Genomic DNA, 56,197 nt, shown 5'->3' on the forward strand with positions numbered 1-56,197 from the left:
AAAAAAGTACGGTGGCAATAGCAAGAAGGAAACACCTGTAACCATGCCGAACACAGCAGTTAAGCTTCTTCACGCCGAGAGTAGTTGGTGGGAGACTGCCTGCGAGGGTAGGACGCTGCCGTGCTTTATGGAGGATTAGCTCAGCTGGGAGAGCATCTGCCTTACAAGCAGGAGGTCACAGGTTCGAGCCCTGTATCCTCCATACCGAGTCGTTAGCTCAGTCGGTAGAGCATCTGACTTTTAATCAGAGGGTCGACGGTTCAAGCCCGTCACGACTCATGGCCCCATTTTGCGGGTGTGGCGGAATTGGCAGACGCGCTAGATTTAGGTTCTAGTGTTTTCGGACGTGTGGGTTCAAGTCCCACCACCCGTATTCGCCAAATTTTATTAATACCATATTTACATTTTTGCCGATTTAGCTCAGTTGGTAGAGCATCTGTCTTGTAAACAGGGGGTCGTACGTTCAAATCGTATAATCGGCATTCATAATTATGCGGAAGTAGTTCAGTGGTAGAACATCACCTTGCCATGGTGGGGGTCGCGGGTTCGAATCCCGTCTTCCGCTTTCATTACATGCCGGGGTGGCGGAATTGGCAGACGCACGGGACTTAAAATCCCGCGGTTGGTTTCAACCGTACCGGTTCGACTCCGGTCCTCGGCATCTAATGATGCGCCCTTAGCGCAACTGGATAGAGTGTCTGACTACGAATCAGAAGGTTGAAGGTTCAAATCCTTCAGGGCGCATATCCCGGGAAGTGGCTCAGTTTGGTAGAGCACCTGGTTTGGGACCAGGGGGTCGCAGGTTCGAATCCTGTCTTCCCGATTTGTAATTGAATGACGATTACATTTTGTTGGCGGTGTAGCTCAGCTGGCTAGAGCGTCCGGTTCATACCCGGGAGGTCGAGGGTTCGATCCCCCCCGCCGCTATTTGCTAGAGCTCGGACCTTTAGCTCAGTTGGTTAGAGCAGACGGCTCATAACCGTCCTGTCGTAGGTTCGAGTCCTACAAGGTCCATTAAACTGGGTTTTGTACATTTATTTATTATTATAATCGCGGGATGGAGCAGTCTGGTAGCTCGTCGGGCTCATAACCCGAAGGCCGGTGGTTCAAATCCACCTCCCGCAATATGGTCCATTGGAGCAGTGGTTTATCTCGTCTCCCTGTCACGGAGAAGATCATCAGTTCAAATCTGATATGGACCGTTAAATGGCTCGGTAGCTCAGTCGGTAGAGCAAAGGATTGAAGCTCCTTGTGTCGGCGGTTCGATTCCGTCCCGCGCCATTTTTTTATTATCAAAGTTTTGCGGGTATGGTTTAGTGGTAAAACGAAAGCCTTCCAAGCTTTAGTCGCGAGTCCGATTCTCGTTACCCGCTTTTGGGGCCTATAGCTCAGCTGGTTAGAGCGCACGCCTGATAAGCGTGAGGTCGATGGTTCAAGTCCATTTAGGCCCATAATAAAATAATGGAGACTTACTCAAGTGGCTGAAGAGGCGCCCCTGCTAAGGGTGTAGATCGGGTTATTCCGGTGCGAGAGTTCGAATCCCTCAGTCTCCGTATTGTATAAAAGACTATTGATTAATGTCAGTAGTCTTTTTTTGTGTTTTATAAAGTGCTGCTAAATTTTTTAACGTATGGCTACGATCATAGCTATCTTTTAGTGACACTAGTCGCAGCAAATGTGAGAATATCTAAGAGTGAATAGGCTAATCACATACTTAGGGTAGGAATTTTAATTGGAAAAAATAGGGGGGCTCATTTGTCATTACATTTTTTTAAAATGTACTCGAAAAGATATCTTACCGCTAGTAGTGGATGATTAATGTAGCTGTTAATAACTTATTAAAAAACGTAATTTCAATAAGTTAAGAGATATTTGAATACATGGTTTGATGATAACAATTAACGTTTAGTTTGAGCGAATTTCTCTTTTCCGCTATAGAATGCCGGAAAGAAACTTACTGGAAGTAAGAATAAAGTCTAGGGAGACTAAGAGAAGTGTGGAATATTCAATTTTTTAACAAAAAAACTTGCAAGATGATGTAGAATCCTGTATTATTAATAGCGTTGTGATTGACAGAACTGAGAGTTCTCAAGTAATAACGAATAAAAAAAGTAGTTGACTTTAACAAACAAATTCGGTATTATAATTAAGCGTCTTATGACGTTAGACAACAATTCGACCCGTTGGTCAAGTGGTTAAGACATCGCCCTTTCACGGCGGTAACATGGGTTCAAATCCCGTACGGGTCATTACCACATTTTATGGTATATTTACATTTGGAGGATTACCCAAGTGGCTTAAGGGGACGGTTTTGAAAACCGTTAGACGGTCTTGCCGTGCGTGGGTTCAAATCCCACATCCTCCTTTAATAATAATCGCGGGATGGAGCAGTCTGGTAGCTCGTCGGGCTCATAACCCGAAGGCCGGTGGTTCAAATCCACCTCCCGCAATATGGTCCATTGGAGCAGTGGTTTATCTCGTCTCCCTGTCACGGAGAAGATCATCAGTTCAAATCTGATATGGACCGTAGGATGGCTCGGTAGCTCAGTTGGTAGAGCAAAGGATTGAAGCTCCTTGTGTCGGCGGTTCGATTCCGTCCCGCGCCATCAGCCTGGAGGAGTAGCGAAGTGGCTAAACGCGGCGGTCTGTAAAACCGCTCTCTCTGAGTTCGGCGGTTCGAATCCACCCTCCTCCATAATAGGGATATCGTATAAAGGTAGTACATCGGTCTCCAAAACCGCTAGTGTGGGTTCAATTCCTACTATCCCTGTTAAAACTTCATGGCGGAATTGGTGAAGGGGTTAACACACCGGTTTGTGGATCCGGCATACATGGGTTCGAATCCCATATTCCGCCCTAGCATTGGGATATAGCCAAGCGGTAAGGCACTAGACTTTGACTCTATTATGCGCTGGTTCGAATCCAGCTATCCCAATCTATTATGAGAATATTCAATGGCGGTGTAGCCAAGTGGTAAGGCAGAGGTCTGCAAAACCTTAATCGTCGGTTCAAATCCGATCCCCGCCTTTAAAGGTTCAGTCCATTGAACTATTATTTTTTGTTTTACTATGGCGGTGTGGCGGAATTGGCAGACGCGCCAGACTCAAAATCTGGTGTCCGTTTAGGACGTATCGGTTCGACCCCGATCACCGCTATTATATGGCAGCTTCTTACTAGAAGCTGCTTTTCTTTTATATTTTTTTGCTTTTGTTTTTATAAAAATTGCACATGCAGGGTGTAATCTTTATAATACCTTTTATGGAGGTATTCAAATGAATATTGGTATTTTTACCGATACGTATTTTCCGCAAATTAGTGGTGTAGCAACATCAATCAAAACATTAAAGGATGCCCTTGAAAAACAGGGACATAATGTTTTTATTTTTACGACTACTGATCCACATGTACAAAAGGGAGCAGTTGAAGCAAATGTTTTTCGCTTCAGTAGTGTACCGTTTATTTCTTTTACTGATCGACGTGTAGCTTTTAGAGGCTTTTTTGAAGCAACTAAGGTTGCTCGTGAAGTAAAACTTGATATTGTTCACACGCAGACGGAGTTTGCACTGGGAATGATTGGGAAATATGTTGCGCATCAATTAAAAATTCCGGCCATTCACACGTATCATACGATGTATGAAGACTATTTACATTATGTGCTCAATGGTCATCTTTTGCGCCCATACCATGTTAAGCAATTTACCAATGTCTACCTCAAAAATATGGATGGCGTTATTGCCCCTAGCGAGCGCGTAGAAAAGCTTTTAAAGCGCTATAAGGTAACTATCCCTATGAAGGTAATTCCAACGGGAGTGGACATTGAGAGCCTAAATCAGCCTATTACTAACGACGTTCGTCACGATTTAGGAATTGAACCGGACGCACAAGTACTTTTGACCCTAAGCAGAATTGCTGGAGAAAAGAAAATTAACCGGATATTGAATGTTTTGCCGGAAATTGTAGATGAATTTCCAAAAGTATGTTTAGTAATTGCAGGCGACGGTCCTGATTTAGAAGTCCTACAAGAACAGGTTGAGCGTTTGACACTAGAAGATAATGTCATTTTTGCAGGAGATGTTCCTCATGAAGATGTTGGTTCATTCTACAAAATGGCAGACTTATTTGTTTCTGCTAGTGATACTGAAACACAAGGACTAACTTATATTGAAGCTCTTGCTTCTGGCACCAAATGCGTCGTTTATGATACTGATTACACTGAGCGCGTATTTGATGATAAATGCTTTGGTGAAGTTTTTACGCGACCAAGTGAGATGCGTGATGAAATTTTAGATTACTTAAGAGAAGGTTCAAGCGAAATTCCAGCTGATAAGCTAGCTAAGAAGTTAGATCAAATTTCCGCTAAACGTTTTGGTAGTGATGTTCATCAATTTTATGAAGAGGTAATTGAAAATTACCAAGAGGATCTCGAAGAAGAGGATACCAATGATTAGAATCAATATGTTTTCGCAAGCTGATTCAGTTAAAGGACAGGGAGTCGGTTCTGCCTACAATGAATTAATTAGCTTATTAAGAACGCATTTAGTAGAAGAATTTTATGTTACGAATAATAAGTATGGTCGAAGTGATTTAACGCACTATCATACAATTAACCCAACTTATTATGCTAATAGTTTTTCTCCAGCACGTGGGCGAAAAATTGGTTATGTTCACTTTCTACCTGAAACACTTGAAGGCTCAATCAAGTTACCCGCTCCAGCTAAAAAAGTCTTTTATAATTACGTAATAGACTTCTATAAGCGAATGGACCAAATCGTTGTCGTTAATCCTATTTTTATTGATAAATTAGTTAAGTATGGCATTAGACGCGAAAAGGTAAAATATATTCCTAACTTCGTTTCAAAAGAAGAGTTTTATCCTGAACAGCAGGCTGAAAAAAATGCCTTTCGAAATCAATTGGGAATTCCATTAGATAAATTTGTTGTTTTTGGTGACGGTCAAGTTCAAGCTAGAAAAGGTGTCGATGACTTTGCAAAGATGGCTGAAGCGAATCCGGAAATTCAGTTCATCTGGGCTGGTGGCTTTTCTTTTGGAAAAATTACGGATGGTTACGATCACTTTAAAGAGCTAGTTGATAATCCGCCACAAAACCTGATTTTTACAGGAATAATTGATCGGCAAAAATTAGTTGATTATTTAAATATTGCAGATTTATTCGTTTTACCATCTTTTGATGAACTATTTCCGATGTCAGTTCTTGAAGCTTTTAGCTGTGGTACGCCGGTGCTACTGAGAGATCTTGATTTATATAAAGCAATTATCGATGGCTACTACATGAAGGGCGAAAACTTTGAGGAAATGAATGAGCAACTGCGTCGAGTAGCGTATGATAAGACAATGCTAAATAAGTACGCTAACTTATCAAATATGGCCAGTGAAAAATATTCAGAAGATAATTTAGCCAAGATTTGGAATGATTTTTATCATGAGCAATATGAAATTGGCAGAAGACTAGGACAAATTCACTAATGAATAAGAAACATTTATGGGGCATTGCCATTGTTTTACTAATCAGCTGCGGTGTATTGTACGTTGATCTTAAGGACACTCCAGTTACGCAGCTGGCTAATGCAGCTCATGGAATTAATTACGGTGCGTTAATTTTAGTATTTGCATTGATGATACTTTCTTATGTGTTTGAAGCAAGCATTTTAGCAGTTTTAGCTCATCGCAAAGACGAACCAAAACGTTCAAAATGGTCCTTTTTTCGAATTCCTATCATTCAGGCTCTGTTCAATGCTATTACGCCAATGTCAACTGGCGGGCAGCCTTCTCAGCTTGCAGCAATGGTTCAAATGGGAATTGAGGGTGGCCGAGCAACATCGCTTCTTTTAATGAAGTTCATTATTTATCAAATCGTGGTTTTTCTCGCTTATGTGGTAACAATAATCACAGGCTTTAAGATGGTTGCAACAAAGTTTGCTGGTCTGGCATTCTTTATTGGAATTGGCTTTTTAATTCATGTGAGCTCGATTGTCTTTTTATTAGCTATTTTATTTGCCTATAACTGGACCAAAAAAGCTGCCAATTGGATAATGGATTTATTAGCAAAGTTTATTTCAACAGATCGCGTTGAAGTATGGCGAAAAAATACAGTTGATAAAATTGATACTTTCTATACTGAAAGTCAAAAACTCAAGCGTGAGAAAAAGAAATTGTTTCTTAGCGGGCTTTTGACTATTTTACAGCTTTTGTGTTTTTACTCAGTTCCTTACATGGTATTAGTTACCTTAGGTGTGCCTGCAAGTTGGGCAAGTGTAACGCAAATGAACATTATGATTATCATGTTTATGGCAATTATTCCAATTCCTGGAGCTTCTGGTGGAGCTGAATACAGCTTTCAGACTTTGTTTGCGACTTTTGTTTCTTCAAAAGGAGCGCTAGTTTTGGGGATGTTCTTATGGCGATTTGTAACCTACTTCTTAGGAATGATTCTGGGAATTTTTGGTTGGATTTTTAAGCCGAAGAAAATCACTAATACACCAAATGATTAATTTTTACTAAAACCACTATGCATAATTGGCCTAAAGGGTACTATATTATCATAGTGAGAGGAGAATGGAATGACACGGATTAAGTCTTTCTTTCAATGGTTAGTTACTAATAAGCTAGGTTTTTTCACCATTGTCTTGATAACGTTTTGGCTAAAAACGTATTTGATTTATTTAACTAAATTCAATCTCGGTGCAGTCGGAGCGATGCAAAACTTTCTTTTGTTCATTAACCCACTGCCTGCTGCACTATTGCTACTAGGGATAGGTCTTTTCTTCAAAGGACGAAAATCATATTGGATTATTATTGCAATTGATCTAATCCTTAGTACATGGTTATTTGCGAATATTTTATATTACCGTGAATTTTCAAATTTTTTGTCACTTTCAATTATTAAGACGTCTGGTTCAACTGCAGATAATCTAGGTAAAAGTATTGTTGGCATAACAAAAATAAGTGATTTTTCAACTTTTCTTGATGTAGCAGTCATTATAGGTTTGATGGCAAGTAAAGTTATCAAATACGATTTAAGGCCTTTAAAACTGAAATTTAATCTTTTACTTGAAGGATTAGCCGTGGCTTTGATTGGTGTTAATCTGATGATGGCGCAAAAGGATCGTTCAGGACTTTTGACTAGGACGTTTGATAACAGCTATATTGTTAAGTATCTAGGGATGAATCAATATGCTGTGTATGATGCCTTTAAAACCGCGCAAACAAGTGAACAGATGGCCAAGGCAAATGTTTCAGATTTAAGTTCTGTTAAAAAGTACTTGAAGGTTAATTATGTTAAACCTAATCCTGAATATACCGGTGTAGCTAAAGGTAAAAACGTAATTGTAATTCACTTGGAGAGTTTCCAACAGTTTTTGATTGGCTATAAATGGAAGGGTAAGGAAGTAACACCTAACCTAAATAAGCTGTATCATTCGAAGAATACTTTGAGTTTCTCCAATTTCTATAACCAGGTTGGACAAGGTAAGACTTCTGACGCTGAAATGATGCTAGAGAACTCTTTATATGGGCTGCAATCAGGTTCAGCAATGTCGAGTTATGGTACTTCAAACACATTTGAAAGTGCACCAGCAATTTTAAATCAAACTGGAGGTTATACTACTGCTGTAATGCACGGTGGTGCAGGATCATTTTGGAACCGAAATAATGCCTATAAGCAATTCGGCTACCATTACTTTATGCCACTGTCTTATTACGAGAACAAGCCAAAGTACTATATTGGTTACGGTCTAAAGGATAAAATCTTTTTATCGCAATCAATCAAGTACATCGAGCGTTTGCCTCAACCGTTTTATCTTAAGTTAATTACTGTCACTAATCATTATCCATATGATTTGGATAAAAAGAATCAGTCAATTGATCCAACTGACACTGGGGATGAAACTGTTGACGGTTATGTTCAAACGGCGCATTATCTGGATCAGGCAATTGGTGAATTTTTACAATGGATGAAGAAAACTGGTCTTGATAAGAAGACAATACTTGTTCTTTATGGTGACCACTATGGTATTTCTGGAAATCACCATAAGGCCAGTGCCGAATTACTTAAGCAAGAAGAGTTCACAAATTTTGACAATTTGAAGTTTCAACGAGTACCATTAATGTTCCATATGAAGGGACTAAAAGGTGGCATAAAGGACACCTATGGCGGCGAAATAGATGTTTTACCAACGTTGTTAAACTTGCTTGGCATTAACGACAAGGACACTATTCAATTCGGGCACGATTTGCTTAGCTCAAAGGCCCCTCAGATTGTTGCCCAGCGTAATGGTGACTTTATTACTCCTGAATATGCTAAGGTGGGCGGTACCTATTACTACACCAAAACCGGTGAAGAGATTGAGAAACCAGACAAAAAGCTTAAGACTAAGCTGGTAGCAATTTCAAATAAGGTAACTACTCAATTGTCATTGTCTGATCGTGTCATTGCGGGTGATTTGCTACGTTTTTATAAGCCTAAAGGCTTCAAAAAAGTAAATCCACATGATTATGACTATAATGAAAAAAAGGCGCTTAAACAGCTATACTCTTCTAAAACTAAAACGTCTTTGTGGTATCAAAATCACAAGAAAACAACTCAGAAGCAGTTCAAAACTGATGCGCCAGAGTTAGAAAAATAAAAGCTCGAAATAAAACATATTTTGTGCTAAAATTTATCAGTAATCGTATCTGTATATTGGAGGCAGCGTATTGTACAATTTATTTATGACGCTACTAATTATTGTTTCAATTTTAATTATCATTGCAACAATGATGCAGCCGCAGAAGCAACAAGATGCATTAAATGCCTTATCCGGCGGTGCAGTATTTAGTGGTCAAACGAAGAAACGTGGTTTTGAAGCATTTATGGAGAAAGTGACATCAGTATTACTAGCTCTCTTTTTCATTTTTGCTATTGTATTAGCTTATTTGTCTTCAAAATAGTAATGGTTCCTCCCGATCAAACGATGGGAGGATTTTTTTTATCTTTTTATCAAAGAATGGAGCTTAAGTGAATGGCACAGAACGAAAAAATTCTCGCTAATGTTTTAGAGATCTTTCGCCGCAACCCTAAAAAACAATATCAAGTAGAACAGATTGATCGGATGCTTAAACGAGACCGTTTAGGTAACTTTTCTGATATCGTCAAGGCTCTGTCATTTCTTGAGCAAGAAAAGAAACTTATCACGGATGGTAACGGACATTATCAACTGGCTCAAGAAAATACAATAGTCGACGGAATTTTTAAGTCTAATAGCAAAGGTTTTGGCTTTGTTAGGGTTGAAGATGAAGAGACTGATGATATTTTTGTTGCCAAAGATTATACTGCCTACGCAGTTGATGGCGATCAGGTCCGCGTGAAAATTACTGCTGGTGGCAATCCTTGGAATGGAAAAGGTCCCGAGGGACAAGTTCAGGAAATTATCGAACGTAATTTAACGTCACTAGTTGGTGAATTTCATCCAATGAGCGATGAACAGGTCAAGACTAGTCACTTTATCGGTTACGTATTAAGTACGAATAAAAAATTAGCAAATTACCGTGTTTACATTGGTGAAAACGGGCTTAAACCGCAAAAAGGTGATATGGTCAAGGTTTCAATTAGTAATTATCCTGACCAAGATAATCCTGATTCAATGACCGGTGTGGTAATTCAGGTCATTGGTAATAAGAGTTTGCCGGGCGTTGACATAATGGCAATTGTGTCAGCTCATGATGTTAAAACCGAATGGAATGAAGATGCATTAGAACAGTCAAACAATATTCCTGATCATGTTACACCAGAGGATATGGCTAATCGCGAAGATATTCGTGATCAACCAACTGTTACTATCGATGGGGACGATTCTAAGGACTTTGACGATGCTGTTGTTTTATGGCAACTGCCAAACGGAAATTATCATTTGGGAGTTCATATTGCTGATGTTGCGCATTATGTTAAAGAGAATACCCCGCTGGATAAAGAAGCATATACACGTGGTAATAGTACTTACCTAGTTGATCGCGTGATTCCGATGTTGCCGTTTCGACTTTCAAATGGTATTTGCTCATTAAATGAGGGTGTTGATCGTCTAGTACTTTCGTGTGAGATGGAATTAACTCCTGAAGGTGATCGAGTTAGCTACGATATTCATCCGTCAGTCATGCGCTCACATGGCCGTTTGACGTATAATAATGTTAACAAGGTGTTAGACCCTGACAATAATGATGAATTGGAAGAAAAGTACGTTAAGTTAGCGCCAATGTTAAAAGAAATGGCTGAATTGCATAACGCACTCTATAAAAAGCGTCATCAACGTGGTGCAATTGACTTTGAAGAGCCAGAAGCAAAAATCATTGTAGACGATCAAGGTAAACCAACCGATATTGTCTTGCATGATCGTGGTACAGCAGAAAAAATGATTGAATCTTTCATGTTGCTTGCTAACGAGACAGTTGCTGAAGCCTTCTATAAAAAGCATGTACCATTTCTTTACCGTGTGCACGAAACTCCGGACGGCGAAAGAATTAAGAGCTTCTTCGAATTTTGTAGCGCATTCGGTCTGAATATTACTGCAGATCCAAACCATGTTAAGCCACTCGATTTACAAAAGGTGGTATCAAAAACTACAGGCACTCCCGAAGAAGCCGTTGTGCAAATGATGATGTTGCGTAGCTTAAAGCAAGCTCATTATTCGGAAGAGCCACTAGGACACTTTGGTATTGCAGCTAAATTCTATACGCACTTTACTTCTCCAATCAGAAGATATTCTGATTTAATGGTGCATCGAATGATTCATGCATACGCTGAAGAGGGAACTGATAAGGAAGTCAGAGATCACTTTGCAAATTGCTTGCCTGATGTTGCAGAACAAACTTCAACACAGGAACGTGTCTCAATCGATACTGAGCGTGAAACTAATGATCTGAAGATGACCGAATATATGGCTGATCAAGTTGGTCAACATTTTGATGCAGTTGTTTCTTCTGTGACTAGCTTTGGGATGTTCATTCAATTACCTAACACTGTTGAAGGTTTAATTCATATTTCTAATTTAACTGATGATTTTTACAGTTTTAATGAAAAGAGTATGACATTAACTGGTCGCGGTACGCATAAGCAGTACCACGTTGGGATGCCAATCAAGGTAACTTTAACCAACGCAAATGTTGAACAGCACCAGCTAGACTTTGAAATTTATGACCCTAACGCACCTAAAAAGGCACACCACGATCGTGGTAACAACAATCGTCGTCGAGGAAGTCGCGGCTTTCACAATGACCACGGTCGGCGCAATAATGATAGAAATCGTAGCAATTTTCGGAAAAATGGTAATCATCCACATATAAGTAAATATAATCATTAGGACGGAAAATTGAAAAAAGAAAAGCAAGAAAATTTAATTGCTCAAAACAAAAAAGCGCATCATGACTATTTCGTTAAAGAGACATTCGAAGCAGGTATTGCATTAACTGGTACAGAAATTAAATCAGTACGTGCTAGGCGAATAAATCTTCGTGATGGTTATGTTCAAATTATTAATGGCTCTGCATACCTAGAGAATGTTCACATTAGTGAATACAAAGAAGGTAATCGTTATAATCATGAACCGCTGCGCAGAAGGCAATTACTTTTACACAAAAAAGAAATTGCTCGTTTGGCTAAGGAACAAGCAGAGCGTGGTATTGCAATAATTCCGCTCAAAGTCTATCTTAAGCATGGCTTTGCCAAGGTTCTTATTGGTGTGGGCCAGGGAAAGAAAAAGTATGACAAACGTGAAACGATTAAGAAACGTGACCAGGAACGTGAATTACGACGACAATACAAATTTTAGAAGAACAGTTTAATTGGGTAACCAATTAAACTGCTTTTTTGTTAAAAAGCTTATTTTTAGTATATAAATGGTTGTTGTTAAAAACTTGGTATTTTAGAATCAAGCATATAAGGATACATGAATACTTATTATGGATTTAAATAATAATAGTTAGCTGTTATTTAATAAAAATAAACCTTAATTTTTTTATGATATCTTTCTTGTTAAGCATTGCATTATGTATGGATATTTATTATATTATTAGTATGGATAAGAGTTATTTATGACGCAATAATAACTGAATATAGTGAAATTATGCAAAAAGCGCTGCATTTGCTGTGTTTTTTTTACTTTTATGATTAATTTTGTTATTTAAAGGGATAATTGTCTGACTAAATGAACTTTGTTCGTATGCTAAGTATAGAGTAAAGTATGTAAGGAATTGAATTGTAATGGAATTTAATGATGTATATGACCAGGAACGAGTAACTCGTAAATTTACTAACAGAAAAGTCAATGAAAAATTACTTGCTAAAATTATTAAGAAAGCACAGCAATCCCCTTCATTACTTAATTCACAGCCGTGGAAGGCATATGTTCTAACAGGTGAACCGCTTAGTTGCTTAAAAGAAGAGGTTAAAAAGCAAGTAGATGAAGGCGTAGAGCCTCATGAAGATTTTGCTAAAATATTAGCACTTAATTGGGATCCATATCCTAGTCAAAATTTGGCTGTGGTTGGTGCTTCTCAGCCTTATTTTTTTCACAATAAGATGGATTTATTTAAGAATTCAAATGAAACAATGTTCAACGCTCAGGATGTTGTTTTTCTAACAATTCCAAAAGCTTCGCCAGCATGGTCAGTGTTTGACTTGGGCATTTTTTCTCAAAGCATTATGCTTTTAGCAGTTGATGAAGGCTTGGCTGTTATGCCGGCTCATTCAATGGTTTCATTTCCCGAATTAGTTCGGAAATATGCAGAAATTCCTAATAGCGAAATTGTGGGAATGGCTATCGGTTTAGGATATAAAGATAAAACAGCGGAGGTCAATGATCCAAAGTTTATTCCAGATCGTTTACCATTTGAAAAGATTTATAAACTTGTAAAATAAATCTTCTTTTTATAAAAATAAAGTGCTATTAATGCTAAGATATATATCAAAGGATTTTTAAAAAGGTGATATAAATTTTGAGTACAACCCAAATAGTTACTAATTTAATAGCAACTTTAGTAATTTTTGTCTTTGCAGCTTTTTTTGTTGCTGCAGAATTTGCTTTAGTCCAAACGAGATCAAGTCAGCTTGAAGACATGCTGAGTAATAATGTGGGAAGCAAGCGTAAAGTTAAGCGTGCTTTGCATATGACTCACAACCTAAATGAATATCTATCAACAACGCAGGTGGGAACTACACTTGTCGGTGTTGTTTTAGGTTGGTTTTCAGCTGACACGTTTGCGGCTTTATTTTTTAGATTATTTAATTTAACCCAATTAAATCATTCTCTTGTGCGCTCTATCAGTGCACTTTTAGGAGTGATTTTCTTGACGTATTTAGAAGTGGTAGTAACGGAAATTGTTCCCAAGAATATCGCAATTGATATGCCAGTAAAAATCTTACTAGCAATTTGTACACCACTTCAGCTTTTCCATACACTGGTTTATCCATTCGTATGGCTACTTAATACCAGTTCTAATGGACTGTTAAAACTGCTTGGCTTTGATCAGGCAGATGAAGAAAATCAAGTTTATTCGCAATCAGAAATTATTAAGCTTTCTCGTAAGGCCGTTCATGGCGGTGCGCTTGATAAGAATGATTTGACCTACATGCAACGCGCTTTTGAGCTAAATGATAAAGTCGCCAAAGACATTATGACTGACCGAACAAGGCTAGTTGTCATTAATTCGAAAGACACGATTAAGCAAGCGTTAAAAATGTATCTTGATGAAGGATCTAGCCGAATTCCAGTTGTTCGTGATAATGATAAAGACGAAGTGGTGGGCTATATCTATGCCTTCGACGTGGTACAGCAAAGTCAAATTGATGAAAATGTTCCAGTTACGCGGATTATTAGAACAATGATTACTGTTCCCGAATCAATGCCGATTCAAGACATTTTGCATCTGATGATCAAGAAGCACACACCAATTGTGCTGATTGTGGATGAATACGGTGGAACTAGTGGAATTGTAACTGATAAAGATATTTATGAAGAGTTGTTTGGAACGGTTAAAGATGAAATTGACGATGTTTCAGATGATTATATTATCAAGGATAAGCATGATAATATTCATGTTTCCGGTAAAACCACGTTATACGATTTTGCGCGATATTTCCACAAGGACTTAAAGAGTTTTCAGAACAGCGACATCATCACTATAGGTGGATATATGATGGAACATTATCCTGATTTAAAGAAGAATGAAACTGTTGAATTAGAAAACTTTGAGTTTAAGCTTGAGAGTATTGAGCAAGGTTTCATGCGCTGGTTTGTGGTTAAGCAGTTAGATAAAAAACAAAAGTCAGAAGAAAAACAAGAATAAAAGAAAAGGACTTATCTCTTCAAGATAAGTCCTTTTTAAGTGCTAAAAATAATTATTTTTGAGCTAATTTAATAACCTCAGGCTTTAAAACGCCAATGTAACTTAGGTTACGGTAAAAGCTCATAAAATCGAGACCATAACCGACTACAAACTCATTACCAACTTTGGAACCATAGTATTCAATCTCGATATCATTTTTACGGTTAGCTTCTTTGTTTAGTAAAACGCAGCATTTCACGCTTTTAGCGCCACGCTTTTTGAGTAAGTCCTTCATAAATTTTAAAGTTAATCCTGTATCAACAATATCTTCAACGATTAAGACATCGCGATCTTTTACATCAGTTGCTAAGTCGGAGACAATCTCGACTTTGCCTGAAGACTCAAGCCCATCACCGTAACTTGAAACATCCATGAAATCGATTTGTTCTTTTACGTCCATTTCACGAACTAGATCAGTTAAAAAGAAAATTGCACCTTTTAGTGCTCCAACAATTAATGGATTCTTTCCAGCATAATCTTCAGTTAGTTGTTGACCTAGTCTTACACACATTTGATGAATATCATCTTCAGAAAATAGTTTGTGATCAATAATATTATCAATATTGTCGTTTTTTGGCATTTATCTACCCTTCACTTAAATAAACTCAAAATTACTTGATAAAATCGATTATATCATTTTTCATATAAAAAAGTACCGTAAATTAGACTTTTTCACAGTTTATTGCCTATTTTACGTACAAAAAGTTAAATTAAATGAAAAATAGTAAGATTATTATAAATGCTTTTTAATTTAATGGTTATGGGCTAACAGTTTTTGCTACAATGGAAGAAGTAATTAGATCAAGCGAAAGGTATTAAAAGTATGAAAAAAGATCAAGAAATCAAAATGCTTAAGGCTTTTTCAGATGCCAATTCAACTTCTGGCTTTGAAGAAGAGTTTGTAAAATTATTTACTGAAACTGTTAAAGACATTGCCGATGTTAAAGTGGATGGAATGTTGAACGTATATGCTTCAAAAAAGGAGAATCAACCAGATCGTCCAGTTATTCAGCTTGATGCACACTCAGATTCCGTTGGCTTTATTACTCAGGCTGTTCGACCAAACGGAATGATTAAGTTTGTTCCACTTGGTGGTTGGGTAAAATATAATATTCCAGCTTTACGGGTTAAAATTTTAAATCGTGCTGGTGAATATGTCCCTGGTGTTGTTGCAACTAAGCCACCTCACTTTATGACTGAAGAAGAACGTAATAATGTTCCAGATGTTGCAGACATGTCGATTGACGTTGGTTCAAGTTCACGTGAAGAAACGATTAATGATTATCAAATTGATACTGGCTGCCCAATCTTTGTCGATGTAAAATGCGAATACAATGAAAAAACTGGTCTTTTCTTTGGTAAAGATTTTGACGATCGTTTTGGTGCTGCTGCAATGGCTGACGTACTTGATAATTTAAATGGTGAGAAAGTTGACTTTAACGTAGTTGCTGCCCTATCTAGTCAAGAAGAGGTTGGTTTAAGAGGAGCATATGTTACTGCTAAGGCTGTTAAGCCTGACTTGGCAATCGTTCTTGAATCATGTCCCGCTGATGACACCTTTACTCCAGAATGGTTATCTCAAACTGGATTAAAGCGTGGACCAATGCTTCGTGATATGGATACATCGTTTTTGCCTAATCCTAAATTCCAACAATATGCCTGTGATATAGCTGATAAAAACAATATTCCTTACACTCGTTCAGTTCGTACTGGTGGTGGACAAGATGGTGCAGCAATTTACTACGAAAATGGTGCACCAACAATTGTTATTGGAATTCCTGTACGTTATGAGCACTCACCATACTGCTTTAGTGCATATCAGGACTTCAAGGCATCAGTTGATTTAACTGTTGCTATTATCCGTGATTTAACCAAAGAGAAATTAACTAGTTTTAGTCAATTTTAAATTCAAGGTTGATTACTAATCTCTTAAGTCAAACATACTTGGCTATGTTATAATAGAAAAGAAAGTCACTAGGGGTGCTAATTTAGCTGAGAAATACCCTCTGAACCTGAACGGGATAATACCTGCGCTAGGGAAGTGTTGAAATAGATTTTTCATGTACTCCTAATGACTGTTGAAGTTTGTTAGGAGTATTTTTTATGTTTACAAGATCTTCAAAGTGGAATGTTAAATCGATCATTCTACTTGCATTAATTGGAATTATTTTAGGGGTAATTTACACCTATGGGTTTAACTGGGCGTTTAACCTGGTAAAAATGATGTTATTGCCAACAGGCTACGCACCAGTGACTGATGCAGTCTTTTCTGGTCTCTGGTTACTTGCAGGACCACTTGCAATGTACTTTGTACCTACAGCAGGCTCTGGTGTTGTTGGTGAAACTTTGGCTGCAATTGTGGAAATGGTGATTGGTGGTCAATGGGGCGCTACAACGGTCCTTTCTGGACTAATTCAAGGCGCTACTAATGAAATTGGCTTTTTCCCTAAAAAAGAAAGATATCAAAAGTTTTCTTGGCAAAGTGTTTTAACGGGTGCCTTTTTTGCAGGGCTAGGTAGTTTTATACCAACGTACTTTTTATATGGCTGGAGTAAATTCAGTGTTAAACTGCAAATTATTATGTTTGTGACAATGATGCTATCAGCGCTGCTTTTTGATGGGGTATTGGTTAAACTAATTACCAACTTATTTGATAGAGCACTAAAGCCTAAGATTGACTAAATAAGGTAAACGCTAATGATAATTAGCGTTTTTTTTAATGCTACAAAAGCCATGGACTAAATTGTGAAGAGAAATTATAATTAATGTTTATATGAGTAAGTAGAGTGCAAAGATACTATAAGGAGAATTATGTCAGAGAATATCACAAATTGGCGTTCATTGGGTGGCTATGTTGGTGCCGAAGGTAAAAAGGTTAAAGAGGGGATGCTTTTTCGTTGCGGTCAGTTATTTGATTTAACTGACGAGCAAAAAGATTTGGTTCAAAATCATTATCAACTTAAGAGACTTGTTGATTTACGTGGTGATGATGAACGAAAAGAATATCCAGACTATGTTTGGCCAGATCTAGATTATGTGATTTTAGATGTTTTAAAAGATTCAGGTACAAATCAGGCAAGTGTAGATGAAATTGTTTCGGCTAACAGTCATGTGGAATCTGACATGCTTAAAACATATGAAGAGTTAGCCTTATCAAATTCTGCACGTGAAGGTTATCACCACTTTTTAATGGATTTAATTAACGATCCTGTACCAGTTGCATTCCATTGTTTTGCTGGAAAAGACAGGACTGGTGTTGCAGCAGCATTAATCTTGAAGAGTTTGGATGTTAGCGAAGACCAAATTTTTGAAGATTACTTGAAAACAATTGAGGCTCGTAAAAAAGCAAACCAAGAAATTTTGGATTACTTAAAAGACAAAATGGATCCTAAAAATATCAAAGATGTTGCGATTGCCTTAACAGTTGAACGTCAGTACTTGGAGCGTTACTTTGAAACAGTTAAAAAGAACTATGGTGACTTTGACCGATACTTTGTGGAAGGCCTCGACTTGCCAGCTGATTTTAAGGAGCAGATGCAAAAGATTTACTTAGTTTAGTTTTTTGCCTGTAATAAATAGTATTTGAAGAAAAGAGAAAAAATGAATCGCGAAGATTATATCAAGAATTTAAAGCTGGAACCCCACCAAGAGGGTGGCTGGTTTCGTCAAATTTATACTAGTGATGAGCAGTTTTACGCTGAAGATAGTAAAGGCGATCGCTATTACTACACTTCAATTTATTTCTTACTAGATGATACCAGTTGTTCTCATTTTCACCGTTTAAATCACGATGAACTGTGGTATTACCATGATGGGGAACCAATCACCATCCACTGTATTTCACCAGAAGGAGAGTATCAAGCTGTTAGACTAGGTAAGGATGTTACCAAGGGTGAAGTGATGCAATTTAAAGTACCTAAAGAAACGATTTTTGCTTCTGAAGTAACTAAACCTGACAGTTTTTGCTTAGTAAGTTGTGTTGTTTCACCGGGTTTTGATTATCATGACTTTGAAATGCTTAAGAAAAAAGACTTACTAACGCAATATCCAAAATATGCCGAAGTAATTGAACGTCTAGCAATTGACTAAATAAAAGACCAAGTTCGAATGAACTTGGTCTTTTATTTAGTGTTTTGACTTAAGACTGAATGGACCTTCGTAGTCAACATATCAATTGCAACGTCGTTTTCGCCACCTTCAGGGATGATAATATCCGCATAGCGTTTCGTTGGTTCAATAAATTGGTGGTACATCGGCTTAACAGTATCAAGGTATTGTTCAATTACTGAATCAATTGAACGCCCCCGTTCCTTAATATCGCGCTCTAAACGCCTAATAAAACGAATGTCGTCGTCAGTATCAACATATACTTTAATATCCATTAAGTCGCGGATTTCCTTGCTAGCCAGTACAAGAATGCCTTCCAAAATGATAATGTCTACCGGCTCCGTATGAATTGTTTTCTTGCTTCTTGTATGTTCCTTAAAATCATAAACAGGCATCTCAATTGGTTGATGTTTTAATAAGCAACCGATTTGCTCTTCTAGAAGTGGAACGTCAAAGGCATCGGGATGATCATAATTAATGTTCTGTCTGATATCCATTGGGATGCCTGTGTTGTCTTTGTAGTAGGAATCTTGCGTCATAATCAAGACATGTTCATTTTCTTGCATTTGATCAACAATTTTATGGGCAATTGTTGTTTTTCCACTACCAGAACCACCAGTAATTCCAATCACAACAGGTTTTTCAAGTTTAGACATAGAGCTACTCCTTTTTTATCAATAAACATTTTACTTTACTTTTCCTTGAATTACCAATACTTAAGGGAAAAATAAGGACCTTGTACTCATTTTTAAAATTTATTTTCACTCAACAGGCTTAAAAAGTAATTAAAGCTAGAGAAACTTGATAAAGTGAAATTATCGGTTTTTTGTGTTCAGGAAGAATAAAATAGTATTTGGTAGAAAATATGAATAATGGTAAACTTCAACCTAATAAAAGATTCAGTATTTTTATTGCGCAGCAGGAGAAGTAATGTGGAGGGCCTCTAAATGAAAATAATTGATTTAAAGAAGTATTTAACACCATTTGAATTTCAAGTAGTTGATAAAGATATTAGGGTAAAAATATATTCGGACACTACAATCGAGGCTTCTGGATTTTATAATTCCATTTTTAAAGGAGAAACTGGATCATTGAGGAAAAGACTTTTTACAATTATTGAAAATGGAAAAATAGTTTCTGTAATTACTTCAATAATCCCACAAAAGTTCATTAGCAATCCACGTATTGATGATATTGAAGAGGAAACAGACAAAATACAAAAAAGTACAGAAGTTTATAATGATATTATGCTTACTTGGCCTAGTAATGACGAAGAAAAATTGTTTTTAAGCGATCAAACGCAAGAAAAGTTTCAAGTTATCTTACGAAAGGCTCTTTTTGTTAATGCGAATAATGACATAATTAGGTATGAGGAAGATGCGATGTTACCTGATGTTTTTTGTTTGCAAAAGGGGTAGCTATGAGTTCATTTTTATATCAAGAAGCCAAGAAAAAAATATTGGACATAATTGCCAGCGGCGAGTTTAAACCAAACTCTAAAATTTGGAATGAACGTGTTTTTGCCCAGAAATTAGGCTACACACGTTCAACTATAAAAAATGCAATTAATTCATTAGTTGAAGATAATATTTTAGAAAAAAGAAGGGGAGATGGAACGTATCTAGTGAATGAGAATGTAAATAACTCATTTGAAATAGGAGATGATTCCCCGAATTCATTTACACAGCTTGTTAAAATTAATCGACAAGAAGTGGTCAACAGAGTAGAGTCGTTTAAATTAATCTATGATAATAAAGATTTGGCTATTATTTTTGATAATAAATATAGCGACTTTTATGAACTAATTAGAACACGCATAGTAGACAATATTGTTGTGGCTGTTCAGAAATCGTATATTCCTTTTAGTTTGTTTGAAGATGCACACCGATATGATTTCAGTAATATGTCTTTATACGATTATATGGACTTTAAGAATCATAAACCGACAAAATTTGAGACTAGAATTGAAGCTCGGCCAATTAGTGACAATCAGTTTGTAGAGGATACAATTAAGTTAGATAAATCTAAATACGCCTATTTATTATTCTTGGAGTATCGCGGTTTTTCAGATAAAAAAGAGATGGTTGAATACACAAAGTCATGGTATAACCCCGATTTTATTAGCTATAAAATAAAAGTAAAAAGATGAATTGGTCTTAAAATTGGTTGCAAAAAAGGAACTACTTTAGAAAGCGGTTCCTTTTTCTATTGCCTAAAATAATATTAAGTACTAAATTAAAGTTATGAAGAAAAGAAGGGAGGAAAGTCGCATGGAAATAGTATTAGCAAGCCATTCCACTTTAGCTCGTGGAATGTATGATACTGCTTCGCTTATTATGGGAAAGTCAAAAAACCTGCACTACATAACTGCATATTTAGATGATAGTGTTAACTTTTGCGACCAATTGAAAGAAACAACTGCTAAGATTTCAAATCAAAAAATTGTTTTTGTTACTGATGTTCTGGGTGGTTCTGTTAATAATGAGCTTACTAAATTTGTTGCTGAAAAACCAAATTGGTTTCTTGTTTCTGGTATGAATTTGCCCTTTGTATTAGAACTGCTTAATTATTCAATTGCTTATCCAGATGACAATCTGGAAGAAATTAAAGGTAAGTTGGCTTCTTTAGTTGAAACAGGTAGAGAAGGATTACAGCTAGTTGAATTAAACGAGCAAAATGAAGAAGAAGATTTTTAATTTGAAAGGGGATTATAAATTATGATTGCGATGACGAGGATTGATTATCGGTTATTACACGGACAGGTTGCTTTTGCATGGACCAATAACCTATCGGCTAATGCAGTTTTAATTGCAAATGATGAGGTTGCAGGAGATAGTTTTCGTAAAAAGACATTTCAATTGGCTAAACCAGAGAATGCTAAGTTGATATTTAAAACAATAGAGGATTCTGCTAAAGCAATTGCAAGCGGCGTAACTGATAAATATCGTGTTTTTATCGTGGTTGAAACCATCAATGACGCGTACCGTTTGGCTAAACTTGTTCCTGAAATAAAATTAATTGACTTAGGATTATCGAGTGAAAAAGAAGGTTCAACTAACATTGCAAAGTCAGTTTATGTAACAAAGAAGGACATTGAACAACTTACTGAACTTGAAAATGATGGAGTAAAGGTTCTTGTAAAACAGGCGCCAGGCGATCCTGATACAGAATTTTCTTCACTGATTAACTAGGAGGAAGAAAAAATGGCTTTACAAATTATTGGTATTTTTCTTGTTTCCTTAATTGCTAATATGCAAGATTTTCTTGGATCATCCTTTATTGGACGACCAATTGTTACTTGTTTATTTATTGGCTTAATTTTTGGGAATGTCCAACAAGGATTGATTATTGGAGCAACACTTGAATTAGCCTTTCTTGGTTTAATGGGTGTTGGAGCTACCGTCCCTCCTGATGAAATAATCGGAGGAATTTTGGCAACAGCTTTAGCATTAAAAAATGGTTATGGAGTCAGTGTGGCTCTTACGTTGGTTTTACCAATTGCAACCCTAGGGTTATTAATTAAAAATTTGCTTTATGTTGTTATCTTTCCTGCAATGGCACATAAAGCAGACAATTATGCAGACCAAGGGGAAGTGACTAAAGCAGGAAACATGCATATTTGGGCATCATTCACGAGAGTCATTATGATGGCACTGGTAACGACTGTTTCCTTTGCTCTTGGTAGCAACTTAGTTGGTGCATTCGTTAAACTGATTCCAAAGTTTTTAATCGATGGTATAACTGTTGCTACGCAAATTTTGCCAGCAGTTGGTTTTGCAATGTTAATTAACATGACTTTCTCTAAAAAAGTTGCACCATTCTTCTTTATTGGGTTTGTTTGTGCGGCATATTTGAAGCTAGATATGATTGCAGCATCAATTATTGGAGCTATTTTTGCGGGCATCATGTATCTAATTACTGAAGAAATTCATAACAGTAATGGTGGAAACTCAAATAGCGCTACGGAGGTGCAAGAAGATGACTTCTAATATTAAAGAGAATACTCAGGAAAAGAAACTCACCAAAAAAGACTTAAAAGGAATTTTTTGGCGTAGCATGCCAATGGAAGCATCATTTAATTATGAACGAATGATGAGTATGGGTTTTGCCTATACTATGACGGGAATTATTAATAAGCTTTACGACAAAAAAGAAGATAGAAAACAAGCAATTAAGCGGCATCTTGAATTTTTTAACTGTACTTCAGCCACATCACCATTTATTGCTGGTGTATTGGCCTCAATGGAAGAAAAAAATGCCAATGATCCAGAATTTGACCCAAGTTCAATTAATACAATGAAGACTGGATTAATGGGTCCACTTTCAGGGATTGGTGATTCGATTTTCTGGGGTAGTCTAAGAATTATCGCGAGTGGTATTGGTGTTTCTCTTGCTCAAAAAGGAAGCATTTTAGGACCGATCTTATTCATTCTAATTTATAACATTCCAAATTTATTAGTTAGATATTATGGCACTATGTGGGGTTACAAGTTAGGAACAACGTTTGTAGATAAGATGGCATCTGGCTTGATGAACTCAATTACGTATGCCATTAATATTTTGGGAAATACGGTCATTGGTGCTATGGTGGCTTCAATGGTTGTTATTAATATCCCAGTTCAACTTAGTGGTGGTAAAAATCCCGAAACAATTCAGTCATTGCTTAATTCAATAATGCCCGATTTAATGCCTTTAGCAATCACCTTTTTCATTGCTTGGTTACTAAAGAAAAAGCATGTCAAAATGATGTGGATCTTGCTAGCAATCTTGGCTATTAGTATTTTGGGCACATTCTGTGGTTTCTTAAAACCTTAATGGATTGAAAGGAAAAATAAATGTATTTCGATAAAAATGAGTTTTTAACTAATTATAATTCTGCTGTGAAGGAGCTTGATCATGTTGATGAAGTTTTGGCAAAATTAAGAAAAAAAGATATCAAAAATATTTTCTTTACTGGATGTGGAGGTTCATATACCAAGTTTGTTAACTTACGTCCATTAATGTTTAAAAAATTACCTATTCCTTTTGTTGTGACTACACCTGAAGAATTATGTGACTTATATCATGATGATATAACCAATGATAGTTTGATTTTAGCTGGTACAAAAACCGGTGAAACGACAGAATTGGTTGAAGCAATTGAAAATATTAGGAAGGACTTCCCTAAGGCAACGATTATTAGTTTTATCGGGGATGAAAACAGTACCTTAGAAGAAGAAGGTCTTATTGACGAGAGGATTAAATCGTTTGATACGGATGCAAACTTAATTGAACTAGGCTGGTTTTTAATTAACTTTGCACAAGAGTCAGATAATAAAACAAAAGAAAGTCAAAAACAACAGCTTAAAGAAATGGCACAAAATGTAGCCGAAGGGATAGAAGCACTTGTTCCTGCTGCCTTAGATCACGTCAATAATACTGATATTAATCAGATGCAAATGTGGGTTGGTTCAGGAAATATTTGGGGAGAAGTTTGCTGCTTTGCAAATTACTTAATGGAAGAAATTCAGCACATTAAGGCACAAGCAATTAACTCAGGTGAGTTTTTCCACGGACCTTTTGAAATTATTGATAATAACCAAAGTGTTAGTGTTGTTGTCAACAGTAATTCAAATCGCCAAGAAGACATGCGTGTAGTAAACTTTGTTAAACAATTTGCTAAAAATCCTTTGATCATTGATATGAAGGTTTTTAAACTAAATAAATTTGATAGCGACTTACAGGTGTTCATTGAAGCTTATGCTTTAAACCATTACTTTGACACGCTCTTCAACATGTATTCAATTAAAACGGGAAGATCTGCTAAAACAAGACGCTACTATCGGTTGCTTGAGTATTAAACCATAATCTTATTTTTAAAAATGATCCAAAAGCCATATTTCGGTACTTGACCGAGATATGGCTTTTTTGGTATTTTCTAATAGTAAATTAAAAATAACAACGGTATTTGGTCATTTTTATTTAATTTTTTATTGATGCTCTTTATGTCAGTGATTACTATTTTAACTAATGCCCAAAATAGTTGTTTTTTAGGTAGTCAAACTGTGACTGGTGGGTACGAGTCACAGTCTGCTTGAATCTTTAGTATTCAGTAGTATTTACTTAGATGGAGGAAAATAATGATTAAACTTGTGCGAGTAGATCATCGTTTAGTTCATGGTCAAGTGGCAGTTTCATGGTTTAACAGTTTAGACGTTAATACAATATTTGTAGTTAACGATGATGTGGCAAAGGATGATTTTCGAAAGTCAGCTATTAGATTAGCGAAACCTGAGAATTCTAAGCTAGTAATGAAATCAGTCGATGATAGTGTTAAGGCAATTAACTCTGGTGTAACGGACAAGTACAAGATGCTAATTGTTGTTGAATCCGTTGATGATGCAGTCAAACTAATTAAAGGTACAGGAGATAAGATTAAAGGCTTGAATTTGGGTGGAACTAAGCCACGTGAAAACACTAAAAACTATTCAAAAACAATTAACTTAACGCCAGAGGAAGCGGAGCAGTTAACTGATCTCCAACAAAATGGTGTTGAAGTTTGGATCCAACAAATACCAAATGATGAAAAGCAAGAATTTCATCAATAAAAGTTAATTAGGAGCTGAAATATAAATATGAATGTATATTTAACAGCAATTATCCTAGCGTTAATTGCAATGATGGGGAATGGCGAATACTTTTTAGGTTCATCGATGCTATCAAGACCTTTGGTTACGTGTACACTAACTGGGTTGGTTCTTGGAAATTTGCATGAAGGAATAATTATGGGGGCAACTTTAGAACTTGCCTTTGTTGGGTCATTTTCAATTGGAGGAGCAATTCCACCTGAAATTATTTCTGGTAGTGTTTTGGGGACAGCTTTCGCAATTGAAGCTGGTAAAAGCACTGCAGTTGCCTTAACGTTGGGGATTCCGATTGCCTCTTTAGTATTAGTAATTAAAAATTTATGTTTTATTTTCATTCTGCCATTTTTTGTGCACCGTGCAGATATGTATGCGGAAAGAGGCGATGGCAGTGGAGTTAGCCGAATGAATGTGCTTGGTGGCTTTTTCTCGGTTAATTTACCAATTGGATTAGTTGTTGGAATTTCTTATGTTTTGGGTAGTCCAGTAATTAAGGCTGTTCTGGCTGTAATTCCGCAATTCATAATTAAAGGACTAGGTATTGCAACAGGGCTATTACCTGCATATGGATTCGCTCTGTTAATGAAGATGATGATTAATAAAAAGAATGCAACTTTTTTCATTATTGGCTTCGCATTAGCAGTTTATCTAAAAATTTCAGTTACTGGAGTTGCAATTTTTGGTGCATGTTTAGCGTTAATTCTAACTGGTTATTCTGCCTTTAATGGTAAACCATTAGTTGGTGCATCCGCAGAGTCAAACAATACAGCTGAAGTAAATACAGAAGATGGAGGCATCGACTATGAAGATGAAGAATTCTAAGCTACTTTCTAAAAAGGACTTGATGAAAACCTTCTGGCGTTCATTCACAATGGAATGGGCATGGAACTATGAACGACAGATGAATTTGGGCTATGCATATTCAATGGTTCCAGCTTTACGCAAAATATACGGGAATAATAAAGAAAAGCTGAAGCAAGCATATCAGCGCCACCTAGAATTTTATAATGTAACACCGTGGCTTAGCACTTTTCCACTAGGAATTTCAATTGCGATGGAAGAGCAAAATGAGCTTGATCCTGATTTTGATGATGCATCAATTAACAATATTAAAGTTGCACTAATGGGACCATTAAGTGGGATTGGTGATTCATTTTTCTGGGGAACACTTCGCGTTATTGCAACTGGTATTGGAACCTCTTTAGCGCTACAGGGTAATATACTTGGACCAATTTTATTTCTACTTATTTTTAATATTCCTGCTATCTTAGTGCGTTACTATGGTCTTTTTGTTGGCTACAATATTGGTTCGTCATTTATTGATAAAATTCAAAAAACAGGGTTAATGGAAAAGTTGACTTATGGAGCTTCTGTTCTTGGATTGGCTGTTGTCGGTGCAATGGTAGCAACAATGGTGACAATTAATATGCCGCTGAAAATTGGTAGTGGTAATGAAGCAACAACGGTACAAAAAATTTGTGATGGAATTGTTCCAGGAATTTTACCATTGCTATTCACCTTTTTCATTTTTTGGTTGGATCGAAAAGGTTGGAAATCGCAATATATCCTGTTACTAATTGCAGCTATTGGAATTTTTGGTGCGTGGTCTGGTCTATTAGGCTAAAGCGTTAAAGGAGCTATTTGGTGAAAAGTATAGAAGATTATGTGCAATTAGAGCCGCAATATTATCAAAATGTTCTAAATAATTATCAAAACTTATTTGATAAGCCTTTGGCCCAAATTTCGACCGAAAAAATTGATAACGTGATAATTTATGCAACAGGTTCAAGTTCAAATGCTGCCTATGGTGCTTTACCTTTTATGAGTAAAGTTCTACAAATGCCTGTTCAAGTTGAAGAACCATCAATTTCTGAAAACTATTTGTTAAACGTAAAAGACAATACACTTTGCCTGGCTATTTCTCAAGGTGGACATAGTTATTCTGTTGTTAAACTAGTTGAACGATTGCAAAAGTATGGTCATACTGTGTTCACTATTACTAGTGAACCTGATAGCCCGGTAGCAAAAGTAAGTGACAATATTTTGGCTATGGGGATGCCCATTGAAGAAATGCCCTATGTCAGTGCAGGCTATAGTGTGGAAATATTAGACTTGATTTTAATTGCTTTAGTAATTGCAAAGAAAGAACAAAAAATCTCAAAGCAAGAATATGATCAGTATCTTGTGCAACTTGAGGACATAGTAAAGGTATTGCCTGATGTAATTGAGTGCGCTGAAAAATGGGTGACAGATAATTTATCTACTTTTTCACAGGCAAGAAGAATTATGTTTATTGGTTATGGCGCAGCCTATGGTGTTAGCCGTGAAGGTGAAACTAAGACCACTGAAGCAGTAAGAATTAGTTCATGGGGCAAAGAGCTGGAAGAGTACATGCATGGCCCATATTTAGGTCTTATGCAAGGTGACTATGTTATTTGTATAGAACCAAATGGTAAACTGCAACAACGGCAGGATTTATTAAAAAAATTTTTAAACAAACATGTTGAGCATGTTTACACGATTTATGCTGATGATGCGGAAAATAAAAAAGAGCATGATTTGAGTCTTGAAGTTGAGACAGATGAGTTATTTGCCGCCCTATATATGACAATTCCAGTTCATTTGCTGGCTTATCGTTTGTCTAAGGAAAAAGGGAACGACTTAGAGCACTCTGCCTATCCAGATTTTGATCAAATAACGTCGTCAAAGATATAGAGATTTTAAAGAAATTGAGGAAGAAAAAATGCGTAAATTTAATAAAGAAAAATTAATTGATAGTATGAATGGTGCACTTAAGCTGCGTGGTCAAATCAATGATGTTATTGACCCATTATTTAAGAAGGGCATTTCTAACATTTGTTGGTTAGGAATTGGTGGTACCTACGCTTCAGGGATGCAAGCAAACATTCATATGAAGGAAAAAAGTGTGTTAGAAACTTTTTATCAAAATGCAGCTGAATATAACGTTACTGGAAACAAACGAATTACCGATAAAACATTAGTGGTAATTTCTTCTGTAACTGGAAATACTAAAGAAATGGTCGATGCAGTTGCGAAGTTAAATGAAGTAGGAGCTACTATTTTAGGCTTTATGGATGACCCTAAAGCAAAGCTTGCTTCAAGTTTAACTTACTGCATTTCATATCCTGAAAATGAACAACTAAAATTTTTCATGGTAGGAGATCGTTTGATGTACTTGAACGGTGAATTTCCTGATTACGATGACTTTTATAAAGAAATGGACCAGCATTTTGCTCAAGACATTGCGGATATAGAAGAAGGCTCAGATGAGTTTGCTAAGGAATTCGCAGAAAAACACCATGATGATGAAATACATTATTTTGTTGGAGCAGGAAACCAGTGGGGAGCAACTTATTCATACGCAATGTGCTACTGGGAAGAGCAGCACTGGATTAGAACACGTGCAATTGAGGCTGGTGAATTCTTCCACGGAATGTTTGAGGTAGTTGACAGAGATACTCCTGTAACAGTTTATGTTGGAGAAGATAGTCAACGTCCATTAAGTGAGCGTGTTGCTAAGTTTTTACCAGAAATCTGCGGCAATTATACTATTATTGACTCCAAGGATTACGCTTTACCTGGCTTTTCTGAAAAATACCGCGGCACTTTGTCACCATTTGTTTTCCATGCAATTAATAATCGAATCGATGTTCATATTGAACATATTAATCGTCACCCAATGGACATTCGTCGTTACTACCGTGCTTTAGACTATTAAAGAGATGTGTGTAAGACAATGACAGGAGTTTTAATATGTACCCACGGTAATTCTGCCTCAGAACTATTAAAAACAGCAGAAATGATCTGTGGTAAACAAGATAATTGTCAAACAGTCGCTTTTAAAATGGGCGAAGCGCTTGAAGAACTAAAAGCAGAAATGGACCAAAAAATTGCTTCCCTGTCCGGAACAGTAATTTGTTTAGTCGATTTGAAAGGTGGCACTCCTTTTAATACATTAATCGGATTAAAAGAAAAATATCCGGCTATTGAAATTATTACAGGTGTCAATATTCCAATGTTACTCGAGTTATTTATGAGCCGGAACCAGTTAGCACCTAAGGAACTGATTAAGATGGTAATTGAAGCAGGCAAAAGTGGTGTCTATCATTATCAAGAAGTAGTGCCAACAGGCGGTGAAGAAGAGTTTTAAAATTACAAAAAGCAAAGCTAATGAATGCTTTGCTTTTTTTTGCTAAAAATGAGCCATTATTTGCTGGAAGTGCTATCATAAAAGTATAAATAGATGTAGTACCACTCCTTAGAAAAAGACAGTACAGGTCTAATAACTTTCAATTACTAATCTTTTACTAAAGATAAAGATACTTACTTAATTGAGGAGGACAGAATCATGCTTTTAACTTCTAGTTTGGCTACCCTATTAAAGGGCAATGTTACTGGTCGCTTAGTTGGAATTGTTTTAATTATCTTAGGTGTAGTTGAATTGCTTTTCAGCTTAAGATATAGCAAGGGCGTAATTAAAAATGGGACTAGCAATGGCTTCGCCCCTGCTTCGATGGCCTTTTCGTTATTCTTCGGGCTGATTTTATTAGTTGTGGGAATTTTCGTTGTTGTAGCTACTTTTTAAGTAGCAAACCAATTTTTTATTAAAGACGAAAAGAGAATTAAATATTATCTTTTTGATAGTAAGCGCTAACCTAAAAGTGTTATAATGTAATTAAATTATGGATACATTTTAGGAGGAAAAAATTATTATGGCAGAACAAACTATTATGCTGAATTGTAGTGCAGGAATGAGTACATCATTGCTAGTAACCAAGATGCAACAAGCTGCTAAAGATCAAGGAATTGATGCAAATATTTTTGCTTGCCCAGCTTCAGAAGCTACTCAACATATTGAGCAGGATCATCCAGATTGTATTTTACTTGGGCCACAAATTCGTTACATGGAAAGTGACTTCAAGAACAAAGTACAGGGTCAAGGTAAAGATGGAAAAGATATTCCTTTTGCCGTAATTGATATGCGCGCTTATGGTATGATGGATGGCGTAAAAGTTTTACAACAAGCAGAAGATTTAATTAACGGTTAAAACGGAGGAATACGATGGCAGAAAATATGACACCTGAACAAGAAGAACAAGCTACTTTAGAATCAGCAATGGGTTTAATTGCCAATGGTGGTAATGCAAAGAGTTTAGCTTTTGAAGCAATTCGTTTGGCTAAAACTGGTGACATTGAAGGTGCTAGAGCAAAATTAAAGGAATCAGATGAGTCATTAAATGAAGCTCACAATTCTCAAACTGGTATGCTTACCAAGGAAGCTCAGGGAGGCCATACTAAAGTCACCTTGTTAGTAGTTCACTCACAAGACCATTTAATGAATGCAATTACTTTCAGAGATTTAGCCGGTGAAATGGTTGACTTGTACGAAAAATTGTATGAAAACGGTACTTTAAAAAAATAAGATAACTAAAGGGCAAAACCTTTATATCTTCTAAAAACCAGATACCCTTATTTGAAGGTTATCTGGTTTTTGTTGTAATTAAGCAGCAATCGAGTTCAAAACCTTATTTTTCTTCTATTTCATAAGACACAAAAAGCGAAGTTATTAAGAACTTCGCTTTTTTGATTGATTTTTAAATTTACTAGTCTAGATCTTCACCATTTGAACTAATAACTTTTTTATACCAGTTAAAGGAATCTTTGCGTGAACGCTTCAATGTTCCTTCACCAGCATCATTTTTGTCAACATAGATAAAGCCGTAACGCTTGTCCATTTGTCCAGTTCCTGCTGAAACTAGGTCAATTGGTCCCCAAGGAAGATAGCCCATCAGGTCAACACCGTCAATTTCAACGGCTTTTTCCATTTCGGAAATATGCTTTCTCATGTAATCAACACGGTAATCATCATGAATTGAGCCATCTTCTTCAACTTTATCATATGCCCCCAAGCCATTTTCAACAATGAATAGTGGAATGTGGTAACGATCAGTTAAGTGGTTTAATGCAATTCTAAGTCCCTCTGGGTCAATTTCCCAGCCCCAGTCACTACGTTCCAAAGTTGGATTCTTAGCGATTGCTTTTGATAAATCGTTTAATTTATCAGGTTTAACCTTTTCGGCCGATACAGTAGTTGTCTGGTAGTAGCTGAAGCCAACGTAATCAACTGTACCTTCTTTTAAAACAACACGATCTTCATCAGTGATGTCTGGACGGTAACCATTACGAGTAATGTATGCTTCAACTTCTTTTGGATATTCACCGAAAACATGAACATCTGAGAACCAGTCACGTCTTTGCTCAAACTTGTCAGCTAATAATACATCATCTGATGAAGGAGTTAGTGGACGAACTGGTGAGTAATTAATCATACAGCCAATTTGGAAATCAGGATTAATCTTATGTCCGATTTTGACAGCTAAGGCTGAAGCAACCAATTCATAATGAGTTGCTTGGTACATTGCTGCTTCTTTTTCTTGATCAGTCATACCATCAAGGATAAGTCCTGAGTTAGTAGCCATTAAGAAGTCTTCATTATAAGCTGCTTGATTATCAATTTCGTTAAAAGTCATCCAGTACTTAACACTGTCTTTGTAGCGGTTAAAGCAAACTGTTGCAAAGCGTACAAAGTAATCAATCAACTTACGGTTAGTAAAGCCATGATATTTCTTTACTAAGTTGTATGGAATTTCAAAGTGAGAAAGCGTGATTACTGGTTCGATGCCATAGTGATGGCAGGTAGCAAATAAATCATCATAGAACTTCAATCCTGCTTCATTTGGCTTTTCATCGTCACCATTTGGAAAAATTCTTGTCCAAGCAATTGATGTTCTGAAAGCTTTGAAGCCCATTTCAGCCATTAGCTTAATATCTTCTTCGTAGTGGTGATAAAAATCAATAGCACTGTGGTTAGGATAGTTTTTACCTGGAATTACTCCATCTGTAATTTCACGAGGCTTAGTGGCTGAACCAACAGTCATAACATCGGCAACTGACATACCTTTGCCGTCAACGTCCCAAGCACCTTCTAATTGATGAGCAGCAACAGCGCCGCCCCATAAAAAGCCATCTGGCATTTTTGCTGAGTACATTTAAATCTCCTTTTTAATATTTTTACTGATAGCGCTTAACAAATATATTTTAAACAAATAAGGTAATCCAATCAAGTTATTATAAATGTAATCATTTTTTATTTTTTAGCGTTATAATAATACAGAATATATTGCATATCTAAGGAGAAAGTAATGTCAGATAATTCGCAACCAAAAACGGTTGAGCAAAAGAAACACGCAGATAGCATTAAATATCTCTATTTTAGTCGATATTTAATGCTACGGTATAGTGTAGTTATATTCTTATTCGTGAATTTGTTTTGGTTTTTAATCCTAATTCAGTATCGGACATGGGTTGGTATTGTGTTATCAGGGCTAGTAACGCTTTTTTCGGCTGCAGCTGGAATTGAGCAGCTAACGAAGATGCATAATCGCAAGCTTGACGTTCCAGTGACACGTTACTATTTTTGGACACAAATTGGTTTAAATTTGATTTTAGCAATATGTTTATTTGTGCCAATAAGGGTACAACTTTTTCCATTTGTTACCAATTCAGATTCGCTTTATTTGATGCTTGCCTTTCTGTTTGCAGGGATTATTCTTGCTTATTTTTGTGAAAGGAGAATTCACAATATTATAATAGGGAAAGATAAATATAAAAAATTAATTGAAACATATAAAAAAGAAAAATAGTTATTTATTTTATTCCTGAAAAGGCTTACAATAATATTGACTTAGTTAGGATACAAACTAAGAATAGAGGGGAGTTATATTATTATGGCAGAAACGACAAAAAAACCGTTGAAGGATCGGTTTGCTGAAGTTGCCGGTAAATTTGCTGCTACAAGATTTGTTCGAGCAATCATGGACGCAGGATACAGCGTTATCTCGTTTTCAATTGTTGGGGCATTTTTCTTAATCTTGACGGTATTACCACAAGTTATTCGTGTTAATGGTTTTATTAGCTTTTATGCTAATACAATTGGGCGTTTTACTGACTTATTTCAGTCTGTTTATAACGCGACAATGGGGATTATTGCATTAGTTTTCTCAGGAACCTTTGCATTTTCTTACACAAAGATTTATCGAGATGAAGAACAGATCAATTTAGTTCCAATGAACGGATTAATGATGTTCTTAATGGGCTTTTTCATCACTGTAGCTGAATTGGTTTGGAAAGATGGCAAAATGCAATTTTTGCAATCCATCACTAAGACTAAAATGGTAGTCGGTGGTTATCAAGCTTCAACAGCAGGTGTTTATAGAATTGGTGCTGTTGGTATTTTCATAGGTCTAGTCATTGCTTGGCTAACGGTTCAAATTTATCGTTATACTATTAAGCATAACTGGCAGATCAAAATGCCAGACTCAGTTCCAGCAGGAGTCGCAAACTCATTTAGTGCTTTGATTCCAGCATTTTGCGTAGCTGTTGTAGTTGCTGCAATCAATGGTGCTTTAGTCTTGGCCGGCACTGACATGTTCAATTTGCTATTTATTCCATTCTCATTCATTAGTGATATTGCAGACACATGGTGGGGCTTCTTGATTATTATTTTCTTAATCCACTTCTTATGGTGGTTTGGAATCCATGGTGCTACAATTATCAGTTCATTCTATACACCAATTGTTTTAGCTAATATGGCTGACAATGCTCAAAGAGGAGGACAACACTTCTTCGCAGGAGACCCAACTAACTCATTTATCACTGTTGGTGGTTCCGGAGCAATGCTTGGTGTTGCAATTTGGTTAGTTCTTAGAGCTAGATCTTCTCAATTGAAAGAACTTGGTAAAGTTGAAATTGTACCTGCTATCTTCAACATCAATGAGCCACTAATATTTGGTTTGCCAATTGTTTACAACATTGATTTGATGATTCCATTTATCTGTGCGCCACTCGCTTCAGGAATTGTGGCCTACCTTGGAATTGCATCCCACTTGGTACCTGTAATTAGGGTACAGCAGCCATGGCCAACACCAGTTGGTTTAAGTGGTTTTATTGCAACAACTAGTTGGCAAGGTGGAGTCCTTTCAATTGTCTGCGCGATAGTTGCTTTCCTTGTTTGGTACCCATTCATTAAACATTATGATAATGTCTTACTAAAACAAGAAAAAGAAGGAGCTACTGCTACCGCTGAATAAATTAAATATTAACTAGTAAAAACACTCTATTTAATGAATAGAGTGTTTTTTGTGTGGAAAAAGATATATCAAAAAGTTCAAAGTCTATTAAAGATTATTTTCACCCCAATCATTCATAGCCTCCATTATTTTAATGAAACTCTTTCCTTGTTTGGTAAGGTAATATTCCACATGTGGTGGTACGGAATGGAAGTCTTTTCTTAATACGAAACCGTCTTGGGTAAGTTCTTTTAGGCACCTATTGAGCATTACATTAGTGATTCCGTTAGTATCTCGTTGTAATTGATTAAATCTAATTCCTTCATTCTGATGAATTCGCCAGATTATTAGGAATTTCCATTTTCCACCTAACTGACTCATTACTTTGGAAATGCCACAACTGGTCTGTGAAACTTGATTCATTAGTTTACCTCCATTTACAGTAACAAAAAGATTAGTACTTGTTTATTTTTTACTGTAGTTTAAAGTTACTATATCAAATAATATAAGGAGAATAAACTATGAAGAAAGATTTTATTGATTTTTTAGCTGAGAGAAAATCAATTAGAAAATTTGATACTAGTCATTGTATTTCAAAGCATGAAATTGAAGAAATACTATCTCTGGCGGCAAAAGCTCCGTCAGGAAATAACACACAGCCTTGGAAGGTTGTTACAGTTATGAACAAGGAAGTACAAAAACAATTGGTACCTCTATCCTTTAATCAAAGTCAGATTGAAGATGCAGCAGCAATATTTATCGTTTTTGGTGATCCACTTGAATATGATGTAGAGCATTTAGCAGATTATAAAGCACGTAATGAGCATTTATCTCCTGAAGAAATAGAAAAATTCAAAGAAAAAATGACGAAATTTTATGAAATGTCCCCAATTGAAAAAGGCCCAGAAGCGCTTAAATTAGATTGTGGCTTATTCTCAATGAACTTATTATCCGCCATTCGTGCATATGGCTATGATGGCGCCCCAATGAGAGGTGTAAACTTTGCTGGAATTAAGCAGCTTTTATCTATTCCTGATGATTGGTTGCCAATATTAATTATTCCATTTGGGAAAGCAAATGAACAAGGAAGGCCAAAGGTTCGCAAACCTGTTGCTGAGTTTACAAGGTTTATAATTTAATTGCCTTGAAGAACATATCGGGATTATTTTAAAAAAGTTGCTATACTGCTTTAACTTTCTATTAAAAGGGACTAGAATACTGGTAAATTAATAGAAGGGAGCGATTTATATGATCACTTTTGGTAAAAAGATGAATTACTGGCCATTGTTTTTCTCAATTTTTTGGGCACTTTTTGTATTTCCATTTGCATTAACTCTTTTCCAGACAATTGGCGTTAATGCAGTTATTTGGTCTTTAGGCGTTTCGGTGGCAGTTTTTCTATTTGTTTCAGGCATTTATTACCCAACAGCACTTCAATATGATTACAGTTATTATGAAATTTATGCTAACCAAATTAGATACTATGACTTTAGTACTCGGCTGAAAAAGTTTGAGATGATTTTTTTAGGACCTAATACCCCAATGAAGAGCTTAAACATGGATCAAGTTGAAGATGCAAAAACTTTTGGTAAAAGTGGTGTAGAAAAGCTACCTTCTGTTGCTTTGTTTGATCCAATTATTTCTTTACCGTTCCTGACAAAAGTTTCTGTTATTAAAAACCCTTATGGAATTGAATTGGAACTTGATGGTGGGCAAAAGGAATATATTTCATCTGCTCGTGATAAGGTTTATGACAATCGAACTTGTACTGCTAAGACTAAGGCAGCACTGGATTTGATTCAAAAGAGTATCCATGGCAGGCAATTAGCTTAATATTTTTGCTTTAACACGATTTACAATCAATATTTTAGTATTAACAAGGTGCACTCGATATAATAAAGGTGTAACAAATTTATTAGATTTGGGAGGCACTTTTATATGAAATATCCAAAGACTAAAGAAGTTTTAAATCAATTAGTTGCTGATTTGACACAATTACACATGATTGTTCATCAACATCATTGGTATATGCGTGGCAACCGCTTTTTGAAATTGCACCCATATTTAGATAAGGTAATGGATGAATTAGCCGATCAACTGGATGAAGTTTCTGAACGTTTAATCACGTTAGACGGTTCGCCAGTATCTACTTTGAGTGAGATCGCAGCAAAAACAAATATTAAGGATGAAAAAGGAAACTGGGATGAAACAATTGATGAGCGTTACGCTAAAATCATCGATGGCTACCACTACCTTGAAAATCTTTATCGTGAAGGAATAAAGGTTAGTGATGAAGAAGGCGACTATGCGACAAATGATTTACTAACAGGTTTCCTTGCCGATGTTGAAAAACGGATTTGGATGATGTCAGGAGAAATAAATAAGGCACCTGAAATTGATCCCGAATAAAAAACAGTTTTAAAAGGCAGTTTTTGTGAACTGCCTTTTTTGTTGTCTTCTTTTAAAATTATTTTTGCTATAATGAAATTAACTTACTCAATGACAAATAGTTGATGAAAAGAAAGCAAAAACAATGGATAAGCAGGAACAGGACAAATTAAAACAAAAAGCAGCCGAAAAGGCAGCTAGTTTAGTAGAGAACGGAATGAAATTAGGCGTTGGAACAGGTTCAACTGTTGCCTTTTTGATTGATGAGCTTGGGAAACGTAAGGACCAAGAAGGCCTAGACTTGGCCGCAGTAGTGACAACTTCCAGTAGAAGTAAGAAACAATTGGAGAGCTGTGGTTTTAAAGTTAGTGAATTGGCTGAAGTTGATCATCTTGACTTAACAATTGATGGAGCCGACCGGTTTGCAAGTAATTTCGATGGAATTAAGGGCGGCGGTGGTGCACTGACACTAGAAAAAAACGTTGCCGTTAATTCGGAAAGAAACATGTGGATTGTGGATGAATCAAAACTCGTTGATCAATTGGGTGATTTTCCATTACCTGTCGAAGTTTTGCCAATTTCTTGCGAGCAGAATTTCCGTTTATTTAAAGAAGATGGCTTGAAGCCACAATGGCGTATGAATGGCGAAAAGCGCTTTGTTACTCATTATGGTAACTACATAATTGATTTGAATATTGATCCAATTCCAGACCCATACGGTTTAGCGGATTATCTGGATAAAGTTGTTGGTGTAGTTGAACACGGGCTTTTCCTTGAAGTGTGTGATGAAGTGATTATTGCGCATTCAAACGGCCAAATTGAAGATCGAAAGAAGCAGTAAATGTAGTGGGATTCTGCATATTATGCATGATGAATTGCGTTCGCTTTAAAGAAGAGGATTTTAATGACTAAAAAACCATTAATTATCAGTACTGATCCTGGTATTGACGATGTTGCAGCAATTATAATTGCTCTGTTTTCAGATATGCTTGATGTTAAGCTAATTGCCGCAACTTGGGGCAATGTGCCACTTGAAAAAACATTGACTAATACATTGAAATTAGAGGCTTTTTTGAATACAAAGGTGCCTGTAGTTTCAGGCGCTTCATGTCCACTTCTGAGACAACAAATTGATGCTTCAGATGTTCATGGCAAAAGCGGCCTAGGTGGTTATGAATTTCCTGAACCGGCTATGTCGCTATTAAAAACTGGGATTGCGGCAGATGCCATTCATGAAGTAGTCGCAAATAGCAGTGAAAAAGTAACTTTAATGCAAATTGGGCCAGCAACTGATTTTGCCTTGTATTTCAGACAATACCCAGAGGATTTAGCTAATATTGAGCAGCTGGTAATAATGGGTGGCGCAATAGGCCGCGGCAATTGGAGTCCGTATAGTGAGTACAATGTTGCTGGTGATCCTGAAGCAGCACAGATTGTTTTTTCTAGTGGATTGAAAATCTTGCTTGCACCACTAGAACTAGGGCATCAAGCTTTTATTACACCTGATACGCTAAAGCAAATTAAAACGTTGAACCGGACAGGGGAAATGCTATATCAAATCTTGACTGATCTACATGATGAAACAGAAGGTGATGGGCGTGAAATATACGACGCCCTTGCAGCTGGAATGTTAATCAAGCCAGAAATGTACACCTTTAAGTCTGCATATGTTGCAGTTGACACCAAAAGCATGTACTCTTATGGAGCTTCACTAATTGATTTTGACGATTTTTATCATCAGCCTGCTAATGTAGAAGTCGGTGTGAAAGTTGATCGTCAAGCTTTTGAAGACTGGTTTATTAGTGCAATTAAAAAGGCAAAGTAATTGAGGTAACAAATGGCAGATTTCGTTTATCGCACAGTAATGCACGATATAAAACAAAATATATTGGATAACAAATATGAAGGGATGCGTCTCCCAGACGAGCGAAGTCTTGCTGAACATTATCAGGTTAGTCGTTCTTCAATGAAACGAGCAATGGAGCTGCTATCTCAGCAAGGGATTGTTTTTAAAAAAAGGGGGAGTGGGACTTTCATTAATCCTTTATATTTAAAGAACCAATCCTTATTTCGCTATGAGGGCTCTAATTTAGGGTTAACCGATAGTTTAAAAGTGCCTGGCAAAAAGCAGAGCATTAAATTGCTAGACTATAATGTCATCAAAGCTCCAGAGGCAATCAGGCAAGACCTGTTTTTAAATGAAGATGATTTTGTTTATGAGTTTAAGAGATTAAGATTTCTTGACAAACAACCATTTTTAATTGAGACAGGCTACCTTCCGATTAAAATTGTTCCTGAATTAAAGCCTGAACATTTGAAAAAATCGCTGTTTAATTACTTAGAGGATTCACAGAATAAGGTTGTTACTAAAGCCTTTCTTAATATCACAGTTGAGCCTTCAAGTAATGAGGATCAAGAGAAATTAAAGTTAAAAGAAACAGAACCTGTTGGAGTAATTGAGGGTATCTTCTTTTTGGATGATGGTACACCATTTGAGGTATCAACGATGCGTATTCATTACCAATACATGAAGTTCAACACGTTCGTAAATTTAAATAAATAGAGCATATTTTAAAGACCGAGAATTAATTTCTCGGTCTTTTGTTTATAAAAGTATACTTTCATTGTTTTACTTTGCCATGTATCTAAATGAATATCCTTGACCTATAATTGAAAGCGTATTCAGGAGGAAGGTGATCCTATTAATGAGAATGAAGTAAAAATTGTAAAGCAAATCTTGGATGAAGGTGTAACTCATTACAAAAATATTGAACATAATATTGGAATGTCTAGAAAGACTGTTAATAAGTATTTAAATGAAATTGCCGAAGAAATTAAGCCATTTAATGTCGAACTCATTAGAAAACAAAGCGTAGGCATTTATTTTGCTGGTGATACCGCAAAAATTCGTTCTTCTTTACAAGGTGGTGAACTAAAGGCAAATAATGAAAGCCCGCAAGAAATAAAATTGGCAATACTTTCATTGCTATTAACAACTAATGAACATATAACAATTCAAAAACTTTCTGATCGTTATTATGTGAGTAGAACAACTTTGGAAGGATACCTAAAGCAAATTAAAAGTCTAATAGAAAAGCAAGGAGCTAAGTTACAGAGTGATGAAAAGGGGATTTTTATTAAGGCTTCTGAAAATATTCGAAGAAAATTAATGACGCAGCTCCTTGGCTTTTATTGGGGTGATAGCTTAAAGGTCAAACATAATACTGATTTAAAGATGGTTATCAATGTTCCAGATGAACTGAAAAGTATCTTTGATCAGGTGATTTTTAAAGATGTTGTAACTACACTTAATCAGTTTCAGAAGGCCAGTTCAATTAAACTCAATGATTATCAGTTTCAGTCTTTGGCTGTCCATCTAGTGATTGCAATTCAAAGAATAAAGAACAAGGAAATTATAAAGGCTGATTCTGAACTGAGCAGTCATCCTTTATCCAAAAATACAATTTTGCTTTCAAATTTGCTTGAAGAAAACTTTGGTTTTGCTATTCCCGTAGCTGAACAGGCGTACATTAATATTCATATTCTTGCAGCTGAATCGGATCAAAAAGCACATTCAAGTCCAAAAAAAGATAAGGAAAACTCTAAGAATGGGGAATTAAGCCAGTTTCTAAAAAGCAATTTAACCCACTATGATGAAGTACTTGTCAATAATTTGATTTTACATTTAGTACCAGCTTTGCATCGATTTGAACTGGGGCTTAGTATAAAAAATCCTTACAAAGATAGTATTAAAGGTAACTTTCCTTATGCATACAACCAAGCAGTTGATTTAAGTATTGAAATCGAAAAAAGATTTTCAGTAAGCATCAATGATGATGAAATTGCGTATATTGCCCTACATATTGAGAGTTTCTTAGAAAGGAGAGAAGAAAAAAGAGTAAAGACAGTAATTGTTTGTAGCACAGGACTGGGAACTGCCAGACTTTTAGAGCAAAGAATTAAGAAATATTTTTCTGATGAACTAGAAGTTAACCGGGTGGTATCTGTTTCTGAATTAATGGCAGCACCAATTACTGAAGATTTAATAATAAGTACAGTAGATTTAGATATTAGGCAAAAAAATGTAGTAGTTGTACCACCATTTCTAGACGTTCAGTCTAAAGGAAAGATACAAACTGCTCTTGACAAGCTGAATAAATTTCAAGAAAAAGCAACAGAATTTATGAAATTGGTTGAGCCCGATTTAATCATAGTTGATAACCAAAAAATCAATCGAGATCAAGCAATAAAAAAAGTTTGCAAACGTCTATGCGATAAACACTATGCACTTTCTGGAATTGCAGAGGCTGCGATTGAAAGGGAAAAAGTTGCAAGTACTGAAATGGATTTTGTAGCAATGCCACATGCGCCAATTAAATATGTTAAAGCTCCTCGAATTGCAATTTATCTTAATTCACATGGTATTGATTGGGATAAAGGTAAGGTAAATATCGTTTTCTTTATGGCAATGAACGAAAGTATCAAAGGCTCAATTGACCAAATTTATAACTACTTCAATGCAATTCTTGAAGATAAAAAAATGTTAAAAAGTTTGTGCAGATTAACATCAAAACAGGAAATAATTAGGCTTTTAGGAAGTGAAGAATTTGAATAGTAAAAGTAATGATTTTATCTCGAAAGATAATATTGTCATTGGTTTAAATGCATCTTCTAAAGAAGATGCAATCACGCAATTAGCAAAAATAATGGAAAAAAATGAAATTGTAAGTGATGCAAAAAAATTTAGAGATGATGTGTTAGAACGTGAAAGTCAGACAACAACAGGAATAGGCAATAATATCGCTATTCCACATGGTAAAAGTTCTACTGTCAATGTAGCGTCTCTAATGTTTGCAAAAACAACCACGCCACTAGAGTGGAACTCCTTAGATGGTAGCAAAGTTTCAATAATTTTTTTGATGGCGGCTAGAGAAAAAGATACTGGTAAAGAACATCTGAAAATGTTGGCTACAGTCGCAGGAAAATTAATGGATGACGATTTTGTCAAAGAAATCAAGGCAGAAAATGATCCAGATAAGTTAGTTAATATCTTTAAAAAAATAGAAGAAGATTAGGAGAAAAATTATGAGTAAATTCGTAGCAGTAACTGCTTGTATTGCAGGAGTAGCACACACATATATGGCAGCACAAAACTTGAAGAAATATGCCAAAAAAAATGGTGATCAAATAAAAGTTGAAACTCAAGGTGCAATGGGTTTTGAAAATAAACTTAGTGCTAAGGATATTGCTGAAGCAGATGCCGTCATTTTTGCGGTCGATACAAATGTTAGAGAAAAAGAACGCTTTGATGGTAAAAAAATCGTGAAAATGGGAACATCAGAGGTCGTGAAAGACGGTAGCAAAGCGATTGAAAAAGCGCACGAAATTATTGACAACTGATAAAGACAGAAAGAAAAGGTTATATAAATGGACAAGTTAAAACAATTTTTTAAGGACTTAGTAGACCACTTCCAAACAGGTGTGTCTTACATGATTCCATTGGTTTCTGCTTCCGGACTGATTGTTTCAATTGCCGTTATTGGTGGTGGCAACGGAGTTTGGAATCAAACCAGTAACATTTGGGGAATTTTAAGAATGATCGGTCAGCAGGGATTAGGATTTATTCCTGTAATGATCGCCGCCTATATTTCATACTCGATTGCTGATAGACCAGGGCTTGCGCCTGCTTTTATTGTTGGCTTGGTTGCCAACAAATTAGGTATGGGCTTTATTGGTGGAATGGTAGTTGGTGTTTTAGTCGGCTATTTAGTATATTGGCTGAAAAAGTTACCAATGCCTATGAGTTTAATTTCGCTAAAATCAATTTTCATCATTCCACTAACTTCAGTGTTAATTGGTGGTTTAGTAATCTTCTATGTCTTCAGCGATCCTGTTAGAGGAATGCAAAATGGTTTAACTTCATGGCTAGCAAGTATTAGTGGTTCAAACAAAATCTTAGTTGCTGCAATCATTGGAGCGATGATGGCTACAGATATGGGTGGTCCAATCAACAAAGTTGCATATACATTTAGTATGGCTTCATACACTTCAGGTGGATATGCAATTAGTACAGCTTGCTTTATTGCAATTGGTATTCCTCCATTAATTATGGCTTTAGCAAGTTTCATGGGTAAAAAGTATTATAGTCAAGATGAAAAAGAAAATTCTACTACAGCTTTAATTATGGGTATTATTGCCACAACAGAAGGTGCAATTCCGTTTGCAGTTTCAGATCCACTGGCTGTTATTCCTAGTTGTATGGTTGGCTCAGGACTAGCTAGTGCATTAAACGCTTTCTTTGGTACAACGCAAAAAACAGCTCTATCAACATTTATGGCGGCCCCATTTGACTCAAATATTTTGCTGTATTGCTTATCGATCGTAATTGGCGTTGTAGTTGGAGCAGTAATGTGCAATTTCCTTAAGAAATTAATGCATCGTGACCAAAAAGTTGCAGCAGAAGCTGCGGCAAATTAAATAAAAGGAGAAAAAATGTATAAAGTTTTTTATAAACCTACAGAAGATAAATGGATGGGCGATATTATGCCCTTTGGTAAAGACGGAAAGTTTTATTTGTATCACCAAAGAGATCCTAGAAAACCAGGTCCTCTAACTGATAATGATGAACCGTTTGGCTGGTCGCTCTCAACTACAACTGATTTTGTTAATTATGAGGATCATGGGGATGCAATACCTGCAGGTAGCGCAGACGATCCAGCACAATGGATTTATGCAGGATCTGTTTTTGAAGCTGATGGAAAAGTACAAGCTTTTTACACAGGCTATAATAAAAAAGCTGAGCAGGAAGGACGAGCTTCCCAAGTCTTACTTCATGGTGTAAGTACTGATTTCGATCATTTTCAAAAAAATGTTGATAAATTGTTATTACCAGCTCAAGAAGGTTATGACAAAACAGATTGGAGAGATCCTTGGGTAATTTGGAATGAGGATAAGCAAGAATATTTGTTGATTTTGGGGACAAGATTAGCAGGTCCAAAATCCAAATTAACTGGCAGAATTGTTTCCTTCACTTCCAAAAATCTTAAAGACTGGACATTTCAAGGCGACTTTTTTGCGCCAAATCTGTACACAGGGCTGGAAATGCCAGATCTCTTTAAAATGGGAGATTGGTGGTACTTACTATATACAGAATATAGCGAGCAAAGCAAAACTAGGTACCGGATGAGCAAGAATATTGATGGTCCATGGTTAAAGCCTCAAGATGATTCCTTTGACGGTCGTGCATATTATGCTGCTAGAACGGCCTTTGATGGTAAACGAAGAGTTTTATTTGGTTGGGTCCCGACCAGAGAAGAAGGCAAAGGTGACAAGGTTAACTGGGAATGGGGCGGTACGTATGTTCCATTAGAATTAGTGCAAAGAAATGATGGAACTCTAGCTACCAAATTACCTGATGAATTAACCAACCAATTTACAGAAGAAACACACCTTACTGATTTATCAATTGATAATCAAACTGGAAGAACTGAAAAAATAATTGCTCAAAACGCTGGTAAACATTTTGTTTTAGATATGGATGTAACTTGTCAAGACGACATTAGCAATATTGCTTTGCGATTCTTTAAAAATGTCGAAACTGATGAATCATATCAATATTTGCTGTCAGCTGACGATCGGAGACTTGTCTTTGATAAAAGTCCGGAGTGGCCATGGTTCCAAATGATGAATAAGGGACTTGATCGCCCACTTGCAAAGAGTGAATTCGAAAAAATGCACATTAAATTGATGGTTGATGATGACATAGCTGTTATTGTTGTAAATGGTATTAGTTTAATTGCTCGTGTGTACCAAAAATTCGGTGATGATGTGGCATTAGCCGTATCTAACGGTAAAGCAGAGTTTTCAAATATTACTTTGAGAAAGTAATTGTTTATGGCAGATAAAATTAATTCTCTAGTATTTTTTGACTTGGATGGAACTCTTCTATCGAGTAATTCTACTGTTTTACCTGAAGTAAGTGCTGCTGTAAGAAGCTTAAAAGCTAACGGAAATATTCCAATAGTTTGTACAGGTCGTGCCGCTTTTGAAGTTCGTGAAATTATGGCGGAATGTGAAATTGATTCTCTGATTGCGACTAATGGACAATATGTAGAGTTTAATGGTCAAGTGAAGTTTAATCGAACTATTCCCTCACTCTTGTGTCATCAGGTACTGACTTATGCAAACAGCAGAGATGACATCATTGGTTTTTACAATTATGATCAAATTGCTATCTCTGAAGATCAGCCGCTATCTCGGCATTTTTATCAAAACATTGCTTCATCATTTCCTCAAGTAGCACCCGATTTTTACCAGACAAACCCCGTTAATCAAATTTTGGTAATTGCGCATTGTGCTGATCAACAGTATAGTGATCATTTCCCTGAATTAAACTTTATGATAACAGGTCCTAATTCAATTGATACAGTTCTAAAAGGTAATTCAAAAGGAAAAGGAATTTCTGACCTAATTAAAAGTGAGGATCTTCATGTTCCAACTTACGCTTTTGGAGACGGTAACAATGACCTAAGCATGTTTGAAGCAGTGGACTATGGTATTGCAATGGGTAATGGAAATGATGCAATTAAAAATTCTGCTACGTATGTCACTGATACAAATGATAAACTAGGGATAATTAAAGGTTTACAAAAGTATAATTTGATTTAATGAGGTTTTGAATATGAGTATTTTTAAAGGGATTTCCCATGTAGGGATTCCAACTAATGATTTTGCTAAGAGTGTAACTGAATATGAAAAGATTGGCTTTAAGTTAATTAATCAGGAAGATAATAATGGTAGTGCGACGGGCTTTTTCCAATTAGGAGATTTAATGCTTGAAGTTTGGGAAGCTGAGACCAACCCGGTAAATGGTGCAATTAACCATTATGCTATTGATACCGATGAAATTGATGAAGCGTTCGAAAAGATTAAAAATGCAGGTTTTAAGCTAATTGATCAACAGGTGATGCACTTACCTTTTTGGGAGCATGGAATTAGTTACTTTAACTTTTATGGTCCTAATAATGAAACTATTGAAATTTGTCAAAGAAATAAGAAGTAAAAATTATGTTATTAGGTTCAGTAGAAGCCGGCGGGACAAAATTTGTTTGTGCTGTTGGCAATGAAAACTATCAAGTAAAAAATTCAATTAGAATAGCTACTACAACTCCGCAAGAAACTCTTCAGCAAGTAACTGCTTTTTTTAAAAAGTATCCTGTAGAAGCGATTGGAATAGCCTCTTTTGGCCCAATTGAAATACGCAAAACGGCTTCTAAATATGGCTACATAACTGACACGCCCAAAAAGGGATGGCAAAATACTGATTTCCTTGGCTTTTTGAAAAAAGACATTGATGTTCCAATGTTTTTTACAACTGATGTAAATGGTTCTGCATATGGTGAATATGTTATGTCATTGCTTTCGAATGAAGACATTGATTCCTTGGTCTACTACACGATTGGTACTGGAGTGGGTGGTGGAGCCATAATTGATGGTCAATTAGTTGGCAGTCAAGGACACCCAGAAATGGGACACGTTTTGTTAAAAAGGCATCCCGATGATGTTGATTTTCTAGGAATATGTCCATTTCATCAGGATTGCTTGGAAGGACTTGTGTCTGGACCAACATTTGAGGCAAGAGTTGGCAAGCCAGGATCAGAAGTACCATTGACTGATTCTGTTTGGAACATATTGAGTTATTACGTGGCCCAAGCAGTTTTACAAGTTACATTGATTTTACGTCCTGATAAAATTGTTTTTGGTGGGGGCGTAGTTAGTGAAGCATTCTTAAAGAAAGTCAGATCTGATTTTGCTAAGATGCTGAATAGTTATGTCAAAGTCCCAAATTTAGACCAGTACATTGTTATGCCAGCTATTGCTAATAATGGCTCAGCTACAGTCGGCGACTTTGCGTTAGCTAAAAATTTATTAAAACAATAATCCTAAAAAGAGTGCACATGTATTAACCAACTTGTTAATTGACGTGCACTCTTTTTTAATAATAAAGGAGATAAAAATGACAACTGCTTATTTAGTAAATCATACCCACTGGGATCGAGAATGGTATTTTTCGATTATGGATGAGCAAGTTTTAGGAGAGCAATTATTTACAGAAGTTTTAGACGAACTGGAAGCACATCCAACTGCAAATTTTTGCTTGGATGGACAAGTTTCAATTGTTGATGAGTATGTTGCAATTCATCCAGAAGCTAAGGCCAGAATTCAACGTTTAGTGAATGAAGGTAGGCTATTTATTGGCCCTTGGTATACTCAAACTGATGCTCTGGTGCCAACTGCGGAATCAATTATTCGCAATTTAATTATTGGCATTAAGGATACAGAAGGAAACTATGGCAAGCCAATGATGATTGGCTATTTGCCTGACTCATTTGGTTTTAATGCGCAGATGCCGACCTTATTAAAACAAGTTGGTATTGATAATATGGTCTTCTGGCGAGGAATTAACTTTAAAAGACAAGCAGGTTCGACTTATTTTCGCTGGCATGGATTAGGTAACAAAGAAATAGTTGCACTTAATTTTCCATTTGGGTATTTTACAGGTCAAATTACGCCAGAAGCAAAACAAAAGTTAAATGAATTTGTTGAACAAAAATATGATCCAGCAATTAAATTTGAATCTGAGCATGACCAAAATGAAGATGTCTTAATTCCCTCTGGAATTGATCAGATGAATATAGTTAAAAATATTAATCAGACGGTTGAGCAAATTAATAGTATTAGTGAATATCATACCGAAATTTCTACTTATCCTGAATTTGTCGAATTAATTCGTCATAGGTCTGAGAGTCTGCCAGAATATCAAGGAGAATTGCGCCTACCTACATATGCGCGTGTTCATCGGTCAATTGGCTCAGTCAGAAGCAAATTGAAGAGAGAAAATTTTAGATTAGAGCAGAAACTTTTGAAACGAGTGGAGCCGTTATGCGTAATTGGTCACAAGGTAGGAGTTAATATCGGTAATGGTTTGTTGACCAAGGCTTGGAAAAAATTATTAAAGTGTCAACCACATGATTCTCTTGGTGGCAGTGTTTCAGAAAATGTAGCAAAAGATATTTGGCAGAGATATAAAGAAGTTGATGAACTAGTTGACGGGATTGAGAACATGGTTAAGAAAAAAATTGCCCAATACTTAAAATTAACCTCATCGCAATTACTAGTATTTAATACAGATCCACATGAATTTGACGGTTATAAAGAAGTAGATATTGTTGCTTCAACCAAAAAAATCAAAATTAAGGGGATGGAAGATGCAGAAATTGTTTCTAGTAAGTATCACCCTGCAAGAGAGCACATTTTAATGCAAACACCCCATGGAGAGGATTATACTGACGAACCTAGTTATTATGAATTAAGAGTCAGAGGTAAGGTTCAATTACCAGCCTTGGGCTATAAAGTTTTCAAAGTGATAGATAGCAATGAAAAATTACCAGAAATTACTGCGGGGAAATTTGGTAGTTACGGCATTATTTCTAATGGCAAGCAAGCTATTGAATTTAGTGATGGTGAGATTACCTTAATTAATGACGGCACTAAAATCAAAAACTTTGTTTCTTTACTAGATCAGCCCAATGATGGTGATACATATGATTTTTCCCCTTATAAAGACTTTAAAGAACAGGAGCTACCTTTTCAAAGTGTAGGTATTAGTAAAGGCAAGCATGATGTAATGACTCTGAGAGGAAGTGCTAGTTTACCACTGGATTTGGTTGATTATACAGATGAAAATCCTAGATATGGTAAATTATCGTATTCATTGGATATTTGGTTTAATGAGTTGGGACAAGTTGCGGTTAAATTACTGGTTGATAATCAAATTAATTCTCATCGATTAAGAGTTTGTTTTTCACCACAAATAAATACCGATGAAGTCAGAGCAGAGATTCAGGCAGGCTATGTTACAACTAAAAACGAGCCAATTGATTCTGATTGGCAAAAAGAGTTTGTTGAGAAGCCAGTCAATTTATACAATTTTGATAAATCTCTTAACTTAATTGATGCAGATAAACATTTCACTTTTTGGGGATATGGTCAAAAAGAGTATCAATATGAAGACGGAAGCCTTAAAGTTACGCTGATGGCGACAACAGGAGAATTAGGAAAACCTAATTTAAAGTGGCGGCCTGGAAGAGCATCTGGTGACACGACTAGTCAGGGGCATATTATGATGGCAACACCTTCAGCTCAAGAAAAGGGACAAAATAAATTTGTATTTGCATTTAAACTTGATGATGGCAAATTTAGTGAAGAAGAAAATAATCAATTGACAAATAAATGGTTGCAGCCAAATATTTCATACCAGTTACAAGGTCTAAATGTTTTTATCAATCGTTTAGATAACAAGATTTGGGCAACAGAAAGGACTCCTAAGATACCTGAACAGATTGAACTATTGAACTTACCGAAAGAAATAGTGGTTTCAGCGCTATATCCTTCGGTGACAGATTCAAATAGTTATATTCTAAGATTGGAAAATTTGACTAATCAAGTTGTTATACTACCAGACTTTATTAGGGATAAAGGTCAAGTTGTTAACGCACTTGAAGAGCCAAGTGACGAGCAGCAAATTTCTCCATACGATTTAATTTCAATTAAACTTTCAATATAAGATAAAAAGCAAGTAAAAGTGGACCATATAGGTGCCAGGATTACTTGCTTTTTTGGATACATTCTATGTAAAAGAAGGAAATTAAATATTGCTAAATTTAAATTGGGTTATGTCCGTGATGGGACTAGTGTAAACAAAATTTAAACTTATCTGTTTGGTTTTGTTACTTAAACTATGTAGGAGCTTTTGCTGAAAATTGGTTAAGCGCAAATGATTAAGCGCAGTGTTAGCCTGAATATACAGCACCAATTTGCCAGTATATTGTAGCGGATGATCATTTGACTCGAATTTTCGCATAACTAGTCCGATTGCATCGCGAATTGGCCGATATTTTGCAATATTTAATTCGTTATAAATATTATTAAAAAAACTACGATAAAATTGATCTAATTCTTTGTATGTTTCATTAATCAGCTTTTTTTCTTTTGGAGATGAAGCACCGATTAAGTGAACACTCATTACATCACTTCCTTAGTACAGAAATAATTTGTGTTTTAGGCGCAAATTTTTCTTTTAGCTCTTGAGGTAACGGATCATCAGTAATAAGTACATCAATCTGACTCAAGGGGATTGACATAAACGGAGAAGTATTTTGACTGTTGAACTTATAATTCTCTGCGATTACCACAACTTGTTTTGCCCTTGAAGCAGCGACACGAGTTAATTCTGCATCACTCATCTTTGTGAGATAAGCACCATCTTCTTTGACGTTTGATGTGCCAAAAAATGCTGTATTAAAGCTCATTCGCTTTAAAGTATCAATCGATGTGACTGAATAATTAAAGCGATGTTCTTTGTCGATTTTTCCACCTAATAGACGAACATCGGGGAGTCTTGATTGCATCAATTCCAGGGAGTTGTCAATTGAATTTGTCACAATCTGAAGATCCATACCACAAATTAACTCGCATAGCTTTTTCAGCGTAGTTGAAGCACCAATAAAATCGTATTGATTTGGATGAACAAAGCGGAGCGCCATCTGTGCCATTTTCGTTTTAATAGGGGAGTCGATGTGATTCCTGGTAATAAAATTAGGTACGTTGTCGTGACTGTTAGCCAGTAACCCACCGTGAACTCGAATCGCCTGACCTGTGGAAGTTAATCTAAGAACATCTCGCCGGGCTGTATCAAATGAAACATTAAAGTAGTCTGCTAAATCTTTTGTAACTAAGTGATGTTTTTGTTCTAGTAATTTTTTTATTTCACGAATTCGTTCTTCTTGAGTCATAATATTTCTCCTAAAAATAATCTAGCATTTTTTATTTTTTTAAGAATCAAATAGTCAGTATTTCATATTGGATTTTATGCGTTTATTTGTGTTTAACTAAAATTATACTGAAGTTTAAAGTTGAAAAGACTGGTAAATCAATATTTTAAAAAAAGGAATTTACTTAAATGCTTATTTTAAAATTGGAACGAACCAATTTTAAAAATGGTTGATATTGAATACAAAATTGGTATAATAACCGTATAAAGAAAGTTTAAGTAAATAATTTCTAAATAGGAGAAATAATATGGCAGTAGATTATGATTCAAAGGAATTTTTAAAGAGCGTAGATGCCCATTGGCGTGCAGCTAACTATTTGTCAGTTGGTCAACTCTTTTTGATGGATAACCCGCTTTTAAAGCATGACCTTAAAGCAAGTGAAGTTAAGCCTAAACCAATCGGACACTGGGGAACAATTTCACCACAAAACTTTATTTATGCACATTTAAACCGTGTCATTAAGAAGTATGGCTTGGATATGTTTTATATCGAAGGATCCGGTCACGGTGGTCAAGTAATGGTTTCTAACTCATATCTTGACGGTTCATACAGTGAGCTTTACCCTGAGATTCAACAAAATGAAAAAGGAATGGCTAAGTTATTTAAACGCTTTAGTTTTCCTGGTGGTTCTGCTTCTCACGCTGCTCCTGAAACTCCAGGTTCAATGCATGAAGGTGGAGAGCTTGGCTATTCACTTTCACATGGTACCGGTGCAATTTTAGACAATCCTGATGTGATTGCAGCAGTTGAAATCGGTGATGGTGAAGCTGAGACTGGCCCCTTGGCTGCAAGTTGGTTTAGTGATAAGTTCATTAACCCAATCAAAGATGGTGCTGTATTACCAATTTTACAAATCAACGGTTTTAAAATTTCTAACCCAACCATCGTTTCAAGAATGTCAGATGAAGAACTAACCAAATACTTTGAAGGTATGGGTTGGCATCCTTACATTATTTCTGCATATAATGGTGGTGAATTTGACGGCTATAAAGATCACATGCAAGTTCACGAAGAAATGGCAAAATTAATGGATACTGTAATTGAAGAAATTAAAGCCATTCAAAAGAATGCTCGTGAAAATAATGATGAGACTTTGCCACATTGGCCAATGATTATCTTCCGCGTTCCAAAGGGATGGACAGGACCTACAACTGATCTTGACGGTAATCCTATTGAAAACTCATTTAGAGCACACCAAATTCCAATTCCTGTTGCTCAAGATGACATGGAACATAAAGATATGTTGGTTGATTGGCTTGAAAGCTATAAACCAGCAGAATTGTTTGATGAAAATGGTGTACCAACTGAATTGGTAACTGCTGATAATGTTACTGGTGATAGCAGAATGGCAGTCAACCCAATTACAAATGGTGGTGGCGACAAAGCTAAGCGCCTCAACCTTCCAGATTATCGTAAATATGCCTTAGAGTTTGATCAACCTGGTTCAGTTGAAGCAGAAGATATGACTGAATGGGCAAAATATTTGAATGAAATTGCAGAACTTAACCCAGACAATTTCCGTGGTTTTGGACCTGATGAAACTAAATCAAATCGTTTGTTCAAATTTATTGATGAGCAAAAGCGTCAATGGGAAGGTTCAGTTCATACACCAAACGATGAGAACTTGGCACCAAGTGGTCGTTTAATTGATTCTCAATTATCCGAACATCAAGACGAAGGTTGGCTTGAAGGCTACGTTTTATCTGGTCGTCATGGTTTCTTTGCAACTTACGAATCATTTGGACGTGTTGTTGACTCGATGTTAACCCAGCACATGAAGTGGTTAAGAAAAGCCAAGGAACAATATTGGCGTAAGGATTACCCATCTTTGAACTTTGTTGCAACTTCAACTGTTTTCCAACAAGATCACAATGGTTATACTCACCAAGATCCAGGTATCTTAACTCACTTATATGAAAAGAATCGTCCAGATTTGATTCACGAGTACTTACCAGCTGATACGAACTCTTTATTAGCAGTATCTCAAAATGCATTTACTGATCGTGAATGTATCAACGTTTTGGTTACTTCTAAGCAAGAACGTCCACAATGGTTCTCAATCGATGAAGCAACTAAGATTGCTAACCATGGTTTATCATATATTGATTGGGCTTCAACTGATCAAAATGCTAAGCCTGATGTTGTCTTTGCTTCAACTGAAACTGAGCCAACTATGGAGTCTTTAGCTGCTATTGATATTTTGCATAAGAATTTCCCAGAAATGAAAATTCGTTACATTAACGTCATTGATGTAATGAAGTTAATGAATACAACAGATAATCCAGAAGCAATTTCCGACAAAGAATTTGAAGAATTATTCCCTACTGATGTGCCAGTAATTTTTGCATGGCACGGCTACAAGGCAATGATGCAATCAATCTGGTTTGGTCGTAATCGTAGCAATGTTCATATTCACTGCTATGAAGAAGAAGGCGACATTACTACTCCATTTGACATGAGAGTTGTTAATGAACTTGATCGTTTCCATTTAGCAAAGGATGCAGTCTTGAGTATGCCAGAATACGCTGAAAAGAGCGCCGGCTTTGTTGCAGAAATGGATCGCTTATTAGCTAAGCACCACCAATACATTCGTGACAATGGTAAAGATATGCCAGAAGTAACAGAATGGAAATGGACAGGCTTAAAATAAATTAAGTGTACATCTCATTTTACTTATAAATAAAAAACGTGATTCCACCCGGAACCACGTTTTTTGCTTTGAAAATTATTGTTGATCTTTTGGATTGATTCCCCAAAAGAAGGTTAATATTGCTGCCGTAATTAGAGATATTGCGGAACCTAAAATCATAAAGCCAATTGGCTTATACATTAGCATCAAGATTGAGAAAATGTTGTCAATTTGGAATGCTCGAACAACTACGTGAAGTGAGGCATTAATGGCACCACCAATCCCACCTGCAATTGCTGTGATGATCATTAATCTCTTTGAGGGCATAATTAAACCGTACAAAATAGGTTCAGTTACACCGGCAAAAATACCTGTAATTGTAACAGATCCTGATAGTCCCTTGAGTTTGGCATCTTTCTTTTTGAGTAAACTGTATAAAAAGATACCGAGGGAAACACCGATTTGTGCCCAAACGGCTGCAACTGCCACACCACCAATTACATCACCACCGTACATTTTGAGGTTTTGCAATGTGATTGGCACTAGGCCCCAGTGTAAACCAAGTACGGTTAAGAAAGGATAGACCATGCCTAGCAGCAAGCCAGCAACTAATCTGCTTTTACCGAATAACCACATGATAATAGCTGAAATCCATTTACCTACAGTATCACCAAATGGACCAAAGATTAGTACAGTTGCTGGTACCAAGATAATTAAACAAATCATTGAATTCAGGAAAATCTGAATTTGTTGCGGAATAATCTTTTTCAATAAACGATCAAGTAAAATGTAAACTCCAATGATGACGAAAATTGGAAATACTGTGGTGGAATAGTCAATTGCGTCTAATGGCATGCCAAAAAGACTAAGACCGTGCTTTCCGACCAACTGAGTAAAATTTGGTTCTAACAATGCTGCACCCAAAGCCCCACCGACAAATGGGTCTGCTTTAAATTCTTTGGCTAAAGTAATACCGACGAAAATAGGTAGGAAGTAAAAGACTGAGTTGCCAGCTGCAGATAAGACAAGATAGGCTGTACTAGTTTCAGATAACCAATGCAAATTAGCTAAAACTGTTAGAACAGCCTTTACCATTCCCGCCCCGGCCATCACCGAAAGAAGTGGCATAAAGGCTCCGGAAATAGTTTTAGTTATCGACAACTTAGCTTTTTTATCTGTTTTTTCTTCTTTAGAGTTAGCTGTCTTATGATCACTCAGTTTTTTCTGAATGACATCATAATAGTCTGCCACATTAGTACCAATTACGACCTGCTCTTGACCGCCACTTTTAACGACACTTAAAACGCAAGGCAAGGAATTCAATTTGTCTTTATCGACTTTACTATCGTCTTTTAAGTCAAAGCGCAATCTAGTTACACAATGGACCAAATTATTGACGTTATCTGGTCCTCCAACATATTTTAAAATTGCCTCTGATTCACCATTAATATTATTCATACATTCTCCCACTTATAAAAATTAATGAGAATAACTTTTGTATTATCTCATTATATTTTAAAAAATAAGCAATATTATAATTTAACTTTATAGTAATTGTCAATGAACTTAAAAAGAACATTTTAGAAGTATATTGCTATTTATAAATCCTTTAGTATAAAATTAAATTGTTGGTATTTTTTAACAAATTTAAAAAAGGAGGAAACAGTGAATAAACTAGTAAATGTGTTAACTACGACAGATATCCATGGTTTTATTTCTAATGAGGGGCAGCCACCTGCCTTAGCGTTGCAAGGAATAAAGGAAAAATATCCTAACTCGCTATTAATGGATAGTGGGGACTTTTTTGTTGGTAATCCTTTGACCACTTATTTTTGTGATCAAATGCAAGTATCTCCAATGGTAGATTATGCCAATAAGGTCGGATTTGATGTCATGGTACCTGGGAACCATGATTTTGATCATGGACTGAATTATTTAAAGCGTCAGGTTAGCCATTTAAATGCTGACTATGTTTGTTGTAATGTTTTTGATGAAGAGGGAAATTGGATTTTTCCACCTTCTACCATTAAAGAAATTGATGGCATCAAAGTGGGAGTAATTGGTTTACTGACAAGTAGAATGTCAATGATCAGTGACTTTGATGTAACCACTGGAGTAGTCGTTAAGGAAGCATTACCTGAATTACAAAAACAGGTAGCAGCTTTACGCGACCAAGTCGATTTGATTTTAGTCGGCTATCACGGTGGGATTGAACGTGATTTGAGGACACATGATGAAACTAACTATGCAACTGGTGAGGACGAAACTTTTAAATTAGTATCGCAAACACCAGGCATTGATGGTTTTAGCTGTGGTCACCAGCACCGTATCAATCATGGACAAATAGGTGATACCCTTGTTGTTCAAGGCGGATACAGAGGTAATTGTTTTGGTCACATGACGTTTGAATTTAACGATCAAAATGAAATTGTAAAACGTCAAGAAGAAATCGTCTTAACTGAGACTCTGCCAGCCAAAATAGGTAATTTTTATTCTGAAGAAGATTATCAAAATTGGCTTGCAGAAGATTTTGATCTCAGTCATTTAGTAGAGTTTTTAAAACAAAAATTTGCTCGCGAGCATTTAGGAATTTTTATTAGCTTAAAAGGGAAAACTAGGCAGCAAGTAATAGATTCTTTTACCATTCCATATGGTGTTAGAATTTATCGCCTGACTTCGTCAGAATATCAGGTTTTCAGCCAACAAGATTGGGCTCTTAAGCAAGAAAATTATGATTCTAATGCTCACGACTTTTTGGTTCTGACGAATTCTTATGAAGTACCAGAATATCGGTTGACGGACCAATTTGTTGATAATATTTTTGATGAATATTCATACTATTTAACGCAGCGCAATTAGGGAGAAAGTAATGGGAGTAATTGGAATTATTATAGTGTTGGGTCTACTTTATCTGGTAAGTTTTGATCGCAAGCACATCGACTACAAATCACTTATTTATCTTTTTGTAACAGAATTAGTAATCCTGTTTTTGATTTTAAAGACAACAATTGGTAATTGGATCATTAAGGGATTATCCGG

General features: G+C 36.2%; 56 protein-coding genes, 27 tRNA genes, 1 rRNA gene and 1 riboswitch (1 of these 85 cut by a window edge). Of the genes, 77 read left to right on the forward strand and 7 right to left on the reverse strand.

The window, feature by feature from the left end; genetic code table 11:
* Positions 1 to 7: 7 nt before the first annotated feature.
* The 37 genes from rrf (at position 8) to F5ESL0263_RS02025 (ending at position 14,331) form a co-directional block, all read left to right on the forward strand.
* Positions 8 to 124: ribosomal RNA gene (gene rrf, locus F5ESL0263_RS01845) — 5S ribosomal RNA — on the forward strand.
* Between the two features lie 5 nt (positions 125 to 129).
* Positions 130 to 202, forward strand: a tRNA-Val gene (locus tag F5ESL0263_RS01850).
* 4 nt (positions 203 to 206) lie between these two features.
* Positions 207 to 279, forward strand: a tRNA-Lys gene (locus F5ESL0263_RS01855).
* Between the two features lie 12 nt (positions 280 to 291).
* A tRNA-Leu gene (locus F5ESL0263_RS01860) sits at positions 292 to 373 on the forward strand.
* Positions 374 to 409: 36 nt separating this feature from the next.
* Positions 410 to 482 (forward strand) — tRNA-Thr (locus F5ESL0263_RS01865).
* Between the two features lie 11 nt (positions 483 to 493).
* Positions 494 to 565, forward strand: a tRNA-Gly gene (locus tag F5ESL0263_RS01870).
* A gap of 10 nt (positions 566 to 575) precedes the next feature.
* A tRNA-Leu gene (locus tag F5ESL0263_RS01875) sits at positions 576 to 661 on the forward strand.
* A gap of 9 nt (positions 662 to 670) precedes the next feature.
* Positions 671 to 744: transfer RNA gene (locus F5ESL0263_RS01880), tRNA-Arg, on the forward strand.
* Positions 745 to 749: 5 nt separating this feature from the next.
* Positions 750 to 823: transfer RNA gene (locus tag F5ESL0263_RS01885), tRNA-Pro, on the forward strand.
* 30 nt (positions 824 to 853) lie between these two features.
* Positions 854 to 927: transfer RNA gene (locus F5ESL0263_RS01890), tRNA-Met, on the forward strand.
* 13 nt (positions 928 to 940) lie between these two features.
* Positions 941 to 1,014: transfer RNA gene (locus F5ESL0263_RS01895), tRNA-Ile, on the forward strand.
* Between the two features lie 37 nt (positions 1,015 to 1,051).
* Positions 1,052 to 1,125: transfer RNA gene (locus F5ESL0263_RS01900), tRNA-Met, on the forward strand.
* A 3-nt stretch (positions 1,126 to 1,128) separates the two neighbouring features.
* Positions 1,129 to 1,202 (forward strand) — tRNA-Asp (locus tag F5ESL0263_RS01905).
* Positions 1,203 to 1,208: 6 nt separating this feature from the next.
* Positions 1,209 to 1,281 (forward strand) — tRNA-Phe (locus F5ESL0263_RS01910).
* A gap of 21 nt (positions 1,282 to 1,302) precedes the next feature.
* Positions 1,303 to 1,373: transfer RNA gene (locus F5ESL0263_RS01915), tRNA-Gly, on the forward strand.
* A gap of 4 nt (positions 1,374 to 1,377) precedes the next feature.
* Positions 1,378 to 1,451: transfer RNA gene (locus tag F5ESL0263_RS01920), tRNA-Ile, on the forward strand.
* 12 nt (positions 1,452 to 1,463) lie between these two features.
* A tRNA-Ser gene (locus F5ESL0263_RS01925) sits at positions 1,464 to 1,553 on the forward strand.
* A 624-nt stretch (positions 1,554 to 2,177) separates the two neighbouring features.
* Positions 2,178 to 2,249: transfer RNA gene (locus F5ESL0263_RS01930), tRNA-Glu, on the forward strand.
* A 29-nt stretch (positions 2,250 to 2,278) separates the two neighbouring features.
* Positions 2,279 to 2,365 (forward strand) — tRNA-Ser (locus F5ESL0263_RS01935).
* 11 nt (positions 2,366 to 2,376) lie between these two features.
* A tRNA-Met gene (locus tag F5ESL0263_RS01940) sits at positions 2,377 to 2,450 on the forward strand.
* A gap of 3 nt (positions 2,451 to 2,453) precedes the next feature.
* Positions 2,454 to 2,527: transfer RNA gene (locus F5ESL0263_RS01945), tRNA-Asp, on the forward strand.
* 6 nt (positions 2,528 to 2,533) lie between these two features.
* A tRNA-Phe gene (locus tag F5ESL0263_RS01950) sits at positions 2,534 to 2,606 on the forward strand.
* A 7-nt stretch (positions 2,607 to 2,613) separates the two neighbouring features.
* Positions 2,614 to 2,695 (forward strand) — tRNA-Tyr (locus F5ESL0263_RS01955).
* 4 nt (positions 2,696 to 2,699) lie between these two features.
* Positions 2,700 to 2,770, forward strand: a tRNA-Trp gene (locus tag F5ESL0263_RS01960).
* A 13-nt stretch (positions 2,771 to 2,783) separates the two neighbouring features.
* A tRNA-His gene (locus F5ESL0263_RS01965) sits at positions 2,784 to 2,856 on the forward strand.
* A gap of 7 nt (positions 2,857 to 2,863) precedes the next feature.
* Positions 2,864 to 2,935, forward strand: a tRNA-Gln gene (locus tag F5ESL0263_RS01970).
* 21 nt (positions 2,936 to 2,956) lie between these two features.
* Positions 2,957 to 3,027 (forward strand) — tRNA-Cys (locus F5ESL0263_RS01975).
* 43 nt (positions 3,028 to 3,070) lie between these two features.
* Positions 3,071 to 3,155, forward strand: a tRNA-Leu gene (locus F5ESL0263_RS01980).
* Between the two features lie 117 nt (positions 3,156 to 3,272).
* Positions 3,273 to 4,448, forward strand: coding sequence for a glycosyltransferase family 4 protein (locus F5ESL0263_RS01985; RefSeq protein WP_122034420.1), 1,176 nt, complete (start codon positions 3,273 to 3,275; stop codon positions 4,446 to 4,448).
* Entirely contained in the window at positions 4,441 to 5,484 is a 1,044-nt protein-coding gene (locus F5ESL0263_RS01990) for a glycosyltransferase family 4 protein (RefSeq protein ID WP_122034422.1), read from the forward strand. Before F5ESL0263_RS01985 ends, F5ESL0263_RS01990 begins: the two co-directional genes overlap by 8 nt.
* Positions 5,484 to 6,509 (forward strand): lysylphosphatidylglycerol synthase transmembrane domain-containing protein, encoded by a 1,026-nt coding sequence (locus tag F5ESL0263_RS01995; RefSeq protein ID WP_074425709.1) that lies wholly within the window; start codon positions 5,484 to 5,486, stop codon positions 6,507 to 6,509. The genes F5ESL0263_RS01990 and F5ESL0263_RS01995 overlap by 1 nt, the downstream gene beginning before the upstream one ends.
* 69 nt (positions 6,510 to 6,578) lie before the next feature.
* Positions 6,579 to 8,642 carry an LTA synthase family protein gene (locus tag F5ESL0263_RS02000; protein ID WP_122034424.1) on the forward strand — a complete coding sequence of 688 codons (2,064 nt, stop codon included), beginning with the start codon at positions 6,579 to 6,581 and terminating at the stop codon, positions 8,640 to 8,642.
* Positions 8,643 to 8,712: 70 nt separating this feature from the next.
* The gene (gene secG / locus F5ESL0263_RS02005; protein WP_046306231.1) at positions 8,713 to 8,946 is read left to right on the forward strand and encodes a preprotein translocase subunit SecG; all 234 of its coding nucleotides are present in this window, start codon (positions 8,713 to 8,715) and stop codon (positions 8,944 to 8,946) included.
* A 71-nt stretch (positions 8,947 to 9,017) separates the two neighbouring features.
* Positions 9,018 to 11,348 carry a ribonuclease R gene (gene rnr / locus F5ESL0263_RS02010; RefSeq protein WP_122034426.1) on the forward strand — a complete coding sequence of 777 codons (2,331 nt, stop codon included), beginning with the start codon at positions 9,018 to 9,020 and terminating at the stop codon, positions 11,346 to 11,348.
* Positions 11,349 to 11,357: 9 nt separating this feature from the next.
* Positions 11,358 to 11,816, forward strand: coding sequence for an SsrA-binding protein SmpB (gene smpB / locus F5ESL0263_RS02015; protein WP_074425706.1), 459 nt, complete (start codon positions 11,358 to 11,360; stop codon positions 11,814 to 11,816).
* Positions 11,817 to 12,247: 431 nt separating this feature from the next.
* A complete protein-coding gene (locus tag F5ESL0263_RS02020; protein ID WP_122034428.1) occupies positions 12,248 to 12,904 on the forward strand; it encodes a nitroreductase in 657 nt (218 codons plus the stop codon).
* A 77-nt stretch (positions 12,905 to 12,981) separates the two neighbouring features.
* On the forward strand, positions 12,982 to 14,331 hold the full coding sequence (locus F5ESL0263_RS02025; RefSeq protein WP_122034430.1) for a hemolysin family protein: 1,350 nt from the start codon (positions 12,982 to 12,984) through the stop codon (positions 14,329 to 14,331).
* Between the two features lie 52 nt (positions 14,332 to 14,383).
* Here F5ESL0263_RS02025 and hpt read toward each other — a convergent pair whose 3' ends face one another.
* Positions 14,384 to 14,950 carry a hypoxanthine phosphoribosyltransferase gene (hpt, locus tag F5ESL0263_RS02030; protein ID WP_122034432.1) on the reverse strand — a complete coding sequence of 189 codons (567 nt, stop codon included), beginning with the start codon at positions 14,948 to 14,950 and terminating at the stop codon, positions 14,384 to 14,386.
* A gap of 243 nt (positions 14,951 to 15,193) precedes the next feature.
* Between hpt and F5ESL0263_RS02035 the strand changes: the two genes are divergently transcribed.
* The 4 genes from F5ESL0263_RS02035 to F5ESL0263_RS02050 all read left to right on the forward strand — a co-directional run bounded on the left by F5ESL0263_RS02035 (position 15,194) and on the right by F5ESL0263_RS02050 (position 18,459).
* The gene (locus F5ESL0263_RS02035; protein WP_122034434.1) at positions 15,194 to 16,276 is read left to right on the forward strand and encodes a M42 family metallopeptidase; all 1,083 of its coding nucleotides are present in this window, start codon (positions 15,194 to 15,196) and stop codon (positions 16,274 to 16,276) included.
* A gap of 60 nt (positions 16,277 to 16,336) precedes the next feature.
* Positions 16,337 to 16,427: riboswitch (TPP riboswitch) on the forward strand.
* A gap of 46 nt (positions 16,428 to 16,473) precedes the next feature.
* Positions 16,474 to 17,052: an ECF transporter S component gene (locus tag F5ESL0263_RS02040; protein WP_122034436.1), complete on the forward strand. Its 579-nt coding sequence runs from the start codon at positions 16,474 to 16,476 to the stop codon at positions 17,050 to 17,052.
* Positions 17,053 to 17,181: 129 nt separating this feature from the next.
* On the forward strand, positions 17,182 to 17,928 hold the full coding sequence (locus F5ESL0263_RS02045) for a tyrosine-protein phosphatase (protein WP_122034439.1): 747 nt from the start codon (positions 17,182 to 17,184) through the stop codon (positions 17,926 to 17,928).
* 42 nt (positions 17,929 to 17,970) lie between these two features.
* Positions 17,971 to 18,459 carry a cupin domain-containing protein gene (locus F5ESL0263_RS02050; protein WP_122034440.1) on the forward strand — a complete coding sequence of 163 codons (489 nt, stop codon included), beginning with the start codon at positions 17,971 to 17,973 and terminating at the stop codon, positions 18,457 to 18,459.
* Positions 18,460 to 18,491: 32 nt separating this feature from the next.
* Here F5ESL0263_RS02050 and udk read toward each other — a convergent pair whose 3' ends face one another.
* The gene (gene udk / locus F5ESL0263_RS02055; protein ID WP_109715196.1) at positions 18,492 to 19,133 is read right to left on the reverse strand and encodes a uridine kinase; all 642 of its coding nucleotides are present in this window, start codon (positions 19,131 to 19,133) and stop codon (positions 18,492 to 18,494) included.
* A gap of 291 nt (positions 19,134 to 19,424) precedes the next feature.
* On the opposite strand from udk, the gene F5ESL0263_RS02060 reads away from it, so the two are divergent.
* From F5ESL0263_RS02060 to F5ESL0263_RS02135, 16 genes are all read left to right on the forward strand, one after another.
* Complete coding sequence (locus F5ESL0263_RS02060; RefSeq protein WP_122034442.1) at positions 19,425 to 19,895, forward strand: hypothetical protein; 471 nt, start codon at positions 19,425 to 19,427, stop codon at positions 19,893 to 19,895.
* Between the two features lie 2 nt (positions 19,896 to 19,897).
* Positions 19,898 to 20,626, forward strand: a complete 729-nt coding sequence (locus tag F5ESL0263_RS02065; protein ID WP_122034445.1) for a GntR family transcriptional regulator — start codon at positions 19,898 to 19,900, stop codon at positions 20,624 to 20,626.
* Positions 20,627 to 20,747: 121 nt separating this feature from the next.
* Complete coding sequence (locus F5ESL0263_RS02070; RefSeq protein ID WP_158593013.1) at positions 20,748 to 21,173, forward strand: PTS sugar transporter subunit IIA; 426 nt, start codon at positions 20,748 to 20,750, stop codon at positions 21,171 to 21,173.
* Positions 21,174 to 21,194: 21 nt separating this feature from the next.
* Positions 21,195 to 21,668, forward strand: a complete 474-nt coding sequence (locus F5ESL0263_RS02075; RefSeq protein WP_046306256.1) for a PTS sugar transporter subunit IIB — start codon at positions 21,195 to 21,197, stop codon at positions 21,666 to 21,668.
* A 12-nt stretch (positions 21,669 to 21,680) separates the two neighbouring features.
* Complete coding sequence (locus F5ESL0263_RS02080; RefSeq protein WP_109715199.1) at positions 21,681 to 22,466, forward strand: PTS sugar transporter subunit IIC; 786 nt, start codon at positions 21,681 to 21,683, stop codon at positions 22,464 to 22,466.
* The gene (locus tag F5ESL0263_RS02085) at positions 22,456 to 23,292 is read left to right on the forward strand and encodes a PTS system mannose/fructose/sorbose family transporter subunit IID (RefSeq protein ID WP_122034449.1); all 837 of its coding nucleotides are present in this window, start codon (positions 22,456 to 22,458) and stop codon (positions 23,290 to 23,292) included. The genes F5ESL0263_RS02080 and F5ESL0263_RS02085 overlap by 11 nt, the downstream gene beginning before the upstream one ends.
* Positions 23,293 to 23,312: 20 nt before the next feature.
* On the forward strand, positions 23,313 to 24,317 hold the full coding sequence (locus F5ESL0263_RS02090; RefSeq protein WP_122034451.1) for an SIS domain-containing protein: 1,005 nt from the start codon (positions 23,313 to 23,315) through the stop codon (positions 24,315 to 24,317).
* A gap of 279 nt (positions 24,318 to 24,596) precedes the next feature.
* Positions 24,597 to 25,064, forward strand: a complete 468-nt coding sequence (locus tag F5ESL0263_RS02095; RefSeq protein ID WP_122034453.1) for a PTS sugar transporter subunit IIB — start codon at positions 24,597 to 24,599, stop codon at positions 25,062 to 25,064.
* A gap of 27 nt (positions 25,065 to 25,091) precedes the next feature.
* Complete coding sequence (locus tag F5ESL0263_RS02100) at positions 25,092 to 25,922, forward strand: PTS sugar transporter subunit IIC (protein ID WP_122034455.1); 831 nt, start codon at positions 25,092 to 25,094, stop codon at positions 25,920 to 25,922.
* On the forward strand, positions 25,903 to 26,724 hold the full coding sequence (locus F5ESL0263_RS02105; RefSeq protein ID WP_122034457.1) for a PTS system mannose/fructose/sorbose family transporter subunit IID: 822 nt from the start codon (positions 25,903 to 25,905) through the stop codon (positions 26,722 to 26,724). Before F5ESL0263_RS02100 ends, F5ESL0263_RS02105 begins: the two co-directional genes overlap by 20 nt.
* Positions 26,725 to 26,744: 20 nt before the next feature.
* Entirely contained in the window at positions 26,745 to 27,815 is a 1,071-nt protein-coding gene (locus F5ESL0263_RS02110; RefSeq protein ID WP_122034459.1) for an SIS domain-containing protein, read from the forward strand.
* Positions 27,816 to 27,843: 28 nt separating this feature from the next.
* A complete protein-coding gene (locus F5ESL0263_RS02115; protein ID WP_122034461.1) occupies positions 27,844 to 28,839 on the forward strand; it encodes an SIS domain-containing protein in 996 nt (331 codons plus the stop codon).
* Between the two features lie 18 nt (positions 28,840 to 28,857).
* On the forward strand, positions 28,858 to 29,271 hold the full coding sequence (locus tag F5ESL0263_RS02120; protein ID WP_122034463.1) for a PTS sugar transporter subunit IIA: 414 nt from the start codon (positions 28,858 to 28,860) through the stop codon (positions 29,269 to 29,271).
* Between the two features lie 198 nt (positions 29,272 to 29,469).
* Positions 29,470 to 29,706 carry a hypothetical protein gene (locus F5ESL0263_RS02125; protein WP_122034465.1) on the forward strand — a complete coding sequence of 79 codons (237 nt, stop codon included), beginning with the start codon at positions 29,470 to 29,472 and terminating at the stop codon, positions 29,704 to 29,706.
* Between the two features lie 127 nt (positions 29,707 to 29,833).
* Positions 29,834 to 30,169: a PTS sugar transporter subunit IIB gene (locus F5ESL0263_RS02130; protein WP_046306261.1), complete on the forward strand. Its 336-nt coding sequence runs from the start codon at positions 29,834 to 29,836 to the stop codon at positions 30,167 to 30,169.
* Positions 30,170 to 30,183: 14 nt separating this feature from the next.
* Positions 30,184 to 30,543, forward strand: coding sequence for a PTS lactose/cellobiose transporter subunit IIA (locus tag F5ESL0263_RS02135; protein ID WP_046306262.1), 360 nt, complete (start codon positions 30,184 to 30,186; stop codon positions 30,541 to 30,543).
* A gap of 181 nt (positions 30,544 to 30,724) precedes the next feature.
* Here the strand turns inward: F5ESL0263_RS02135 and F5ESL0263_RS02140 are convergent, their stop codons facing one another.
* The gene (locus tag F5ESL0263_RS02140; RefSeq protein ID WP_122034467.1) at positions 30,725 to 32,170 is read right to left on the reverse strand and encodes a 6-phospho-beta-glucosidase; all 1,446 of its coding nucleotides are present in this window, start codon (positions 32,168 to 32,170) and stop codon (positions 30,725 to 30,727) included.
* Between the two features lie 153 nt (positions 32,171 to 32,323).
* Between F5ESL0263_RS02140 and F5ESL0263_RS02145 the strand changes: the two genes are divergently transcribed.
* Both F5ESL0263_RS02145 and celB read left to right on the forward strand, forming a co-directional pair.
* On the forward strand, positions 32,324 to 32,824 hold the full coding sequence (locus F5ESL0263_RS02145) for a PTS cellobiose transporter subunit IIA (RefSeq protein WP_233558439.1): 501 nt from the start codon (positions 32,324 to 32,326) through the stop codon (positions 32,822 to 32,824).
* An 84-nt stretch (positions 32,825 to 32,908) separates the two neighbouring features.
* Positions 32,909 to 34,270, forward strand: coding sequence for a PTS cellobiose transporter subunit IIC (celB, locus tag F5ESL0263_RS02150; protein ID WP_122034472.1), 1,362 nt, complete (start codon positions 32,909 to 32,911; stop codon positions 34,268 to 34,270).
* Between the two features lie 87 nt (positions 34,271 to 34,357).
* Here the strand turns inward: celB and F5ESL0263_RS02155 are convergent, their stop codons facing one another.
* Entirely contained in the window at positions 34,358 to 34,672 is a 315-nt protein-coding gene (locus F5ESL0263_RS02155) for a helix-turn-helix domain-containing protein (protein WP_046306268.1), read from the reverse strand.
* A gap of 98 nt (positions 34,673 to 34,770) precedes the next feature.
* Here F5ESL0263_RS02155 and F5ESL0263_RS02160 point away from each other — a divergent pair, with 98 nt between their 5' ends.
* From F5ESL0263_RS02160 to F5ESL0263_RS02230, 15 genes are all read left to right on the forward strand, one after another.
* Entirely contained in the window at positions 34,771 to 35,388 is a 618-nt protein-coding gene (locus tag F5ESL0263_RS02160) for a nitroreductase family protein (RefSeq protein WP_122034474.1), read from the forward strand.
* A 109-nt stretch (positions 35,389 to 35,497) separates the two neighbouring features.
* Entirely contained in the window at positions 35,498 to 36,082 is a 585-nt protein-coding gene (locus F5ESL0263_RS02165) for a hypothetical protein (RefSeq protein WP_122034476.1), read from the forward strand.
* Between the two features lie 105 nt (positions 36,083 to 36,187).
* Positions 36,188 to 36,658 carry a DNA starvation/stationary phase protection protein gene (locus F5ESL0263_RS02170; RefSeq protein WP_046306275.1) on the forward strand — a complete coding sequence of 157 codons (471 nt, stop codon included), beginning with the start codon at positions 36,188 to 36,190 and terminating at the stop codon, positions 36,656 to 36,658.
* A 124-nt stretch (positions 36,659 to 36,782) separates the two neighbouring features.
* On the forward strand, positions 36,783 to 37,478 hold the full coding sequence (gene rpiA / locus F5ESL0263_RS02175; RefSeq protein ID WP_122034478.1) for a ribose-5-phosphate isomerase RpiA: 696 nt from the start codon (positions 36,783 to 36,785) through the stop codon (positions 37,476 to 37,478).
* A 63-nt stretch (positions 37,479 to 37,541) separates the two neighbouring features.
* Entirely contained in the window at positions 37,542 to 38,462 is a 921-nt protein-coding gene (locus F5ESL0263_RS02180) for a nucleoside hydrolase (RefSeq protein WP_122034480.1), read from the forward strand.
* Between the two features lie 12 nt (positions 38,463 to 38,474).
* The gene (locus tag F5ESL0263_RS02185) at positions 38,475 to 39,200 is read left to right on the forward strand and encodes a GntR family transcriptional regulator (RefSeq protein WP_122034483.1); all 726 of its coding nucleotides are present in this window, start codon (positions 38,475 to 38,477) and stop codon (positions 39,198 to 39,200) included.
* A gap of 174 nt (positions 39,201 to 39,374) precedes the next feature.
* Entirely contained in the window at positions 39,375 to 41,252 is a 1,878-nt protein-coding gene (locus F5ESL0263_RS02190; RefSeq protein ID WP_122034485.1) for a transcription antiterminator, read from the forward strand.
* Positions 41,245 to 41,712: a PTS sugar transporter subunit IIA gene (locus F5ESL0263_RS02195; RefSeq protein WP_122034488.1), complete on the forward strand. Its 468-nt coding sequence runs from the start codon at positions 41,245 to 41,247 to the stop codon at positions 41,710 to 41,712. Before F5ESL0263_RS02190 ends, F5ESL0263_RS02195 begins: the two co-directional genes overlap by 8 nt.
* 10 nt (positions 41,713 to 41,722) lie before the next feature.
* On the forward strand, positions 41,723 to 42,037 hold the full coding sequence (locus F5ESL0263_RS02200; RefSeq protein ID WP_122034490.1) for a PTS fructose transporter subunit IIB: 315 nt from the start codon (positions 41,723 to 41,725) through the stop codon (positions 42,035 to 42,037).
* Positions 42,038 to 42,064: 27 nt separating this feature from the next.
* Positions 42,065 to 43,114, forward strand: a complete 1,050-nt coding sequence (locus F5ESL0263_RS02205; RefSeq protein ID WP_122034492.1) for a PTS fructose transporter subunit IIC — start codon at positions 42,065 to 42,067, stop codon at positions 43,112 to 43,114.
* A 15-nt stretch (positions 43,115 to 43,129) separates the two neighbouring features.
* Complete coding sequence (locus F5ESL0263_RS02210; RefSeq protein ID WP_122034494.1) at positions 43,130 to 44,524, forward strand: family 43 glycosylhydrolase; 1,395 nt, start codon at positions 43,130 to 43,132, stop codon at positions 44,522 to 44,524.
* A 6-nt stretch (positions 44,525 to 44,530) separates the two neighbouring features.
* Complete coding sequence (locus F5ESL0263_RS02215; RefSeq protein ID WP_122034497.1) at positions 44,531 to 45,304, forward strand: Cof-type HAD-IIB family hydrolase; 774 nt, start codon at positions 44,531 to 44,533, stop codon at positions 45,302 to 45,304.
* A gap of 13 nt (positions 45,305 to 45,317) precedes the next feature.
* Positions 45,318 to 45,698, forward strand: a complete 381-nt coding sequence (locus F5ESL0263_RS02220; protein ID WP_122034499.1) for a VOC family protein — start codon at positions 45,318 to 45,320, stop codon at positions 45,696 to 45,698.
* Positions 45,699 to 45,703: 5 nt separating this feature from the next.
* Complete coding sequence (scrK, locus tag F5ESL0263_RS02225; RefSeq protein ID WP_122034502.1) at positions 45,704 to 46,576, forward strand: fructokinase ScrK; 873 nt, start codon at positions 45,704 to 45,706, stop codon at positions 46,574 to 46,576.
* A 76-nt stretch (positions 46,577 to 46,652) separates the two neighbouring features.
* The gene (locus F5ESL0263_RS02230) at positions 46,653 to 49,262 is read left to right on the forward strand and encodes a glycoside hydrolase family 38 C-terminal domain-containing protein (protein WP_122034504.1); all 2,610 of its coding nucleotides are present in this window, start codon (positions 46,653 to 46,655) and stop codon (positions 49,260 to 49,262) included.
* 81 nt (positions 49,263 to 49,343) lie between these two features.
* Here F5ESL0263_RS02230 and F5ESL0263_RS02235 read toward each other — a convergent pair whose 3' ends face one another.
* The gene (locus tag F5ESL0263_RS02235; RefSeq protein ID WP_122034506.1) at positions 49,344 to 49,721 is read right to left on the reverse strand and encodes a bacteriocin immunity protein; all 378 of its coding nucleotides are present in this window, start codon (positions 49,719 to 49,721) and stop codon (positions 49,344 to 49,346) included.
* Positions 49,722 to 49,725: 4 nt separating this feature from the next.
* A complete protein-coding gene (locus F5ESL0263_RS02240) occupies positions 49,726 to 50,490 on the reverse strand; it encodes a DeoR/GlpR family DNA-binding transcription regulator (RefSeq protein ID WP_074425679.1) in 765 nt (254 codons plus the stop codon).
* Positions 50,491 to 50,776: 286 nt separating this feature from the next.
* Here F5ESL0263_RS02240 and F5ESL0263_RS02245 point away from each other — a divergent pair, with 286 nt between their 5' ends.
* The gene (locus tag F5ESL0263_RS02245) at positions 50,777 to 53,179 is read left to right on the forward strand and encodes a phosphoketolase family protein (RefSeq protein ID WP_122034508.1); all 2,403 of its coding nucleotides are present in this window, start codon (positions 50,777 to 50,779) and stop codon (positions 53,177 to 53,179) included.
* A 75-nt stretch (positions 53,180 to 53,254) separates the two neighbouring features.
* Here the strand turns inward: F5ESL0263_RS02245 and F5ESL0263_RS02250 are convergent, their stop codons facing one another.
* Positions 53,255 to 54,616, reverse strand: a complete 1,362-nt coding sequence (locus F5ESL0263_RS02250) for a PTS transporter subunit EIIC (protein ID WP_122034510.1) — start codon at positions 54,614 to 54,616, stop codon at positions 53,255 to 53,257.
* 207 nt (positions 54,617 to 54,823) lie between these two features.
* Between F5ESL0263_RS02250 and F5ESL0263_RS02255 the strand changes: the two genes are divergently transcribed.
* Positions 54,824 to 56,017 (forward strand): bifunctional UDP-sugar hydrolase/5'-nucleotidase, encoded by a 1,194-nt coding sequence (locus F5ESL0263_RS02255; RefSeq protein WP_158593014.1) that lies wholly within the window; start codon positions 54,824 to 54,826, stop codon positions 56,015 to 56,017.
* 10 nt (positions 56,018 to 56,027) lie between these two features.
* Positions 56,028 to 56,197, forward strand: partial view of a nucleoside transporter C-terminal domain-containing protein gene (locus F5ESL0263_RS02260; RefSeq protein ID WP_074425675.1) — the 5' end (the start) only. 1,003 nt of this gene lie beyond the right edge of the window; the window shows 170 of its 1,173 coding nt (coding positions 1–170); its start codon is at positions 56,028 to 56,030; its stop codon lies off the right edge, out of view.

Origin of the sequence: Lactobacillus sp. ESL0263 (assembly GCF_003692845.1) — a bacterium.
Taxonomy (GTDB): domain Bacteria; phylum Bacillota; class Bacilli; order Lactobacillales; family Lactobacillaceae; genus Lactobacillus; species Lactobacillus apis.

Coding starts and splice junctions, on each gene's coding strand:
- F5ESL0263_RS01985 (WP_122034420.1), top strand. CDS start 3,273: ATGAATATTGGTATTTTTACCGATACGTATTTTCCGCAAATTAGTGGT.
- F5ESL0263_RS01990 (WP_122034422.1), top strand. CDS start 4,441: ATGATTAGAATCAATATGTTTTCGCAAGCTGATTCAGTTAAAGGACAG.
- F5ESL0263_RS01995 (WP_074425709.1), top strand. CDS start 5,484: ATGAATAAGAAACATTTATGGGGCATTGCCATTGTTTTACTAATCAGC.
- F5ESL0263_RS02000 (WP_122034424.1), top strand. CDS start 6,579: ATGACACGGATTAAGTCTTTCTTTCAATGGTTAGTTACTAATAAGCTA.
- rnr (WP_122034426.1), top strand. CDS start 9,018: ATGGCACAGAACGAAAAAATTCTCGCTAATGTTTTAGAGATCTTTCGC.
- F5ESL0263_RS02020 (WP_122034428.1), top strand. CDS start 12,248: ATGGAATTTAATGATGTATATGACCAGGAACGAGTAACTCGTAAATTT.
- hpt (WP_122034432.1), bottom strand. CDS start 14,950: ATGCCAAAAAACGACAATATTGATAATATTATTGATCACAAACTATTT.
- F5ESL0263_RS02035 (WP_122034434.1), top strand. CDS start 15,194: ATGAAAAAAGATCAAGAAATCAAAATGCTTAAGGCTTTTTCAGATGCC.
- F5ESL0263_RS02040 (WP_122034436.1), top strand. CDS start 16,474: ATGTTTACAAGATCTTCAAAGTGGAATGTTAAATCGATCATTCTACTT.
- F5ESL0263_RS02045 (WP_122034439.1), top strand. CDS start 17,182: ATGTCAGAGAATATCACAAATTGGCGTTCATTGGGTGGCTATGTTGGT.
- F5ESL0263_RS02050 (WP_122034440.1), top strand. CDS start 17,971: ATGAATCGCGAAGATTATATCAAGAATTTAAAGCTGGAACCCCACCAA.
- udk (WP_109715196.1), bottom strand. CDS start 19,133: ATGTCTAAACTTGAAAAACCTGTTGTGATTGGAATTACTGGTGGTTCT.
- F5ESL0263_RS02060 (WP_122034442.1), top strand. CDS start 19,425: ATGAAAATAATTGATTTAAAGAAGTATTTAACACCATTTGAATTTCAA.
- F5ESL0263_RS02065 (WP_122034445.1), top strand. CDS start 19,898: ATGAGTTCATTTTTATATCAAGAAGCCAAGAAAAAAATATTGGACATA.
- F5ESL0263_RS02070 (WP_158593013.1), top strand. CDS start 20,748: ATGGAAATAGTATTAGCAAGCCATTCCACTTTAGCTCGTGGAATGTAT.
- F5ESL0263_RS02075 (WP_046306256.1), top strand. CDS start 21,195: ATGATTGCGATGACGAGGATTGATTATCGGTTATTACACGGACAGGTT.
- F5ESL0263_RS02080 (WP_109715199.1), top strand. CDS start 21,681: ATGGCTTTACAAATTATTGGTATTTTTCTTGTTTCCTTAATTGCTAAT.
- F5ESL0263_RS02085 (WP_122034449.1), top strand. CDS start 22,456: ATGACTTCTAATATTAAAGAGAATACTCAGGAAAAGAAACTCACCAAA.
- F5ESL0263_RS02090 (WP_122034451.1), top strand. CDS start 23,313: ATGTATTTCGATAAAAATGAGTTTTTAACTAATTATAATTCTGCTGTG.
- F5ESL0263_RS02095 (WP_122034453.1), top strand. CDS start 24,597: ATGATTAAACTTGTGCGAGTAGATCATCGTTTAGTTCATGGTCAAGTG.
- F5ESL0263_RS02100 (WP_122034455.1), top strand. CDS start 25,092: ATGAATGTATATTTAACAGCAATTATCCTAGCGTTAATTGCAATGATG.
- F5ESL0263_RS02105 (WP_122034457.1), top strand. CDS start 25,903: ATGAAGATGAAGAATTCTAAGCTACTTTCTAAAAAGGACTTGATGAAA.
- F5ESL0263_RS02115 (WP_122034461.1), top strand. CDS start 27,844: ATGCGTAAATTTAATAAAGAAAAATTAATTGATAGTATGAATGGTGCA.
- F5ESL0263_RS02120 (WP_122034463.1), top strand. CDS start 28,858: ATGACAGGAGTTTTAATATGTACCCACGGTAATTCTGCCTCAGAACTA.
- F5ESL0263_RS02125 (WP_122034465.1), top strand. CDS start 29,470: ATGCTTTTAACTTCTAGTTTGGCTACCCTATTAAAGGGCAATGTTACT.
- F5ESL0263_RS02130 (WP_046306261.1), top strand. CDS start 29,834: ATGGCAGAACAAACTATTATGCTGAATTGTAGTGCAGGAATGAGTACA.
- F5ESL0263_RS02135 (WP_046306262.1), top strand. CDS start 30,184: ATGGCAGAAAATATGACACCTGAACAAGAAGAACAAGCTACTTTAGAA.
- F5ESL0263_RS02140 (WP_122034467.1), bottom strand. CDS start 32,170: ATGTACTCAGCAAAAATGCCAGATGGCTTTTTATGGGGCGGCGCTGTT.
- F5ESL0263_RS02145 (WP_233558439.1), top strand. CDS start 32,324: ATGTCAGATAATTCGCAACCAAAAACGGTTGAGCAAAAGAAACACGCA.
- celB (WP_122034472.1), top strand. CDS start 32,909: ATGGCAGAAACGACAAAAAAACCGTTGAAGGATCGGTTTGCTGAAGTT.
- F5ESL0263_RS02155 (WP_046306268.1), bottom strand. CDS start 34,672: ATGAATCAAGTTTCACAGACCAGTTGTGGCATTTCCAAAGTAATGAGT.
- F5ESL0263_RS02160 (WP_122034474.1), top strand. CDS start 34,771: ATGAAGAAAGATTTTATTGATTTTTTAGCTGAGAGAAAATCAATTAGA.
- F5ESL0263_RS02165 (WP_122034476.1), top strand. CDS start 35,498: ATGATCACTTTTGGTAAAAAGATGAATTACTGGCCATTGTTTTTCTCA.
- F5ESL0263_RS02170 (WP_046306275.1), top strand. CDS start 36,188: ATGAAATATCCAAAGACTAAAGAAGTTTTAAATCAATTAGTTGCTGAT.
- rpiA (WP_122034478.1), top strand. CDS start 36,783: ATGGATAAGCAGGAACAGGACAAATTAAAACAAAAAGCAGCCGAAAAG.
- F5ESL0263_RS02180 (WP_122034480.1), top strand. CDS start 37,542: ATGACTAAAAAACCATTAATTATCAGTACTGATCCTGGTATTGACGAT.
- F5ESL0263_RS02185 (WP_122034483.1), top strand. CDS start 38,475: ATGGCAGATTTCGTTTATCGCACAGTAATGCACGATATAAAACAAAAT.
- F5ESL0263_RS02200 (WP_122034490.1), top strand. CDS start 41,723: ATGAGTAAATTCGTAGCAGTAACTGCTTGTATTGCAGGAGTAGCACAC.
- F5ESL0263_RS02205 (WP_122034492.1), top strand. CDS start 42,065: ATGGACAAGTTAAAACAATTTTTTAAGGACTTAGTAGACCACTTCCAA.
- F5ESL0263_RS02210 (WP_122034494.1), top strand. CDS start 43,130: ATGTATAAAGTTTTTTATAAACCTACAGAAGATAAATGGATGGGCGAT.
- F5ESL0263_RS02215 (WP_122034497.1), top strand. CDS start 44,531: ATGGCAGATAAAATTAATTCTCTAGTATTTTTTGACTTGGATGGAACT.
- F5ESL0263_RS02220 (WP_122034499.1), top strand. CDS start 45,318: ATGAGTATTTTTAAAGGGATTTCCCATGTAGGGATTCCAACTAATGAT.
- scrK (WP_122034502.1), top strand. CDS start 45,704: ATGTTATTAGGTTCAGTAGAAGCCGGCGGGACAAAATTTGTTTGTGCT.
- F5ESL0263_RS02230 (WP_122034504.1), top strand. CDS start 46,653: ATGACAACTGCTTATTTAGTAAATCATACCCACTGGGATCGAGAATGG.
- F5ESL0263_RS02235 (WP_122034506.1), bottom strand. CDS start 49,721: ATGAGTGTTCACTTAATCGGTGCTTCATCTCCAAAAGAAAAAAAGCTG.
- F5ESL0263_RS02240 (WP_074425679.1), bottom strand. CDS start 50,490: ATGACTCAAGAAGAACGAATTCGTGAAATAAAAAAATTACTAGAACAA.
- F5ESL0263_RS02245 (WP_122034508.1), top strand. CDS start 50,777: ATGGCAGTAGATTATGATTCAAAGGAATTTTTAAAGAGCGTAGATGCC.
- F5ESL0263_RS02250 (WP_122034510.1), bottom strand. CDS start 54,616: ATGAATAATATTAATGGTGAATCAGAGGCAATTTTAAAATATGTTGGA.